The organism is Bradyrhizobium sp. 956_D2_N1_4 (assembly GCF_052076025.1).
GTDB lineage: Bacteria > Pseudomonadota > Alphaproteobacteria > Rhizobiales > Xanthobacteraceae > Bradyrhizobium > Bradyrhizobium barranii.
Genome location: NZ_CP197237.1, coordinates 4039410 through 4095360, shown reverse-complemented (window position 1 = coordinate 4095360; position 55951 = coordinate 4039410). Strand labels below are relative to the sequence as shown.

General features: G+C 64.0%; 54 protein-coding genes and 1 tRNA gene (2 of these 55 only partly in view). 35 read left to right on the top strand and 20 right to left on the bottom strand.

All coding sequences use genetic code 11. The annotated features are described in order from the left end of the window. Positions 1 to 630, bottom strand: the 5' portion of a protein-coding gene (locus AB7535_RS19305; RefSeq protein WP_014494579.1) for a peroxiredoxin. 30 nt of this gene lie to the left of the window's left edge; 630 of the gene's 660 nt are visible here — the first part of the coding sequence; the start codon lies at positions 628 to 630; the stop codon falls past the left edge of the window. Positions 631 to 1010: 380 nt separating this feature from the next. Here AB7535_RS19305 and AB7535_RS19300 point away from each other — a divergent pair, with 380 nt between their 5' ends. Beyond that, positions 1011 to 1583, top strand: coding sequence for a hypothetical protein (locus tag AB7535_RS19300; RefSeq protein WP_028154483.1), 573 nt, complete (start codon positions 1011 to 1013; stop codon positions 1581 to 1583). An 87-nt stretch (positions 1584 to 1670) separates the two neighbouring features. Here AB7535_RS19300 and AB7535_RS19295 read toward each other — a convergent pair whose 3' ends face one another. After that, positions 1671 to 3524, bottom strand: a complete 1854-nt coding sequence (locus tag AB7535_RS19295) for an alkaline phosphatase family protein (RefSeq protein ID WP_166342244.1) — start codon at positions 3522 to 3524, stop codon at positions 1671 to 1673. A 514-nt stretch (positions 3525 to 4038) separates the two neighbouring features. Between AB7535_RS19295 and AB7535_RS19290 the strand changes: the two genes are divergently transcribed. Then, positions 4039 to 4482 carry a hypothetical protein gene (locus AB7535_RS19290; RefSeq protein ID WP_085405502.1) on the top strand — a complete coding sequence of 148 codons (444 nt, stop codon included), beginning with the start codon at positions 4039 to 4041 and terminating at the stop codon, positions 4480 to 4482. 18 nt (positions 4483 to 4500) lie between these two features. Here the strand turns inward: AB7535_RS19290 and AB7535_RS19285 are convergent, their stop codons facing one another. Beyond that, the gene (locus AB7535_RS19285; RefSeq protein ID WP_439036797.1) at positions 4501 to 5343 is read right to left on the bottom strand and encodes a GNAT family N-acetyltransferase; all 843 of its coding nucleotides are present in this window, start codon (positions 5341 to 5343) and stop codon (positions 4501 to 4503) included. 112 nt (positions 5344 to 5455) lie between these two features. Between AB7535_RS19285 and AB7535_RS19280 the strand changes: the two genes are divergently transcribed. Both AB7535_RS19280 and AB7535_RS19275 read left to right on the top strand, forming a co-directional pair. Beyond that, entirely contained in the window at positions 5456 to 6160 is a 705-nt protein-coding gene (locus AB7535_RS19280) for an SDR family oxidoreductase (RefSeq protein ID WP_439036796.1), read from the top strand. A 278-nt stretch (positions 6161 to 6438) separates the two neighbouring features. Beyond that, positions 6439 to 7266 (top strand): outer membrane protein, encoded by an 828-nt coding sequence (locus tag AB7535_RS19275; protein ID WP_439036795.1) that lies wholly within the window; start codon positions 6439 to 6441, stop codon positions 7264 to 7266. Positions 7267 to 7333: 67 nt separating this feature from the next. Here AB7535_RS19275 and AB7535_RS19270 read toward each other — a convergent pair whose 3' ends face one another. Beyond that, complete coding sequence (locus AB7535_RS19270; RefSeq protein WP_439036794.1) at positions 7334 to 8389, bottom strand: serine hydrolase; 1056 nt, start codon at positions 8387 to 8389, stop codon at positions 7334 to 7336. A gap of 279 nt (positions 8390 to 8668) precedes the next feature. On the opposite strand from AB7535_RS19270, the gene AB7535_RS19265 reads away from it, so the two are divergent. From AB7535_RS19265 to AB7535_RS19255, 3 genes are all read left to right on the top strand, one after another. Then, positions 8669 to 9064: a metalloregulator ArsR/SmtB family transcription factor gene (locus tag AB7535_RS19265; RefSeq protein WP_439036793.1), complete on the top strand. Its 396-nt coding sequence runs from the start codon at positions 8669 to 8671 to the stop codon at positions 9062 to 9064. Then, positions 9064 to 9555 (top strand): SRPBCC family protein, encoded by a 492-nt coding sequence (locus AB7535_RS19260; RefSeq protein WP_439036792.1) that lies wholly within the window; start codon positions 9064 to 9066, stop codon positions 9553 to 9555. Before AB7535_RS19265 ends, AB7535_RS19260 begins: the two co-directional genes overlap by 1 nt. Positions 9556 to 9759: 204 nt before the next feature. Then, complete coding sequence (locus AB7535_RS19255) at positions 9760 to 10602, top strand: hypothetical protein (RefSeq protein ID WP_439036791.1); 843 nt, start codon at positions 9760 to 9762, stop codon at positions 10600 to 10602. On the opposite strand, the gene AB7535_RS19250 is transcribed toward AB7535_RS19255, so the two are convergent. Together AB7535_RS19250 and AB7535_RS19245 are read right to left on the bottom strand one after the other, a co-directional pair. Continuing rightward, positions 10583 to 11269, bottom strand: coding sequence for a response regulator (locus AB7535_RS19250; protein WP_063982664.1), 687 nt, complete (start codon positions 11267 to 11269; stop codon positions 10583 to 10585). The two genes, AB7535_RS19255 and AB7535_RS19250, sit on opposite strands and share 20 nt — an antisense overlap. After that, positions 11266 to 12651: a HAMP domain-containing sensor histidine kinase gene (locus AB7535_RS19245; RefSeq protein ID WP_439036790.1), complete on the bottom strand. Its 1386-nt coding sequence runs from the start codon at positions 12649 to 12651 to the stop codon at positions 11266 to 11268. Before AB7535_RS19245 ends, AB7535_RS19250 begins: the two co-directional genes overlap by 4 nt. A gap of 188 nt (positions 12652 to 12839) precedes the next feature. On the opposite strand from AB7535_RS19245, the gene AB7535_RS19240 reads away from it, so the two are divergent. After that, a complete protein-coding gene (locus AB7535_RS19240; RefSeq protein WP_439036789.1) occupies positions 12840 to 13706 on the top strand; it encodes a DUF2380 domain-containing protein in 867 nt (288 codons plus the stop codon). A 14-nt stretch (positions 13707 to 13720) separates the two neighbouring features. On the opposite strand, the gene AB7535_RS19235 is transcribed toward AB7535_RS19240, so the two are convergent. From AB7535_RS19235 to AB7535_RS19225, 3 genes are read right to left on the bottom strand one after another with little or no spacing between them, the layout of a single operon-like run. Further along, the gene (locus tag AB7535_RS19235; protein ID WP_439036788.1) at positions 13721 to 14752 is read right to left on the bottom strand and encodes an L-idonate 5-dehydrogenase; all 1032 of its coding nucleotides are present in this window, start codon (positions 14750 to 14752) and stop codon (positions 13721 to 13723) included. 26 nt (positions 14753 to 14778) lie between these two features. Next, the gene (locus tag AB7535_RS19230) at positions 14779 to 15546 is read right to left on the bottom strand and encodes an SDR family oxidoreductase (protein WP_063982668.1); all 768 of its coding nucleotides are present in this window, start codon (positions 15544 to 15546) and stop codon (positions 14779 to 14781) included. 12 nt (positions 15547 to 15558) lie between these two features. Next, a complete protein-coding gene (locus tag AB7535_RS19225; RefSeq protein ID WP_167768060.1) occupies positions 15559 to 16758 on the bottom strand; it encodes a mandelate racemase/muconate lactonizing enzyme family protein in 1200 nt (399 codons plus the stop codon). A 174-nt stretch (positions 16759 to 16932) separates the two neighbouring features. Between AB7535_RS19225 and AB7535_RS19220 the strand changes: the two genes are divergently transcribed. Continuing rightward, a complete protein-coding gene (locus AB7535_RS19220) occupies positions 16933 to 17700 on the top strand; it encodes a GntR family transcriptional regulator (RefSeq protein WP_283016806.1) in 768 nt (255 codons plus the stop codon). 24 nt (positions 17701 to 17724) lie between these two features. Continuing rightward, positions 17725 to 19089: an MFS transporter gene (locus AB7535_RS19215; RefSeq protein ID WP_071912958.1), complete on the top strand. Its 1365-nt coding sequence runs from the start codon at positions 17725 to 17727 to the stop codon at positions 19087 to 19089. A gap of 46 nt (positions 19090 to 19135) precedes the next feature. Here the strand turns inward: AB7535_RS19215 and AB7535_RS19210 are convergent, their stop codons facing one another. The 5 genes from AB7535_RS19210 to AB7535_RS19190 all read right to left on the bottom strand — a co-directional run bounded on the left by AB7535_RS19210 (position 19136) and on the right by AB7535_RS19190 (position 25022). Further along, a complete protein-coding gene (locus AB7535_RS19210) occupies positions 19136 to 19369 on the bottom strand; it encodes a hypothetical protein (RefSeq protein ID WP_439036787.1) in 234 nt (77 codons plus the stop codon). 93 nt (positions 19370 to 19462) lie between these two features. Continuing rightward, positions 19463 to 20713: an arsenic transporter gene (locus AB7535_RS19205; protein WP_439036786.1), complete on the bottom strand. Its 1251-nt coding sequence runs from the start codon at positions 20711 to 20713 to the stop codon at positions 19463 to 19465. 25 nt (positions 20714 to 20738) lie between these two features. Beyond that, positions 20739 to 22025: an MFS transporter gene (locus tag AB7535_RS19200; protein WP_439036785.1), complete on the bottom strand. Its 1287-nt coding sequence runs from the start codon at positions 22023 to 22025 to the stop codon at positions 20739 to 20741. 68 nt (positions 22026 to 22093) lie between these two features. Continuing rightward, the gene (locus AB7535_RS19195; protein WP_439036784.1) at positions 22094 to 22534 is read right to left on the bottom strand and encodes an EamA family transporter; all 441 of its coding nucleotides are present in this window, start codon (positions 22532 to 22534) and stop codon (positions 22094 to 22096) included. 10 nt (positions 22535 to 22544) lie between these two features. Beyond that, complete coding sequence (locus AB7535_RS19190) at positions 22545 to 25022, bottom strand: PAS domain-containing hybrid sensor histidine kinase/response regulator (RefSeq protein WP_354117909.1); 2478 nt, start codon at positions 25020 to 25022, stop codon at positions 22545 to 22547. Positions 25023 to 25236: 214 nt separating this feature from the next. Between AB7535_RS19190 and AB7535_RS19185 the strand changes: the two genes are divergently transcribed. The 4 genes from AB7535_RS19185 (at position 25237) to AB7535_RS19170 (ending at position 29818) form a co-directional block, all read left to right on the top strand. Beyond that, complete coding sequence (locus AB7535_RS19185; RefSeq protein WP_135214916.1) at positions 25237 to 26307, top strand: zinc-binding metallopeptidase family protein; 1071 nt, start codon at positions 25237 to 25239, stop codon at positions 26305 to 26307. Positions 26308 to 26482: 175 nt separating this feature from the next. After that, complete coding sequence (locus AB7535_RS19180) at positions 26483 to 28498, top strand: acetyl-CoA carboxylase biotin carboxylase subunit (protein WP_439036783.1); 2016 nt, start codon at positions 26483 to 26485, stop codon at positions 28496 to 28498. A 157-nt stretch (positions 28499 to 28655) separates the two neighbouring features. Further along, entirely contained in the window at positions 28656 to 29522 is an 867-nt protein-coding gene (locus AB7535_RS19175; protein WP_208070096.1) for an isocitrate lyase/PEP mutase family protein, read from the top strand. Further along, complete coding sequence (locus AB7535_RS19170) at positions 29519 to 29818, top strand: acylphosphatase (RefSeq protein ID WP_014494616.1); 300 nt, start codon at positions 29519 to 29521, stop codon at positions 29816 to 29818. Before AB7535_RS19175 ends, AB7535_RS19170 begins: the two co-directional genes overlap by 4 nt. Before the next feature lie 44 nt (positions 29819 to 29862). On the opposite strand, the gene AB7535_RS19165 is transcribed toward AB7535_RS19170, so the two are convergent. Continuing rightward, complete coding sequence (locus tag AB7535_RS19165; protein WP_166097149.1) at positions 29863 to 31383, bottom strand: PAS domain-containing sensor histidine kinase; 1521 nt, start codon at positions 31381 to 31383, stop codon at positions 29863 to 29865. Positions 31384 to 31534: 151 nt separating this feature from the next. Here AB7535_RS19165 and AB7535_RS19160 point away from each other — a divergent pair, with 151 nt between their 5' ends. From AB7535_RS19160 to AB7535_RS19145, 4 genes are read left to right on the top strand one after another with little or no spacing between them, the layout of a single operon-like run. Beyond that, positions 31535 to 32092 (top strand): GbsR/MarR family transcriptional regulator, encoded by a 558-nt coding sequence (locus AB7535_RS19160; RefSeq protein WP_028154975.1) that lies wholly within the window; start codon positions 31535 to 31537, stop codon positions 32090 to 32092. A 16-nt stretch (positions 32093 to 32108) separates the two neighbouring features. After that, positions 32109 to 32774: a DUF4166 domain-containing protein gene (locus AB7535_RS19155; RefSeq protein WP_166097147.1), complete on the top strand. Its 666-nt coding sequence runs from the start codon at positions 32109 to 32111 to the stop codon at positions 32772 to 32774. Beyond that, on the top strand, positions 32771 to 34207 hold the full coding sequence (locus AB7535_RS19150) for a TIGR01777 family oxidoreductase (RefSeq protein ID WP_166097146.1): 1437 nt from the start codon (positions 32771 to 32773) through the stop codon (positions 34205 to 34207). Before AB7535_RS19155 ends, AB7535_RS19150 begins: the two co-directional genes overlap by 4 nt. 9 nt (positions 34208 to 34216) lie before the next feature. Then, positions 34217 to 34648 (top strand): hypothetical protein, encoded by a 432-nt coding sequence (locus AB7535_RS19145; RefSeq protein ID WP_354124211.1) that lies wholly within the window; start codon positions 34217 to 34219, stop codon positions 34646 to 34648. Here the strand turns inward: AB7535_RS19145 and AB7535_RS19140 are convergent. Beyond that, a complete protein-coding gene (locus AB7535_RS19140; RefSeq protein ID WP_166097144.1) occupies positions 34645 to 35496 on the bottom strand; it encodes a LysR family transcriptional regulator in 852 nt (283 codons plus the stop codon). The two genes, AB7535_RS19145 and AB7535_RS19140, sit on opposite strands and share 4 nt — an antisense overlap. 113 nt (positions 35497 to 35609) lie before the next feature. Between AB7535_RS19140 and AB7535_RS19135 the strand changes: the two genes are divergently transcribed. Further along, the gene (locus AB7535_RS19135) at positions 35610 to 36032 is read left to right on the top strand and encodes a tautomerase family protein (RefSeq protein WP_208070100.1); all 423 of its coding nucleotides are present in this window, start codon (positions 35610 to 35612) and stop codon (positions 36030 to 36032) included. A 45-nt stretch (positions 36033 to 36077) separates the two neighbouring features. Here AB7535_RS19135 and AB7535_RS19130 read toward each other — a convergent pair whose 3' ends face one another. Continuing rightward, complete coding sequence (locus AB7535_RS19130) at positions 36078 to 36791, bottom strand: DNA helicase (protein ID WP_354124212.1); 714 nt, start codon at positions 36789 to 36791, stop codon at positions 36078 to 36080. A 199-nt stretch (positions 36792 to 36990) separates the two neighbouring features. Then, entirely contained in the window at positions 36991 to 37728 is a 738-nt protein-coding gene (gene lipB, locus AB7535_RS19125; protein WP_439036782.1) for a lipoyl(octanoyl) transferase LipB, read from the bottom strand. An 82-nt stretch (positions 37729 to 37810) separates the two neighbouring features. Here lipB and AB7535_RS19120 point away from each other — a divergent pair, with 82 nt between their 5' ends. Beyond that, positions 37811 to 38053 carry a FliM/FliN family flagellar motor switch protein gene (locus AB7535_RS19120; protein ID WP_015685538.1) on the top strand — a complete coding sequence of 81 codons (243 nt, stop codon included), beginning with the start codon at positions 37811 to 37813 and terminating at the stop codon, positions 38051 to 38053. Positions 38054 to 38347: 294 nt separating this feature from the next. After that, positions 38348 to 38432: transfer RNA gene (locus tag AB7535_RS19115), tRNA-Leu, on the top strand. Between the two features lie 26 nt (positions 38433 to 38458). Here AB7535_RS19115 and AB7535_RS19110 read toward each other — a convergent pair. Then, positions 38459 to 39919: a hypothetical protein gene (locus AB7535_RS19110; protein WP_439036781.1), complete on the bottom strand. Its 1461-nt coding sequence runs from the start codon at positions 39917 to 39919 to the stop codon at positions 38459 to 38461. Positions 39920 to 40936: 1017 nt separating this feature from the next. Then, entirely contained in the window at positions 40937 to 41740 is an 804-nt protein-coding gene (locus AB7535_RS19105; protein WP_135214905.1) for a DeoR/GlpR family DNA-binding transcription regulator, read from the bottom strand. A gap of 252 nt (positions 41741 to 41992) precedes the next feature. Between AB7535_RS19105 and AB7535_RS19100 the strand changes: the two genes are divergently transcribed. The 14 genes from AB7535_RS19100 to xylB form a co-directional block, all read left to right on the top strand. After that, entirely contained in the window at positions 41993 to 43012 is a 1020-nt protein-coding gene (locus AB7535_RS19100) for an ABC transporter ATP-binding protein (RefSeq protein WP_439036780.1), read from the top strand. Between the two features lie 65 nt (positions 43013 to 43077). Beyond that, on the top strand, positions 43078 to 44337 hold the full coding sequence (locus AB7535_RS19095) for an ABC transporter substrate-binding protein (RefSeq protein ID WP_080703955.1): 1260 nt from the start codon (positions 43078 to 43080) through the stop codon (positions 44335 to 44337). A gap of 46 nt (positions 44338 to 44383) precedes the next feature. Next, complete coding sequence (locus AB7535_RS19090; protein ID WP_439036779.1) at positions 44384 to 45304, top strand: carbohydrate ABC transporter permease; 921 nt, start codon at positions 44384 to 44386, stop codon at positions 45302 to 45304. Then, positions 45301 to 46110 (top strand): carbohydrate ABC transporter permease, encoded by an 810-nt coding sequence (locus AB7535_RS19085; protein WP_063982691.1) that lies wholly within the window; start codon positions 45301 to 45303, stop codon positions 46108 to 46110. The genes AB7535_RS19090 and AB7535_RS19085 overlap by 4 nt, the downstream gene beginning before the upstream one ends. Next, a complete protein-coding gene (locus AB7535_RS19080) occupies positions 46110 to 46949 on the top strand; it encodes an endonuclease/exonuclease/phosphatase family protein (protein ID WP_039151999.1) in 840 nt (279 codons plus the stop codon). The genes AB7535_RS19085 and AB7535_RS19080 overlap by 1 nt, the downstream gene beginning before the upstream one ends. A 1-nt stretch (position 46950) precedes the next feature. Further along, on the top strand, positions 46951 to 47328 hold the full coding sequence (locus tag AB7535_RS19075; protein ID WP_063982693.1) for an NUDIX hydrolase: 378 nt from the start codon (positions 46951 to 46953) through the stop codon (positions 47326 to 47328). A gap of 211 nt (positions 47329 to 47539) precedes the next feature. After that, positions 47540 to 48859 (top strand): extracellular solute-binding protein, encoded by a 1320-nt coding sequence (locus tag AB7535_RS19070; RefSeq protein WP_039151995.1) that lies wholly within the window; start codon positions 47540 to 47542, stop codon positions 48857 to 48859. 86 nt (positions 48860 to 48945) lie between these two features. Beyond that, positions 48946 to 49896, top strand: a complete 951-nt coding sequence (locus AB7535_RS19065; protein ID WP_063982694.1) for an ABC transporter permease subunit — start codon at positions 48946 to 48948, stop codon at positions 49894 to 49896. A 1-nt stretch (position 49897) separates the two neighbouring features. Beyond that, positions 49898 to 50818, top strand: a complete 921-nt coding sequence (locus AB7535_RS19060) for an ABC transporter permease subunit (protein ID WP_439036778.1) — start codon at positions 49898 to 49900, stop codon at positions 50816 to 50818. Between the two features lie 9 nt (positions 50819 to 50827). Continuing rightward, positions 50828 to 51589 (top strand): glycerophosphodiester phosphodiesterase family protein, encoded by a 762-nt coding sequence (locus AB7535_RS19055; RefSeq protein ID WP_039151988.1) that lies wholly within the window; start codon positions 50828 to 50830, stop codon positions 51587 to 51589. Continuing rightward, positions 51586 to 53121, top strand: a complete 1536-nt coding sequence (locus AB7535_RS19050; protein WP_439036777.1) for an alkaline phosphatase D family protein — start codon at positions 51586 to 51588, stop codon at positions 53119 to 53121. The genes AB7535_RS19055 and AB7535_RS19050 overlap by 4 nt, the downstream gene beginning before the upstream one ends. 1 nt (position 53122) lies before the next feature. Further along, complete coding sequence (locus AB7535_RS19045; RefSeq protein ID WP_439036776.1) at positions 53123 to 53923, top strand: inositol monophosphatase family protein; 801 nt, start codon at positions 53123 to 53125, stop codon at positions 53921 to 53923. A 38-nt stretch (positions 53924 to 53961) separates the two neighbouring features. Beyond that, a complete protein-coding gene (locus AB7535_RS19040) occupies positions 53962 to 54867 on the top strand; it encodes a sugar-binding transcriptional regulator (protein WP_439036775.1) in 906 nt (301 codons plus the stop codon). Further along, positions 54864 to 55951, top strand: the 5' portion of a protein-coding gene (gene xylB / locus AB7535_RS19035; RefSeq protein ID WP_439036774.1) for a xylulokinase. It continues 367 nt past the right edge of the window; only the first 1088 of its 1455 coding nucleotides appear in the window; the start codon lies at positions 54864 to 54866; the stop codon falls past the right edge of the window. Before AB7535_RS19040 ends, xylB begins: the two co-directional genes overlap by 4 nt.

Genomic DNA, 55951 nt, shown 5'->3' with positions numbered 1-55951 from the left:
GGGCTTCGGTTCCTTCCAGCCCTGCGGATAGATCGTCTTCGCCTCGTCGTTGGAAACCGAGCCGGCGATGATGACGTCCTCGCCCTGCGTCCAGTCGGCCGGCGTGGCGACACGATGCTTGGCGGTGAGCTGGAGCGAGTCGATGACGCGCAGGATCTCCTGAAAATTCCGGCCTGTCGTCATCGGATAGACCAGCACCAGCTTGATCTTCTTGTCCGGCCCGATGATGAAGACGTTGCGGACGGTCTGGTTGTCGGCCGGCGTGCGGGTGAGGGGATCGCCCGAGGTCGAGGCCGGCAACATCTCGTAGAGCTTCGACACGTTGAAGTCGGTGTCGCCGATCATCGGGTAGTTGGGGGCGGCGCCTTGCGTCTCCTTGATATCCTCGGACCATTTGGAATGGCGGTCGACCGGATCGACCGAAAGGCCCATCAGCTTGACGCCGCGCTTGTCGAATTCCGGCTTCAGCTTGGCAAGCGCGCCGAGCTCGGTCGTACAAACCGGCGTGAAGTCCTTGGGGTGGGAGAACAGGAGAGCCCAGCTATTGCCGATCCAATCGTGGAACTTGATCTTCCCTTCGGTGGTCTCGGCTTCGAAGTCGGGCGCGGTGGTGCCGATCGGGAGTGTCATGGTTCTACCTCATCTCATTGAATTTACTTGGTAATTTATCTTCGGCCGTCGCGGTCAGTATAGGGTCTTCGCGACCCTAAGTGAACCGCTTCAAGTAAAATGTGAATTTCTTCTCTGAAGGGCCGATTTCCTAGCACCTTTCTGTTACAGCCGCGCCTGCGACGAAACATCTCGACCGGAGCCGTACGGTCTCGATTGCCCCATAAAGCCTTTTATGATCCGCATCACGCTCGCCCCGACGCCTCCGGAACCGAAATGGTCCTCGTAGCGACTAATCGGCAACCATTGAGAAAAGTCGCGATCCCCGTATAGAATCATTAACCACCCCTTTACGCCCGCATGAAAATGCTGGTCGATCAGAAGAAATCTGGAAGTGAACTATGTCTGCCGCTGCGCATAAGTCTGTTGAGTCGCCGTCTCTCGAACCGTCCTGCCGCGATACCGCGGCTCATGCATTGACCGTCGTGCGCGACGGCGTGATCACGGGCGAAGGCCCGACCACCAAGGGCCGGGTCCACTTTTCCCGCTCGCTCGATGCCGATGACACCGCCTGGTGCGCGCGCATCCTGACCGCCACGGCCGTCAACGACCAGCCGGTCAGCCGCGCCGAAGCCGAGGCGCTGTTCGAGATCAATGAAGCCGCAACCGAGCGCACCGATGGCGGCCGGTTCGACGACCTGCTCGCCAAGGCCGTTGCCCATTACGCCGCGAGCGCCTCGGGCCTGAAGGTGCCGCCGCGCAGCGTCGCGCTGTCGGCAGAGTCCGAGATCGAGAGCTGGGCACCGTCCTACGCCGCCAAGGTCAACAGCGAGATGCTGGAGTGGATCGCCGGACAGATGCGCGGCAAGCGTCAGAACAACCGTCGCCTGATGGCGATGGTGGCGACCTTCCTGGGCGCCACTGCGCTGCCTTTGGCGGGCCAATTGCCGAACGTGTTCGACATCGGCATGTAAAAGATCTGGGCATGTAAAAGATCTGGGAATGTAAGAGTTAGACGAGACTGTCGCGCCCCTTGCGAGGCGCGACAGACAGCGGCGGGGTTATTTCCCCGCCGTTTTTTGTTTGCCGGCGTCCGGCTCGAGCCCGAGCGTGCGGCCTGGGAAACCGGCGGCGTCGAAATAGCGCTGGCTGCCGACGCGCTGGAAGTTCAGCACGGTCACCAGGCCGCCCTCGGCGGGCTTGGACTTCAGCGTGCCGGTATAGGCCTTCGGCACGATGCCGTTGGGCAGGGCCTCCGACATCACGCGGCCGACAAGGCCGCCGTTCTGCGGGCCGCGCAGGCCCATGAGCTGGGCGGCCGTCATGCCGACGTCGGCATTGCTGACCGGGATCTGGCTGACATAGCCGGCTTTGAAGTCCGGACCGATCGCGGCCATGAAGTTCATGGTGTCGCCGCGGCTGAAGCTGCCATGCATGCCCTGGCCCTGGCGCAGCACGGTGTCGGCGACCTGCACCGAGCAGTTGGTCGGCGCCTCACCGCAATCGCTGGCATAGGAGCGGAAATTGACGACGATCGCCGGCGTTGGCGTCGCCGACTTGCCGCGCAGATTGATGCTCGACAGCGGCAGGGTACCGGGGATGCGGCCGAGCGAGTCGTCCACGAACAGGCCGGAGACGTAATCCTGCTCGAGCAGCGCCTTGACGGTCTTGACCGCCAGCTTCTTGTCCTTGTTCGGCAGGTAGATCAGGTCCGAGCCGCCATTGGTGGCGATGACGAGGTCAGGCTTGGTCGGATCCTTGCCGAGCACGCCGTTGCCGGCCTTCGGATGGGCGTTGCCGGTGACGGCGGCGTTCTTGTCGTTGGGGTCGAACAGCGGCAGGTCGAGCGCCTTGGCGAGGTCGATCGCCAAAAAGCCCATCGGCAAAAAGTCCTTCGGCGTGTCGTCATAGCTGACCTTGGCCGAGGGGCTGGTCTTGCTCTCCTTGGAGATGGTCGAGAAGCCGTGGTCGGCCTGGATCATGATGTTGGTATTCGCGGCCAGCCCAAGCTCGTCGAGCGCCTTGCGGAGCTGGGCGAGGTTGTTGTCGGCGTTCTTGATGCTCGCCATCGTGCTCGGGCCGTTGATGCCCGGCTTGATCTGGTTGAGGCTGTCGCCCTGGTTGTGCTGGGTGCCGTCGGGATCGCGCGACCAGAACACCAGCACGAACGGCTTGTTGCGCGCCTTGAACATCGGCAGCACGGCCTTGGCGGCGACGTCGGCGAAATAAGCCTGCTGCGCGACGTTGGCGACAACGGTGCCGGGCGTCTTGGCATCGCCCGCCTTGGAATTGTCGCCGCGCGGCGGCGTGGCGAGGGGCAGGCCGGCCTTGGTCAGCGCGTCCTTCACCTCGTCAGACAGCGCCACGCCGTTCTTGCCGCCGGTGGAGTCATCGAACACGACCGAATGCAGGCCGGCCTTTTCGGGCTTGTCGGTGTGGTCGAACTGGTAGGTTGGACCGACCTTGCCGATCGCCGCGGTGCTGAAGCCCTTGTCGCGGGCCATCTTCAGGATCGTCTCTTCGTTGAGATAGTCGCCCTTGAAATGCTCGTCGATGTCGCCGAGCACGGCGTCGTTCTCGATGAAGGGGACCACGGTGTCGCCGGCGGGGACGGACGTATAGTTGGTCCAGATCGTGTTGGAGAACACGCCGGTGTCGCCGAGATAGTGACCGGTCGACATCGCCGAGCCGTTGGCCATGGTGAAGGTCGGGAAGAGCGAATGCGGGTTCTTGAAGTTGACGCCCTTGTCACGGACCTCGGCCATCGCCGGCGCGGTTTCCGGCGTCACCTTCAGTGCGCGCAAACCATCGGGGATGAAGAGGATCAGGTTGCGGGGCGTGTTGTTCTGGGCGGAGGCAAGTCCGGTGGACAAGACTGTCAGTCCGGCGGACAGCAACACCAGTGAACGGCGCATCGAAATCTCCTGCGGTGAGGCGGCAATGGCCGCGACCGCGGCCCCCGGCCATCGTTTAGTTTTGCTGCATGACAGTTTTGTTACAAGACCCAGGGAGCAAGCAGAAGTGACGGGGAGGTGACCAGGCACCCACGGATGGGGCGTTGTCGGGCACGAGATCACAGTTGTTGCGCTCAGCCGCCTCGACGCCGTCACTGCGAGGGCACCGAAGCAATCCGGAATTCCTCCGCGGCAAGACCCTGGATTGCTTCGCTGCGCTCGGGGAGGAGGCGACTTCAAGCAAAATTGCCGCCGCCAAATTCGGCGAGCGCGATCAACTCCGATCAACGGGTCATGAGGACTACCCCGGAACGAAGTGTCTGAAATCAGCACAGAATCCCGGGCGACTTGCCGCACCAGGTACCCCGTTAATCCCGTGCCTTAACCAACAATTAATTATACGTTTGCGGGTGAGCGACGGCCCGGCCTAGCGTGCGGTGGGGAGCCGCCGAAGCCAAACGAGTTGGTGCGTATCATGATGTCCAGATCATATGGGGCGCTCTTCGCCTCGCTCAGCGCAGCCGCGCTGCTCCTGTCTGCCAATGACGGTTTTGCCAGGCCCGGCGCCACCGCCGCGCACGGGATGGCCGCCGCGCCTTCCGGCGCGATCGCGCGTCCGCAGATCGGTCCTGGCGCCCGGTTCCGCGGCCGCAACACGCCCTGGGTCTATTGGCCGGGCGGCGGCGGGTTCTACGACAACGCAGGCTATAACCAGCCTTTCGTCGATGCCGGGCAGCCGGCCTCCACCGATGTGCGTTACACCTATACGTACGACGTTCCCTGGGACTGGACCCATCGCTTCCCGCCGAACGTGGTGCCGTCCGACCGGCCCTATGTGCCAAGCTGCCCGACGGAGCAGGTGACGGTGCCCGGCCGCGGCGGCGCCGAGCACACGGTCAACATCATGCGCTGCTACTGAGCGGCGTCGTCCGCCCAGCTAGCCCAGTTCAAAACTGGTCACGCCGAAGACGCGGTCGATCCGCAGCGGCGGGATCGGCCCTGTGTACATCCGCGCCGTCTCGAACACCGGCTTGAGCCCGAGCGATTCCGCGAGCGCGATGGCCTCGCGATTGATCGCGGGGACGTCGAAGAAGACTTCGCCGCCGCCTGCGCTCGCCAGCAGCGCCTGCACGATCGCTTCCGCCGCTCCGCGGTCGTCGGCGACGAGCGGGCCGATCTTGTGGCCGGTCCGGCAGGGCCGGATCACCCCCCATGCCGCGAGCTTGCCGTCGCGCAGCAGCGCGCCGCCGAGGTGGCCTGATGTGTTGATCCAGGCGCGCAGGAAGGTGCTACGCGCGGCCGGGAAGACGGTCGCGTCGTCGGCTTCAACGAGCGCGAACGGGACATTGTCGAGCGCGACGATTTCGGCGGGCGGATTCGGTGGCGCGGCGACGATGCCGCCGTAGCGGATATTGGCGTAGGCCAACTGGAAGCCGGACTTCTTGTAATTGTCCTGCTGCGTGACGACGCCGTCGAGCCCGATCACGCGGGCGCCCGCATGCGCGATCGCCGCGTTCCAGATGCGCAGGCCGTGGCCGGCGCCGCGAAAGCCAGAGCGCACGATGTAGAAGCCGAGGAAGGCGAAGCGATCATCGTAATTGACGCAGGAGATTGTTGCGACCGGCTGGCCGTCGATCTCGCCGACGAAGAAGCCCTTCGCGTCCGGGATGGCGAAACAGGCGGCGTCGCCGAGGCCCGGATTCCAGCCCTCGGCCGCGGCCCAGTCGACGGCGATGGCGATCTCCTCGGGGCGCAAATTGCGGATCTGCAGATCGCTCATGACGGATGCCTTAACGGATGCCTTCGGCGGTGGACCTGGCGGCAGGTCCGGCGGTAGAAGGCCTCATGATAGGCCGGGCTCGGGGCTCGCCTCAACACAGGGATGATCGGTCATGGCAGCAGAGAAGGTCGCACTTGTCACGGCTGGCGGCAGCGGCATGGGGGCAGGGGCTGCACGGCGGCTCGCGGCCGACGGCTTTCGCGTCGCGATCCTGTCGTCCTCCGGCAAGGGCGAGGCGCTGGCCGTCGAGCTCGGCGGCCTCGGCGTCACCGGCTCCAACAAGTCGAACGATGATCTGAAGCGGCTCGTCGACGGGGCGATGGCCAAATGGGGGCGCATCGATGTGCTCGTCAACAGCGCCGGCCACGGGCCGCGCGCGGCGATCACGGAGATCACCGACGAGCAGTGGCACACCGGCCTCGACACCTATCTCCTCAACGTGATCCGTCCGACCCGGCTGGTGACGCCGGTGATGCAGGCGCAGAAGAGCGGCGCCATCATCAACATCTCGACCGCCTGGGCATTCGAGCCGAGCGCGATGTTTCCGACCTCTGCGGTGTTCCGCGCCGGCCTCGCCGCCTTCACGAAGATCTTCACCGACACCCATGCCGCCGACAACATCCGTATGAACAACGTGCTGCCGGGCTGGATCGACAGCCTGCCGCAGACCGATGCGCGGCGCGACAGCGTGCCGATGAAGCGCTACGGCAAGGTCGAGGAGGTCGCGGCGACGGTGTCGTTCCTGGCGTCCGACGGCGCGGCCTACATCACCGGCCAGAATATCCGCGTCGACGGCGGACTGACGCGCTCGGTGTGAGTCGGCGCGCGGCTTCGCTCCGCCATTCTGGTGCACTTGTCGTAACGCGACGCGCGGCTTGCGCAGTGCGCCGCTGCGGCGGGGCGACGCGTGGCTCATCGGTCACACTCGTCACTGGTCTTGCGCGATAAGTCACTGACTACGTCACAGTCCATACGAACTGCGCCGCAGACCGAGACGAACAGACATGCTCCGCCTATTCCCGATCTGCGCCGGATGGCTCCCATCTGCGCGCATCGAAAACGCGATCGTCAATCGCGTGGGGCATGGAGACTGGAATGAAGAAGTTTTTGCTGGCGGTCGCTTCAATTGTGCTCGGCACCGCATCCGCGCAGGCCGCCGATCTCGCCGCGCAATATACCAAGGCGCCGGTGATGGCGCCGGCCTACAACTGGACCGGCTTTTACGTCGGCGGCAATGTCGGCGGGCAGTGGGGCAACGCCGATCTGAACACCTCGACCATCTGGACGCCGGCCGGCTATTTCGCCGCCAGCAGCGTCCCCGCCATCAACACGGTCGGCGCCCAAGGCGTCAATAGCTCCAGCGTAACCGGCGGCTTCACCGCGGGCTATAACTGGCAGGTGAACCACGCCGTGCTCGGCCTCGAAGGCGACATCAACTATTTCGGTTTCAAGGGCAGCGCGACGGGCTCTGCGCTCTATCCCTGCTGCGCGCCGACAGGCTTTACCGTGTCGTCGCAGGTCTCGGCCGATTGGCTCGCCACCATCCGCGGTCGCATCGGCTTCCTCGCGGCTCCGACCTGGCTGCTGTACGCGACGGGCGGCGCGGCGATCTCCGAGGTGAAGGGCAATTTCAATTTCACCGACACGTTCTCAGCCGCGACCGAGTCGGCCGCGATCCGCGACACGCGCCTCGGCTGGACCGCGGGCGTCGGCACCGAATATGCCTTCGGCGGCGGCTGGTCGCTCAAGGCCGAATATCTCTACGTCGATCTCGGCCGCGCCAGCGCGACCAGTACCAATCTGGTCGGCGGCGTAACGCAATATCCGAGCAACGTTTATACCCACTCGGTCGATCTCAAGTCGAACATTGTGCGCGTCGGCGTGAACTACAAGTTCGGCGGACCGGTCGTCGCCAGGTACTGAGCATCCCGTTCCTGATCTGGCGCGGAAAGCCCCGGCTCTGCCGGGGCTTTCTGTTGCGAGGGACGGTTCAGTGCGAGGCGACGAGCTTCGCCAGCGCGGGCAGGATCTTGTAGCGAACGATCTCGTGCGGGTATTCGCCGCGATTGGCGAGCAGGACGAAGCCGATCTGCCTGATAGGGACGAGGCCGAGATAGCCGGAGGCATTGTTGAGGCCGCCGGGCTTGTCGACGATGGTGGCGTCGGAGAGATGAACCGTCTCCCAGGCCATGCCTTGTCCGAATTTGTCGTCGACGCGGAAGGTCTCACGCTGCGTCATCCGCAGCGCCTCGCGCAAATGCGGATCGAGCGAGCGGCCGACGACGCAGGCCTCAACGAAGGTCGCGAGATCCCGCGGTGACGAAAACATCTGGCCGGCGCCGGGAAAGTCGAAATAGCTCTGCTGATTCCCGGGTGGGCCGATGGCCGTGCCCTGATCCGAATAGCCTTGCACGACGCGCTGCATCCACGCCACGTCCATGACGGCGCGGTTGTCCTCGCCGCGCTCCGGCAGAGAGGTCTCATTCATGCCGATCGGCCCAAGGATGCGCTCTTCGAACAGGGTTGCGATCGGAACGCCGTAGCACCGCTCGAGCACGAGCTGAAGCAGAACGTAACAGGCATGGCTGTAGATGCGCTGCTTGCCGGGCGCTTCGCCGGCCTGCGGCTTCCAGGCGTTGAACATGTCGATGAACTGCGCCTGCGAGAACGAGTCGTTCGGCCAGGGTGGATGGTCGGTCGACAGCAGCATGCCCGACGTGTGCGTGGCGAGCTGGCCGACGGTGACGCGGCGGACATAGTCTCCGGTGAGCTCGGGCAGATATTTCGGCAGGGGGTCGTCGAGCCGCAATTCACTCAGGAGCGAGCCCAGCGCCACCAGCGTCGCCTCGAACGGTTTGCGCAGCGAACCAAGGTTGAACAGCGTGTCCGGTGTGACCGGTCGTCGCGTGGCGTCGTCGGCGAAGCCGTAGTTGAAGAACTCGACATGGCGGCCGGCATAGAGCGCGGCGGCGAGGCCGCCCGGCTGGTCCGGCGTCGCGGTCGGCGCCAGCTCGTTGGCGACGATGTCGCGCATCTGCGCGATCATGTCGGAATCCGCGGATGCGCGGCGCGGCCAGGCCAACGCGAGGGGAACCAGCGCAGCCCGCGCGAGGGCCCGCCGGGTGAGGTGTGATGAGGTGACAACAGACGGCACGGCTCTGACGCATGATGCGATGCGCCCCCTCTCTCTTCTAACGGCGAGGGCTGCGTGTCCCAATTCACGATTGCGCGTTGTGGGTTCCGCCGGCGGGGCTTGCGGAAAATTACTTAGCTTGTGGGCTAACAATTATTGACGCCGGGCGGTGGTGGGCCTATAGTTAGCTTCATGGCTAACCAATTATCCCAGCTCGACCATGTCTTCGCAGCCCTTGCCGATCCCACAAGGCGGGCGATTGTGATGCGGCTCTGTGCCGGCGAGGCGTCGGTCGGCGAGCTCGCCGATCCGTTCGAGATGGCGCTGCCGAGCTTCATGAAACACATCCATGTGCTGGAGACGAGCGGGCTCGTTCAGTCGGAGAAATCCGGCCGCGTGCGCACCTGCCGTCTCAGCCCGGACGCGCTCGTCGGCGCGGAGGACTGGTTCCAGCAGCAGCGCGCGATCTGGGAGGCGCGCCTCGACAGGTTCGAGGCTTACGTCATGCAACTGAAGAAAGAGAAAGAGAAGGAGAGGGCGGCCGCCAAGCGACCGTCCCGCACAACCAAACGGAAAGGTTCTGAGTGATGACGAATTCTGCCAATCCCGCTCTGTCGCAATGGTCGATGGACCGCGAGATCGTGATGTCGCGCGTGATCGACGCGCCGCGCGATCTGGTGTTCGAGGCGTGGTCCGATCCAAAACATCTCCCGCAATGGTTCGGGCCGAAGGGCTTCAAGCTCGAGACCTTCGAGATCGACGTGCGCGTCGGCGGCGTCTGGCGCTTCAACATGATCGGTCCTGACGGCACCGTCTATCCGAACCGCATGCGCTTCCGCCGCATCGAGCGGCCGTCGCTGATGGAGATGGATCACGGCGTCGACCAGGACGATGATCCCGGCATGTTCCGCTTCACCCTCACCTTTGCCGAGCAGAGCAACGGCAAGACCGTGCTGATGATGCGGCAACTGGCCTCGAGCACCGAGCAGCGCGACGGCATGATCGGCTTCGGTGCCGTCGAATACGGCTACCAGACGCTGGACAAGCTCGCGGCGTATGTTGGTGGGATGAAGAAATAGAATCCCCAGCGTTATTCCGGGGGCCTCGAAGAGGCGCCCCGGAATAAGCTCGGAAACGCATGGGAGAGCAGTCGCCTTCGCGAATATGACAGCGCGCAGGTCAATTATGACAGCGCCATAACGTAGATTTTTGTCGCGTCGTGCCGCCGGTTTATGACAGAATTGCTACCGCTAAATGTCATATCGGTTACGGCGGAGCGATTCATGTTGCAGTGGCAGGCGCGGTCAAATCCCCTCGCGTGGTGGTGGGGGTCCCTGACGCTTGTCAGTGCGGCCAACATTCTCGTCTGGTTCATGCTGTACCGCGAGTTCTATCCGACGGTTGCCGGCAGCGCCGGCGGCGGTTCGGATATCGGGCTGATGTTCCTGCTCTGCGCCGGTTATGTGTTCGGCTGCGCGTTCCGATCGTTCCTGCCGCGCGCCGACGTGCAGCGCATCTGCCTGTTCGACACATGGCTCTCCAGCGTGTTCGTCGGCCGCACCGTCGCGACCGTGGCCGAGCTGTGCTTCGTCGCGCAATGGGCGATCATCCTGCATCAGCTGGGTCACATGACGGGGGCGGAGACCGCGGTGAACATCGCGCTGGTGATCGTGCCCATCATCATCATCGCGGAGTGCTTCTCCTGGTACGCGGTCGTCACCACGAACTTCCTCTACAACGCGATCGAGAATTCGTTGTGGGCGGTGACGTTTTTCCTCGCCGGCATCGCGCTGTGCCGCCTCATGCCGGAATTCCAGGGACCGGTGCGCTGGGCGCTGATCGCCGGCATTATCGGCATCGCCTGCTTCCTCGCCTTCCTCGTCACCGTCGACGTGCCGATGTATCTCAGCCGCTGGCGGGCAGGGCATCAAGAGGGCAACAAGCTCCTCGGCTTCCTTGAAGGTCTGCATGACGTCGCGACGCGCTGGGTGGTGACCCACGACATCGCGCACTGGAAGGGCGAACTGACCTGGATGTTCCTGTATTTCACCGCTGCGGTGTGGTCGAGCCTCGCGCTCTGCGCGCTCTACGCCATGGAAGGCTATCTCACGCGTTATCTGGCCTGAGCGACCGGGCTTCGCCGAGATCGGCCTGCGTCAGCAGGCCTTGCCGCAGCGCCAGCCGGACCAGCTCGATGTCGGAGCCGACGCCGAGCTTGTCCTTGATCAGCGAATGCAGGTTCGCCACCGTCTTCGGGCTGACGTGGAGCGTCTCGGCGATCTCCTCCGTCGTGTTCTCGGCGAGCAGCAGCCGCAGCACCTCGAACTCGCGCGGCGTGAGCACGTCGGCGGCCGAGCTCTCGCCGCTGATACGGCTGAGCGCGAGCTCGTGGTCGATGTCGGGGCTGATGGCGATCTTGCCGGCGAGCACGTCCATCACGGCGCGCACCAGCGTCTCGGGCGGGCTGGTCTTGGTGACATAGCCCCGCGCGCCGGCGCGGATCGCCTGCACGGCGAAGCCGGCATTCTCGTGCATGGTGAAGACCAGGATCCGTGCCGCCTTGTCCCATTGCCTGATGCGCCTGACGGCCTCGATGCCGCCGATGCCGGGCATGCTCAGATCCATGATGACGAGGTCGGGCGCCTCGGATTTGAACAGACGGTAGGCCTCGGCGCCGTCGGCCGCTTCGGCGACAACGCGAAGCCCCGGCTGCTTCTGGAGCACGGAGCGATAGCCCTCGCGGACGACGGAATGGTCGTCGACCAGCAGAATGGTCGCATCGGCCGCGCTCATGCCGCGCGCTCCAGTGGCTGCCGATCGAGGCCTGCAAGCGGAATGACCACGCGCAGCGCGGAGCCGCCGTTCGGCGCGGCCTCGAAGCTCAACTGGCCGCGCAGGGCCGCTACGCGCTCGCGCATGCCGAGCAGGCCCATTCCGGATTTTGCGACGGGATCGTTCGACCGTCCGTCGTCGTCGATCGCAAGTGCGATCTCGTCGGCACGCATCGCAAGCTCCAGGCTTACCCGCGTGGCGCCGGCGTGCTTGGCGGCATTGGTGAGTGCCTCCTGCACGATACGGTACAGGCTCGCGCTGATCGTGGCGGGCAGTGTCGCGAACGCACCGTCGAACCGGATCGAAAACCGTGTCTGGCCGCGGCTACGCCCGTTCCAGCCCGCGACGAGGCCTTCGAGGCTCGCCACGAGCCCGAGCTCCTCAACGTCAGGCGGGCGCAGCCGGAACAGCGCGCCGCGCAGCGTCTCCATCATGCCGGTTGCGGTCCGCGCGATGCCGTCGCATTCGCCAAGCAGGGAAGGGCAGTCCTGTACGGCGGTCTGGCGGGCAGAGGAGGCGAGCGCGCGGATGGCGGCCAGCGACTGGCCGAACTCGTCATGCAACTCGCGCGCGAGATGGCGGCGCTCCTCGTCCTGGAGTGCGATCAGTTTCCGCGTCAATTCGCTGCGCTCGGCCAGCGCGGTGTCGAGGCTTTCGGCGAGATGGTTGAAGACGTCGCGGATCGCCGACAGCTCGGCGAGATCGAACGGCGGCAGCCGCGTCGACAGGTCATTGGCGGCGATCCGTTCGAGGCCGGAGCGAATCATGCGGGTGGGGCGCAGCGCACGCGCCAGCGCTGCGTAGACCAGGACGCACAACAGCGGCAGTGCGATTGCAAGTGCGAGCATCAGGCGGCCGGCCTCGTGCCAGGCGTCGGCGGTCTGCACGGCCGGGTCGACCGAGACCACGGTCTCGCCGAGCTTCGTTCCGCGCACGATCACGGGCCGTGCCGCCTCGCGGCCGGGGTCGAACAGGCTGCGATAGAAAGCCACGAAGACTTGCGGCGGCGGGTTCGCCGGGATCGGCGCGCCACTGCAGAATCGCTGGATGATGTCGCCGCTCACGGCGCGGAACGCCAGGCACAGGCCGGGCGTCATCACATAGGCCGAAACGGGGTCGAGGTTGGGAAAGTCCGAGCGCGGGCTAGCCACCCACTGGATCTTGCCCTGTTGCAGCTCCAGCGTCTTGGCCACGATGGCGGCGATGTCGTCGAGGCGCGCATGGGCCGCGCGGTCGGCGGTGATTAGGAAATAGGCGGAGATCGCGGCGAAGCACGCGGCCGATATGGCGGCCACGCGCAACGTCAGACGGACCTTGAGATCGAACCTCGGGCGGTTCCACATCGGCGGGCACCTGGCGCGAACGGAATTGTCGCCCCGGCATTAAACGGCAGAACGCAAGCGGCGGAAAGCGCCGCGCTTACCGCGGTGCAACGTCGTGAAATTTTCCCGGCCTTGGTCGGGACCAGCGCAGCTGCATGACCTGAGGCTGCCGTCCAGATTGCGCCGCCGCTCCATCACACGAGGCCCGCATGCGCCGTATCAGCTTGATCCTCTCTGCTTTCCTCCTCTTCGTCCTCCCGGCGGCCTCTTCGCCTGCCGGCGCCGAGGATGCCATCGGCGTTGCCGTGGACGATTTCAGCTACACCGATACGTCGGCCGAGCCGGCCAACCAGACCGCCGCCCATGAGCGGCGGCTGTCGGCGTTCATGGCCGCGCTCAGGCGGGATATCAGTGCGGACGGCCGCTACCGGCCGGTGCCGTCTGCCCTGGACGGCGCAGCATTCAAGGTCATCGGCGGCATCCAGAAGACCAGCACGCTGGTGCAATGGGCCAAGGTCGCCGTCATCGACGTCGGCGCCAGGAAGCTCGTGATGGACAAGCTCTACACCTTCCGCGGCGACAATGATGAATCATGGGAGCGTGCCGAGATTTTCGTGTCTCGCGAGGTCATGGCCGCGCTCGCCACGCCCGCGCCGGTCGCGCTGGCCGTGTTCGATTTCGAGCTCGAGGACACGACCGCCGCCTCGACTGGCACTTCAGCCACGTCGGATGCGTCATATCTGGCCGAGGTCACCGGCAGCGTGCGCGAGGCGCTGGGCCAATCCGGCCGCTACCGCATCGTTGATGCCGGCGGCGAGGCGGTCAAGGCGCGCGCCTTGCGGGATTGCGGCGGCTGCGAGGCGGCGATCGCGCAAAAGCTCGGCGCGGATCAGTCGTTGATCGGCGTGGTGCGGCGGGTCAGCCGCACCGAATACACGCTCGGCTTCCAGGTCCGCGATGCCAGGACCGGTGCGGTGCTGTCGCGTGGCGACAGCGGCCTTCGGATGGGCGCGGACTATTCGTGGAAACGGGGCGCGGTCCGGCTGGTCAGCGATAAGCTGATCGGGAGCCAGTAACCGCGATACTCGCCCTAGAACGTCAGCTGCACCTTCATCGATTGCGAGCGGTCGCTGGCGAGTTCGAACGCGGCGACCGCGTTCTCGAACGGCATGGTGGCCGTGATCAGCGGCTTCACGTCGATCAGCCCTTCGCCCATCAGTCGCACCGCGAGCTCGAATTCGGGGTCGAAGCGGAAGGTGCCGCGGAGCTGCAATTCCTTGGCGACGATGGAGTTGATCGGCAGCGTCATCTCGCCGCCGAGACCGAGCTGCACCAGCGTCGCGCCGGGCCGAAGCACGTCGAGCGCGGTGCGAAGCGCGGCCTGGTTGCCGGAGGCCTCGAACAGGGTGTCGAACACGCCCTTGCCGGCGCGCCAGGGATCGAGCGCTGCGGCATCGGTCGCGACATTGATGGCGTGGGTGGCGCCGAGCTTCTTTGCAACCGCGAGCGGCGCGTCGGCGACATCGGTCACCACGATCTCGGACGCGCCGCCGAAGCGCGAGACCAGGATCATCAGCGCACCGATCGGCCCGCAACCCGTGATCAGCACGCGCTTGCCGAGGAGGGGGCCGGCCTGCTTGCCGGCATGCAGGCACACTGCGAGCGGCTCGGCCACCGCGGCTTCCGCCAATGTCAGCTTGTCCGCGATCGGCACCGCCTGCGCGGCATCGACCGTGATGAACTCGCGAAAGCCGCCTTGGACATGGGGGAAGCGCATCGCGCTGCCGAGGAAGCGCATGTCGAGGCACTGGTTGCGCATGCCTTCCTGGCAATGCAGGCACTGGCCGCACGGTCTGCTCGGATTGACGGCGACGCGCGCGCCCGGCTTCACATTGGTGACGCCGTTACCAACGGCCGCGACCACGCCCGCGATCTCGTGGCCCAGCGCCATCGGCTGCTGGATGCGCACGACGCCGAAACCGCCGTGATGGTAGTAGTGCAGATCGGAGCCGCAGATGCCGCCGTTCGCAATCTTGACGCGGACTTCGCCCGGGGCGGGGGCTGGATCGGGATAGAGGTCGATCCGCAGGTCTTTCGGGGCGTGGATGACGACGGCGCGCATGGTCTCGTTCCCTTAGGCTTTCGCGATTACATCGCGGCGATCATGCCGCCATCGACATAGATGATCTGTCCGTTGACGTAGGTCGAAGCGTCCGACGCCAGGAAGATCGCCGCGCCCACCAGCTCGTCCGGCCTGCCCCAGCGCTTGGAGGGGATGCGGCCCATCAGCCAGTTGTTGAAGTCGGTGTTGTTGACCAGCGCCTCGTTCATGTCGGTGAGCATGTAGCCGGGGCCGATCGCGTTGGCCTGGATGCCGTGCTGGGCCCATTCCACCGCCATCGAGCGGGTCAGGTTCTTGATGCCGCCCTTGGCCGCGGTGTAGGGCGCGATGGTGGGACGCGCGAGCTCGCTGCCGAGCGAGCCGATATTGATGATCTTGCCGTGCTTGCGCGGGATCATGCGCTTGCCTGCCTCGCGGCCGATCACGAAGGCGCTGGTGAGGTCAGTCTCGATCACCTTGCGCCATTCGTCGGTGGTGAACTCGACCAGCGGCTTGCGGTGCTGGATGCCGGCATTGTTGACGAGAATGTCGACCGCGAGCCCTTCGCGGTCGAAGCGCTCGAAGGCCGCGACGATCGCGGGCTCGTCGGTGACGTTGAACGCGGCGCCCTCGGCCTGATGACCGGCGGCGCGAAATTCGGCCACGGCCTGCTCGACGCGCTTGGGGTCGACGCCGTTGATGATGATCTTGGCGCCGGCCTTGGCCATGCCCTCGGCAATGGCGCGGCCGAGCCCGCGGGAGGAGCCGGTCACGAGCGCGGTGCGGCCGGAAAGGTCGAAGAGGGCGGTGCTCATCTCAAAGAATCCTCAGACGTTGGAGCGACGCACGGTCAGATCGGAGCGGTCGAATACGGCGGGCAGAAGGTCGACGCCGAGGCCGGGCCCTTCCATCGGATAGACAAAACCGTCCTTGATCGTCGGCATCGTGGTGACGAGCTCATTGTACCAGCCCCTGTAGAAGGCGCGCACTGATTCCTGGATCAGCGTGTTGGGCTGGCTGAACGACATGTGGATGGCGGCGATGAAGCCGATCGGGCCGATGCAGTCATGCGGCGCAAACGGGCGGTGATAGGTCTCGGCCATCGCCGCGATCTTGCGGCCTTCGGTCAAGCCACCGGTCCAGCACAGATCCGCCATCACCACATGCATGGCGTCGCGGTCGAGCATGTCCTTGTAGGGGAAGCGCGAGCCCAGCGTTTCGCTGGCGCAGACCCAGACGTCGGTCGAGCGGGCATATTCGGCCAGCGCCTGCGGCGAGTTCATCCGGATCGGGTCTTCGTACCAGGTCGGCTTGTAGGGCTCGAGCGCACGCGCGATCTGCTTGGCGGTCGGCAGGTTCCAGAGCGAGTGGAGCTCGACCATGATCTCCATCTTGTCGCCGACGGCCTTGCGGATCTTCTCGAACGGTTCGATCGCCCGCTTCATCTGGGCTGCGGTGATGTAGAGGCCCTTGTTCTCCTGTGCCGCCGGGTCGAACGGCCAGATCTTCATCGCGGAGATGCCGCTCTCCAGCAGGCTTTCGGCCAGTGCGTCGGCGTGGTGCATGAAGCCGTCGAGGTCTTCGTAGGGGCCTTTGGAGGCGCCGAGATTCCAGTTGGCGACGGGGCTGATATTAGTGGAGCGGACATATTGGGTGCCGGCGCAGGTGTTGTAGATGCGCTGCTTGTCGCGGCAGAGGCCGCCGAGCATCTGGTGCACAGGCTGATTGCAGACCTTGCCGAACAGATCCCATAGCGCGATGTCGATTGCGGAGGCCGCGCGGTATTCGACGCCGGTCGAGGATTGCGCCATCGGCAGGTTCAGCATGTCGCGGTGGATCGCCTCGATGTGCAGCGGATTGCGGCCGAGCAGGCGACCGGCAAAGGTGTCGTGGATCTGCGCTTCGACCGCGCCCGCGCCATAGAAGGTTTCTCCGAGACCGATCATGCCCGTGTCGGTGTGAACACGCACCCAGATGACGTTGGAAAATTCCTCGGTGCGCAGCGTCTCGATTGACGTGATCTTCACGGCAACAATCCTCCCATCACAGGCGCCTCGCGCCTGACGTCTCATTTCGCACTGCAACATGTTGCAGGTCGCGCGAACGTCTTACGCCTGCTTGTAATATATCACAACATGTTTTAAGGGTCCCACAACTAAGGCGCCACCCAGCAATGAGAGCGCGGCTGACAGGAGGACGACATGGCACGGCGCAAGCGCGCGCTCGAGGTGGTGAGAAACGAGGACGACGGCGAGGGCAAGCCCTCCCGGCGCAACCGGCTCAACTTCTTCGAGCTGGCTTACCAGAGGATCGAAGAGCTGCTCGTCCATTGCGAGCTCAAGCCCGGACAATTCATGACGATGCTGGAATTGCAGCACATCACCGGCTTCGGGCGCACACCGGTGCATCACGCCGTCAATCGCCTCTCCGCCGACACGCTCATCATCATCCGTCCGCGCCACGGCCTGCACATCGCGCCGATCGATCTTGCGCGCGAGCGGATGCTGCTGGCCTTGCGCCGCGACATGGAGCGCTTCGTCGTGCGGCTCGCGGCCGATCGCGCCAGCCTGTCGCATCGCAATCAGGCGCTGCACATCGAGCGTCTGCTGCGCGAACGCCGCGCCACCCTGACCCTCGACGAATTCAACAGCATCGATCGCCGTATCGACGCGCTGGTGCTGGAAGCCGCCGGCGAGCCCTTCCTGGTGCACACGCTGCGGCCGTTGCACACGCTGTACCGCCGCATCGGCTACATCCACCATCGCTTCATGCCGGGACAGGCCGAGCTGTCGGGCACGATCGATCGCCACCTCGCCATTCTCGTTGCGGTCGCCGGCCGCCATGTCGAGGACGCGGTGAAGGCGAGCGATGCGTTGATCGACTACATGGACCACATGTTCACGGGCATGGAGGCGGGGATCGATCCGCGCCTGCTCGATTGCAGTATCGAGCCGCTGCTCGGCGCGTAGAGAGTTTTGAAGAGAGGACCAAACATGCAGACAATGGCCATGCCACAACCGACCGCGAGCGAGGCCGCGGTCCGCTACCTCATTACGAACTACAGTCCCAAGGGCAACAAGGTCGGCTGGCTGATGATGGCCTCGATCCTGGTCGAAGCCTGGGATCTCTATTCGATCGCCTTCGTGCTGATCTTCATCAAGGAGCAGTACAATCCCGATCCGCTGATGCTCGGTCTCGCTGCAGCCGGCACGCAGGGCGGCGCCCTGATCGGCGCGCTGCTCGGCGGCTGGCTCTCCGACAAGATCGGCCGCCGCGTCATGTTCCTGGTGACGATGGTGCTGTTCATCGTGCTCGCGCTGGCGCAGGCCTTCGTGCCGAACGTGACCTGGCTCATCGTGATCCGCTTCCTGCTCGGCATTCCGCTCGGCTCGGATATTTCGACCGGCTACACCTACATCATGGAATCCATGGCCAAGGGTGAGCGCGAGGTCATGGGCAATCGCTGGCAATTCATGTTCGCCGTCGGTGAAGTTCTCACCATCGGTGTCATCGTGATCTTCCTGCTGATCGACATGCAGCACGAGATGCTGTGGCGCGTGACGCTCGGTCTCGGCGCGGTGCCGGCGCTGATCATCCTGATCATGCGTCACGACGTGCCGGAGACGGCGGTATGGCTGGTGCAGAAGGGACGTTACCGCGAGGCCAAGAAGGTCGCGCGCGAGATGTTCAACGACAATCTCGACATGTTGCCGGACCAGGACGTGAAGGTGCCGAAGGTCAGCACACGTGCCTTCATCGCCGACCTCAGGAAGGACCCGATCCGCTGGCGCGCCACGATCTACGGCTGGATCGCCTGTTTCGCGCAAGGCAGCGAGTTCTCGACCTTCGCATTCTATCTGCCGGTGCTGTTCGTGATGGTTGGCGTGTCGAGCGTGCTCGGCATCAATCTGGTGACGATGGCGCTGTTTTCCTTCGCAGCTCTGTCCGGCTGGGTCGGTCCGCTGCTGACGCCCAAGATCGGCCACCGCGGCATCTCGATCGCCGGCTTCAGCATCGTGCTGGCTTCGCTGCTGGTCGCTGCCTTCGCGCTCTACACCGACAACAAGATACTGCTGCCGTTCGCGGCGGCCGCCATGTTGTGGGGCCACTACTGGGACGCGTCGAACTGCATGACGATCCCGACCATGGTCGCCAAGCCGAAGTACCGCGGCACCGCCAGTGGCTTCGCCTACATGTTCGTGAAGCTGCCGTCGTTCCTGGCGATCTTCCTGTTCCCGACGGTATTCGCCGCGATCGGGCAGGCCAATGCCACACTGATGGTCGCGATCTTCCCGCTGATCGGATTGCTCGCCGCAATCTTCATCCTGCCGGAAGTCTACGGCTACGAGAACGACTGACGCGTTGCCCGGTCGCGGCCTTGTGGCCGCGATCGGGCTTTTCCCGCTACGGGCTCAGGAAGACGGGATTGATCCCGGACCCATGGCCGAGCAGGCCGATTGCCTGAAGCTGGGCGCTGTGGAGGTCGATCTCCACGATCGCGAACAGGGTCAGCAGCACCACGACCGAGACGACGAGCAGGGGGTGATATGTCCCGCCACCTTGTTCCGGCGCGGTGAAGCTCCGAAACGACCGACGCGGCGAAGAACTCTGCGGCAATGCCTTTGACTGAATCTCCATGATGGACCTCCATGCCGCGCCGTAGCTGCGCGACGAGGTCAAGCATAGGTCCGGCTATGCCGGCGACATTGATGCGCCGCAAATTGCGCGCGATTACCGGATCGCAGCTGCAAGCGCTGCAATCAAGGCGGGGGGCGTCACCAGCAGGCCCAGCTTGAGGAACGGCCAGGCGCCGACCTCGATTTTTTCGCGGCGGAGCGCAACCAGCCACAGGATGGTCGCGAGCGAACCGGTGATCGAGAAATTCGGTCCCAGGTCGACGCCGATCAGGATGGCGCTGACGACCGAGGTGGGCAGGTGATCGGCGGCCACGATCGACCCGGCGACGAGGCCGACCGGCAGGTTATTGGCGATATTGGTGGCGATGGCGGTGGCGATCCCAACGCTCCAGCCGGCCCCGGGTACGGACTGCGCGACGGCCTCGTGCAGAAGTGCGCTGAGATGGCCGATCACGCCAGTCTTCACCAGTGCTTCCACCATAACGAAAAGCCCGCCGACCAGCGGCAGCACGCTCCAGGACACGTGCTTCAGTACCGGCATGGGCGACTGACGGCTGAGCAGCAGGACGAGGCCGGTCGTCACGGCGCCGCAGATGAAGGTCGGCAGGCCAAGCTGCTTGTCGAGCGCGGAGGCCGTGATCAGCACCACGCCGATCGCAGCAATGCCGATCGCGGTCAGCTTGCCGCCGCGGCTGAGCACCTTGTGCGGCACGCGGCGCTCGATGACCTCCTGTTTCAGCGCCCGATGCTGGGTGATGCGCAGTACGACATAGGTCAGCACGATCGAGGCGAGCGAGGGCAGGGCGAACTGACGCAGCCATTCGGTCAGATGCGGCATGCGCGCGCCGAACACCACGAGATTGGCGGGGTTCGAGATCGGCAGCACGAAGCTTGCGGCGTTCGCGATGAAGGCGCAGACGAACAGATAGGGCAGCGGCTTGGCGCCGGCCGCGCGCGTCGCGGCGTAGACGGCGGGCGTCAGCACGATCGCGGTGGCGTCATTGGAGAGCAGCACGGTGACGACGGTGCCGACGAGATAGATCAGCAGAAACAGCCGCTGCGGCGAGCCGGCTGCATATTCGACCGCAAGCGCGGCGAGATAGTCGAACAGGCCTTCGAGCCGGGCGAGCTCGGCGATCAGCATCATGCCGATCAGGAAGAGATAGACGTCGACGCCTTTCTCGATGCCCGTGAGCGCGTCCTGCCACGGCAGGAGGCCGAGCAGCACCAGGGCGCCGGCGCCGATCACGGCCCAAATCGCCTCGGGCAGGCGAAAAGGCCGGATGATGACGCCTGCGGTCGCGGCGACGATGATGCTCCAGGCCCAGATGGCGTCAGACGGCACGTTCAGTCCTTGAGGTTGGGTCGGTTCATTCGGCAGCGATAACCGATGCTGGAGCCGCTGTCTTCCCCTGTGCCTGCAAGGTGCCACGCCGGGTCTCGGGCAAGGCGAGGAGGCAGACGATGGCACCGATCGCGGCGACCGCGCCGAGCGTGATGAACGCCGCGCTGTAGCCGGCGCCGACCACGACGAGGCCCGCAAGCGTCGTCGACAGCGCCGCGCCGATGCTCTGGGCGGTGATGATGGCGCCCTGCGCGACGTTGAAGCGGCCGGTGTTGCGCATGAGGTCGGCGACGATGACGGGGAAGATCGCGCCAAAGATGCCGGCGCCGACGCCATCCAGAAGCTGCACGCCGACCAGCCAGAACGGATTGTCGGAGAGCGTATAGAGCGCGCCGCGAATGGGCAGGATCAACAATGCGGCGAGGAAGAAGCGCTTGTGGCCCCAGCGGTCGGCCTTCGCGCCGACCAGCATCGCGAACGGCACCATCACTATTTGCGCTGCGACGATGCAGGCCGACATCAGGCTGGTGCCCATGTTCTTGTCCTGCAGCGCGAGTTTCTGCCCAACCAGCGGCAGCATGGCCGCATTGGACAGGTGAAACAGCACGACGCAGACCGCGAAGACGAGGAGGGGGCGGCAGGTCAGGAGCACCGCGAGACCCGAGGGCTGTTCCGGCCGGTCACTGGTATCGGCGTCGTGCAGCCCGCGGGCGAGGTCGTGGTCGATGGCGCGAGCGGGGATCGCGAGAATGCTCACGAGGCTTGCGACCGCCATGGCAGCGAGAAGGTAGAACACCACGGTCGGACCGAACCAGTAAGCGCTGAGCCCCGCGAGCCCGGCCGCGACCGCATTGCCGGCGTGATTAAAGGTCTCGTTGCGGCCGATCCGCCGGGTGAAGGCGGCGTGGCCAAAGATGCCGAGCGAGACGGCGGCGATCGCCGGCGGAAAGATCACGGCGGCGGCCTGCGCGACGCCTTGCGAGACCGCGACCGGCAGGAAGGTGGGAAACAGCGGCAGCGACAGTGACGCCAGCGTCACCATGATGGCGGCGATGACCATCGCCAGCCGTTTCGCCCGCGTCGCATCGACCAGCGCGCCGGCCGGCGTCTGCGCCACGATGCCGGCAATGGTCGCAATCGACATCACGAGGCCGATGCGCGCCTCGTCCCAGTGCTGCTCGGTGAGGAGATAGACGGCGAGATAGGGCCCAAGCCCGTCGCGGACGTCGGCGAGGAAGAAGTTGGCCGCATCCAGCGCGCGGCCGGCGCGTCTCGTCTGGTCGGTGGGGTGATGGGAGGCCTGGCTCGACATCGGTCTCTCGATCGAGGCTGGGAAGCGACCGGGCAGAAACCGATCTCACGCCACCTTTGTTCCGCCCCTCAAAACTTCACGGCCAGCAGCACCGCGCCGGCGCCGATCATGGCGATGCCGAGCCAGCCCTGTCCAGTTGGCCGCTCGCCGAGAAAGGCGAAGGCGAAAAGGGCCACCAGCACGACGCTGAGCTTGTCGATCGGCGCCACCAGCGTCGCCGGGCCAAGCTTCAGCGCACGGAAATAGCACAGCCAGGACGCGCCGGTCGCAAGCCCGGACAACACCAGGAACAGCCAGGTCTTCGACGAGACCGCCGACGGCACCGCGAACTGGTCGGTGAAGAACAGCAGCACCGAGAAGGCGAGCAGCACCACGATGGTGCGGATGAACGTCGCCAGATCCGGATTGATGTTCTCGACGCCGACCTTGGCGAAGATCGCGGTGAGCGCCGCAAAGCAGGCCGAGAGTAGCGCCCAGGTCTGCCAGGCGGAGAAGAGGGCGGGTTTCATTGATTATCTCTCACCTTGCCGCCGCCAACTTCTCCGTGATCGCCTTGCGCAAAATGCGCGACAGAGACTCCACCGAATACGGTTTCTGGATCAGCTCGAACCCGCGATGGGCGTTCTCGGCGAGGACGTTGCTGTAGCCGCTGGTGAGCACGACGGGCAGGCCCGGATAGCGCTCGCGGATGACGCCGGCGAGCTCGACCCCGTTCATGCCGGGCATGATGACGTCGGAGAAGACGAGGTCGACGGCGAATTCGTTCTCGCCGAGAATGCCGAGCGCCGCATTGGCGTTGGCGACCCGGCGGACGACATAGCCGAGGTCTTCCAGCAGCTCGGTCGAGAACTGGCCGACGTCGTCATTGTCCTCGACCACGAGCACGCGATAGCCGCGCCCGGTGGTGGCGGCTTCGCTGGTCAGTGCCGCAGCGTCCTTCTCCGCGGCTGGACTGTGCGCCTGCGGCAGGTAGATGGTGAAGGTCGCGCCTTCGCCGCGCGTGCTCGTCACCGCGATGTCGCCCTCGGACTGCTTTGCGAAGCCGAAGGCCTGGCTGAGGCCGAGGCCGGTGCCCTTGCCGACCTCCTTGGTGGTGAAGAACGGCTCGAAGATGGCGTCGATGTTTTCGGGCGCGATGCCGCTGCCGGTGTCCGCAACCGAGATCGCGACGTAGTCGCCGCCGCGCGCCGACTGCGCACGCAGGCTCGGGATGCCCGCGACCTTGCGCACGGCGATGGTGAGGCGGCCTTCGCCCTCCATGGCGTCGCGGGCGTTGATGGCGAGGTTGATCAGCGCGGTCTCGAACTGCGCGATGTCGGCCACCGTGAAGCAGTCGGCATCGTTCACCTCGACGGCGATCGCGATGCGGCCGCCGACCAGCGGCCGGACCAGTTGCGCCACGGCCTCGACCTGGCTGCCGACGTTGAAGATCTGCGGCTTCAGCGGCTGCCTGCGCGCAAAGGCCAAAAGCTGCGCGGTGAGCTTGGAGGCGCGCTCCACGGTGTCGGAGATGGCGTCGACATAGCGGCGACGGCGTTCTTCCGGCAGTTCGCGGCGGCGCAGGAAGTCGGTCGCGGAGCGGATGATGGTGAGGAGGTTGTTGAAGTCGTGGGCGACGCCGCCGGTGAGCTGGCCGATCGCCTCCATCTTCTGCGACTGCCGCAGCGCTTCCTCGCCGCGGCGGCGCTCGGTGATGTCGACGGCCTCGGGCACCGCACCGGTGATGTTGCCGTGGCGGTCGAGCACGGGACGCATGCCGAAGTCGAAATCGCGCTCTCCGATGGGCAGGCGCAGGCGCATCTCCAGCCGCACCGCTTCGCCTCTGAGCACGGTGTCGAAGGCCTCGCGCACGACGGCGCTCATGCCCTGGGTCTGGTTGAACCAGGGCGTGTCCCAGAACGGTTTGCCGATGACGTCGCGGGCCTCCACGCGAATGCCATCGAGCGCAGTCCGGTTCGCGTAGAGCAGCTCGCCCCTGAGATTGACCAGCCCCTGATACTGGTTGCTTGTCTCCAGGATCGCGCGCAGCCGCGCCTCGTTGGATTCGAGCTCGGCGGTGCGCTCGGTGATGCGCTCCTCCAGCGTCTCGTTGAGTCGCCTCAGCTCGATCTCGGCCTGCTTGGCGGCGGTGATGTCGTGGGCGACGCCGATGAAGCCGATGTGCTTGCCGGTCGGGTCCCAGCGCGGCTGCGATTCCGAGCGCAGCCACCGCCATTCACCGCTGGCGTTCTTGTAGCGCGCTTCCAGCACGAACGGCTTCAGCGACGCTTCGCCCTGGACGGATTGCTGCAGCACATGCGGCAGGTCGTCCGGATGCAATATCTTGCGCCAGTCGAAATCGATGGCCTGGTCGTAGGGCAGGCCGATGAAGTCGACATAGGCCTGGTTGGCGAAGGAGCGCGTGCGGTCGAGCTTCGTGACCCAGATCGGCACCGGCGCGCTGTCGGCGATCAGCCGGAAGCGCTCCTCGCTCTCGCGCAGCGTCTCGCGCGCGAGTGCCTGGGCGGTGATGTCGATATGGGCGCCGACGAGGCGAATGGCGCGGCCGTCACTGTCGCGCTCGAACTTGGCGACGACGCGGATCCAGCGGGTCTCGCCGTCGTTGGGGCGGATGATGCGGTATTCGGCGGTGTAGTCTTCGTTCGTCCCGGCCAGCGCATCGAGGAAGTGCTTGACCGCGGCGTCGCGATCCTCGGGATGGATGCGGTTGACCCAATCCTCATGCGACTCGTCGGTGGCATCCGCCGGCAGCCCGTGGAGCATCAGATATTCCGGCGAGCGGCGGTTCTTGAAGCCTTCGCGGAAGTCGACCTCGAGGCCACCGACCTTGCCGATGCGCTGGATACGCGCCAGCTCTGCCTCGCGCTCCTGGAGCGCGTGATAGGCGTTGTCGCGCTCGCGCGCGATCTCTTCGAGGTGCTGGCGCAGCCTTTCGGCGGCGGTGGTATCGGGCAAGGGATCGTTCAAGGTGTCGGCCGTTGTGATGCAAGAGCGCACGCGCCGGGCCGATATTCCCACAGACAAAGCGTGATAGCCATTACTCAAAAGGGGATAAGGACGGAAAGGCGCCACCGATCGCAGGGGCGGGTATGAACGAACGCCCGGTCTGGCTATTTGTTCCCGAATGTTGGAACGATGAGCCCCCCGCGCGCGTATTTGCGAGGCGTCGCAACTCTTAATCATAAGACTCCCTTCCCGAAGAGGCTAAATCTTGAAGCTCTTTGTCTGCCAGGACTGCGGCAACGTCCTCTATTTCGAGAACCGCGCCTGCGAACGCTGCGGCCACCGCGTCGCGTTCCTGCCGGAGAAGGAGACGATGTCGGCGATCGAGCCCGACGGCGAGGCCTGGATGACGCTCGCCGACAAGGGCAAGGGGCGGATGCTCTGCCGCAATGCCGAGTACGACGCGTGCAACTGGCTGACGGATGCGGGCGATACCACCGGCTATTGCCGCGCCTGCCGCCACAACGGCATCGTGCCCGATCTGTCCGATCCGGTTCAGCTCGCCGGCTGGCGCGAGTTGGAGGTGGCGAAACACCGGCTGTTCTATTCCCTGATCCGCTGGAAGCTGCCGCTCCAGACACGGCAGGAAAATCCCGAACATGGGCTGATCTTCAATTTCCTCGCCGACGATCCGAACAGCGGGCAGAGGATCATGACCGGCCACGATAACGGACTGATCACGATCGCGCTGACCGAGACCGACGAGATCGAGCGCGAGCGGCGCAGGCTCGAGATGGGCGAGCCCTACCGCACGCTGCTCGGGCATTTCCGCCACGAGGTTGGCCATTACTTCTGGGACGTGCTGGTGCGCGAGGGCGGCAGGCTGGAGCAATGCCGCGCCGTGTTCGGCGACGATTCCGCCGATTACGGCCAGGCCTTGCAGCTCCATTATGCCGAAGGCGCGCCGCCGGACTGGCAGCAGACCTACGTCTCGGCCTACGCCACCACGCATCCCTGGGAGGATTTCGCCGAGACCTGGGCGCACTACCTCCACATCGTCGACACCCTGGAGATGGCCTCGGAGTTCGGCATGGAGGTGCGCCCCAGGGTCGATCGCGACGGGGAGTTGACGGCGCGCATCCGTTTCAACCCCTATGAGACGAGGGACGTCGAGGCGCTCGTCAACGCATGGCTGCCCTTCACCTTCGCCATCAACAGTGTCAACCGCGCCATGGGGCTGCGCGATCTCTATCCGTTCATCCTGTCGCCGGCGGTGGTCGGCAAGCTGGGCTTCATTCACGGCTTGGTCAGGGACGTGGCCAAGGCCGCGAAGCCGTAGGTCCGCTCATGGGCTGACCAGGCCCATTTCGGTCTTGCGCTGGTACGCCAGAGGGCGCGGATTTAGACCGTTGCCTCCGGCCGATTTTGATGTACCACGGGGGTCACACGGCCCGTCCCCGCAGGCCCCAACGGCCAGGGAAGGGTCCCGCCCAAGGTCGAGACTCAAGAAAAGCATGTTCAAACGCATTCTGATCGCCAATCGCGGCGAAATCGCCTGCCGGGTCATCAAGACCGCTCGCCGCATGGGAATTCAGACGGTTGCGGTCTATTCCGAGGCCGACCGCGATTCCCTCCATGTCGAGATGGCCGACGAGGCCGTTCTGATCGGCCCGCCCGCAGCCGCCGAGAGCTATCTGGTGATCGAGAAGATCGTGGAGGCCTGCCGCAAGACGGGCGCCGAGGCCGTGCATCCCGGCTACGGCTTCCTGTCCGAGCGTGAGGCGTTTCCGCGCGCGCTGGAGGCCGCCGGCATCGTCTTCATCGGCCCGAACCCGGGCGCGATCGCCGCGATGGGCGACAAGATCGAATCCAAGAAGGCCGCCGCGAAGGCCAAGGTCTCGACCGTGCCGGGCTATCTCGGCGTCATCGAGGACGACAAGCACGCGGTGAAGATCGCCGACGAGATCGGCTATCCCGTGATGATCAAGGCCTCCGCCGGCGGTGGCGGCAAGGGCATGCGCATTGCGCATTCGAGGAGCGAGGTTGCCGAGGGCTTCAACCTTGCCAAGGCCGAGGCGAAAGCCTCGTTCGGCGACGACCGCGTCTTCGTCGAAAAGTTCATCGTCGATCCCCGCCACATCGAGATCCAGGTGCTGGGCGACAAGCACGGCAACGTCATCTATCTCGGCGAGCGCGAATGCTCGATCCAGCGCCGCAACCAGAAGGTCATCGAGGAGGCGCCGTCGCCGCTGCTCGATGAGGCCACCCGCCGCAAGATGGGCGAGCAGGCCGTCGCGCTGGCCAAGGCGGTGAATTACGACTCCGCCGGCACCGTCGAATTCGTGGCAGGGCAGGACAAGAGCTTTTTCTTCCTGGAGATGAACACGCGCCTTCAGGTCGAGCATCCCGTCACCGAGCTCGTCACCGGCATCGACCTCGTCGAGCAGATGCTCCGCGTCGCCGCCGGCGAGAAGCTCGCGATCAGCCAGAAGGACGTTACGCTCACCGGCTGGGCAGTGGAATCCCGCCTCTACGCCGAGGACCCGTTCCGTAACTTCCTGCCCTCGATCGGGCGCCTCGTGAAGTATCGGCCGCCGGCCGAAGCCAGCCAGGACGGCATCACCGTGCGCAACGACACCGGCGTGCAGGAGGGCGGCGAGATCTCGATCTATTACGATCCGATGATCGCCAAGCTCGTCACGCATGCGCCGTCGCGCGCGGCCGCGATCGAGGCGCAGGCCACCGCGCTGGATTCGTTCTATGTCGAGGGTATCAGGCACAACATCCCGTTCTTGTCGGCGCTGATGCACCATCCGCGCTGGCGCGAGGGACGGCTCTCGACCGGTTTCATCGCCGAGGAATTCCCCAAGGGCTTTGCTGTGCGCGTGCCCGAAGGCGAGGTCGCGCGTCGGATCGCGGCGGTCGGCGCCGCCATCGACCACGTGCTCGGCGAGCGCAAGCGGCAGATCTCGGGCCAGATGGGCGGCCGCGTCGTGCAGCGCGAGCGTCGCCGCGCGGTCTGGCTCGACCGCCAAGAGATTCTGCTCGAGGTCGGACGCGAGGGCGAGGCCATCGCGATCCGCTTCATCGATGCCGAAGGCAAGGCCGGCAACGCACATCTGCTGCAGTCGCCGTGGAAGCCGGGCGATCCGGTCTGGCAGGGCACCATCGACGGCCATTTCGTCGCGGTGCAGGCGCGCGCTATCGCCAACGGCATTCGTCTGGCGCACCAGGGCGTCGAGGTGCCGGTCTATGTCTGGACCGAGGCGGAAGCAGCCTCGGCGCGGCTGATGCCGGTGACCACGGCCTCCGACACCGGCAAGAAGCTGCTCTGTCCGATGCCGGGCCTCGTGGTCACGATCGCGGTGACCGAAGGGCAGGAGATCAAGGCCGGCGAGACGCTCGCGGTGATCGAAGCCATGAAGATGCAGAATGTGCTCCGCGCCGAGCAGGACGGTACGGTGAAGAAGATCCACGCCAGCGCGGGCGCGACGCTCGCGGTGGACGCGCTGATTCTGGAGTTTGCGTAAAGCAAGTGAGTGGGGCCCTCACTGGCCCCACCAACACCGTCATTGCGAGCGCAGCGAAGCAATCCAGACTGCCTCTGCGGAAAGATTCTGGATTGCTTCGCTGCGCTCGCAATGACGGAGTATGTTGCGGCTGCGTCGCAACAGTTGAGAGGGCACCATGGCCTTTCGTTCCCGCCGCGAAAAACTGCGCTCGATCCTGACCGGCTCGGCTTGCGTTCATCCCGGCTCGGTCTATGACGCGATCTCCATCCGCATCACCGAGGATCTCGGCTTTCCGCTCGGCATGTTCGGCGGCTCGGTGGCCTCGCTCGCGGTGCTCGGCGACCCCGATGTCACGCTGATCACACTCACCGAACTTGCCGAGCAGATGCGGCGGATGTCGCGCGCGGCGACGCTGCCGGTGCTGGTCGATGCCGATCACGGCTATGGCAATGCGCTCAACGTGCGCCGCACGGTGCAAGAGCTGGAGACCGCTGGCGCCGCCGGCCTCACCATCGAGGACACGCTGCTGCCCGCCGCCTTTGGCGAGGCCAAGACACAGCTGATCTCGCTGGAAGAAGGCGTCGGCAAAATGAAGGCGGCGCTGGATGGCCGCGGCGATCCCTCGCTCGTCATCATGGGCCGCACTGGAGCTGCCTCGGTCACCTCGATCGAGGATGCGATCCGCCGGGCCAGGGCCTATGAGGCGACCGGCGTCGACGCGCTGTTCTTCACCGGCGTCAAGTCGCGCGCTGAGCTCGAAGCCATCGTCGCCGCTACGCATCTCCCCATCGTGCTCGGCGGCGCGCCGGACGAGTTGAACGCGATTGACTATCTCGCCAGGCAGCGCGTCCGCATCGCGCTTCAGGGCCACGCGCCGATCGCGGCTGCCATGCAGGCCGTCTACGAGACGCAGAAAGCGTTGCGCGAGGGCACGCCGCCGAAGAACCTCAAGGGCCTCCCATCGCCGGACCTGACCAGCCGCGTCATGCGCGAGGCCGACGTCAAGGCGCGCAGCGCCGATCTTCTCGGGCTGAAGAAATGAGCCGGGCGATCCTCCAGGTCATGATCCGCGGCCGCGTGCAGGGCGTCGGCTACAGGGCCTGGGTCGAGTACCAGGCGACAACAAGTGGCCTCGAAGGCTGGGTTCGCAACCGCCGCGACGGCAGCGTGGAAGCACTGTTCGCAGGCACACCGAAGCACGTCGCCGACATGGTCGCGCTGTGCCGCCACGGCCCGCCGTCATCGCGTGTGGATAGCGTGACGAGCGAGACGGCCGGTGCCGATGAGTTGAACCTGCGGAGGGCAGGGGAAGCGTTTTCGGTATTGCCGACGGTGTAGGTCTTCTCCCTCTCCCCGGTTGCGGGGAGCGGCGAAGAAGAGCCTCACCTTGGCAGCTTCGAGATCGCCTCGCTCAGCTCGTGAATCTCGTAGGGCTTGCGTAGGATCGGGAAGTCGCCGCGGACATCGGCGGCGGCTTCGCTGTAGCCGGTGGCGAGCAGGATCGGCAGGCCAGGGTGGATCTGGCGCAGATGATGGGCGAGGCCGAGCCCGTCCATCTTGCCGGGCATCACGATGTCGGTGAACACGAAGTCGACGCCGTTCTTCTCGAGCTCGCGCAAGGCGGACTCGGCGTCGGCAACCCGGTGCACGCGATAGCCGAGCTGCTCCAGCAATCCGATGCTGACGAGCGCGACGTCGGGATTGTCCTCGACCAGCAGCACGGTGCCGCTACCGGGAACCGGCACTGCTTCAGGGATATCGATTGGTGCGGTCGCGGTTTCGCGCGGCAGCAGGATGGTGAAGGTCGTGCCCTTGCCGAGCTCGCTTGTGACCTTGACCGTGCCGCCCGCCTGATGAGCGAAGCCGTGCACCTGCGACAGGCCGAGGCCGGTGCCTTTTCCGACGGGTTTGGTCGTGAAGAAAGGCTCGAAGATCTTGTCGACGACGTCGGAGGGGATGCCAAGCCCGGTATCGGCGACGGTGATGGCGACGTACTCGCCGCTGTGGAGCGGATCGTTCAGGACGACGTTGCGTGCGCCGACCGTCACCGTACCGCCGTCGGGCATGGCATCGCGAGCGTTGATGACGAGGTTGAGCAGCCCTGTCTCGAGCTCGGCAACATCAGCCTTGACCGACCAGACCTCGCGGTCGATGTCGAAGGCGAGACGAACGGCGCTCCCGACGCCGGCGTGAAGCACTTCGCGGATCGCCTCGATGCGGTCGCCGAAGCGGATCGCCTGGGGATTGACGCTCTGCCGCCGCGCGAAGGTCAGGAGCTGGCCGGTCAGCGCGGCGCCGCGCTTGGTCGCGGTCTCGATCGCGGACATCGCGCGCTGAATCTTGGCCTCGTCCTCATCGCGTTTCTTGAGGATGTGAAGGCTGCCGCTGATGATCATCAGGAGGTTGTTGAAGTCGTGCGCGACGCCGCCGGTGAGCTGTCCGAGCGCATCGAACTTCTGCGACTCGGCAAGCTGCCTCTGCATCGCTTCGAGCTTGAGCTGCGAATTGCGCCGCTCGGTGATGTCGCGGGTGATCTTGGCGAAGCCGACCAGGCTGCCGTGCTCGTAGATCGGATCGATGATGACGCTCGCCCAGAAGAATGTGCCATCCTTACGAACGCGCCAGCCTTCCTCCTCGTAGCGGCCATGGTCCCGCGCGATGCCGAGGGCACGCGCGGGCTTGCCGTTGGCGCGGTCGGTCTCGGTGTAGAAGCGCGAGAAATGCTGGCCGACGATCTCTTCGGGCGAATAGCCCTTGATCCGCTCGCCGCCGATGTTCCAGCTCGTGATGATCCCGGTGGGATCGAGCATGTAGAGCGCGTAGTCCGCGACTCCTTCCACCAACAGCCGAAAACTGCGCTCGCTTTCGAACAAGTCTCTCTGTTGACTGGACTTTGTCGTCATTCTCAACCCGCCTGGAACCGGGGCAAACGCCCGGAAGGGCGTTTGGTTCCGGTTCTCTGGGCCGTTTTTAGGCAAATACGACGGACGGTATACAGGAGGCAAGCCGCCGAGCGCTCTTGACAATCAGTCGCGCTCGTCAGATATTTCTGTCATGACAGAAACAACCGGAAAGAAGAAACTGCCCGCCGCCGTCGAGCGCTTCATCCTGCATTGGGGCGACATGGGGGACGGGTGGGGCGTCAACCGCTCGGTCAGCCAGATCCACGGGCTGCTTTATCTCGCCGAGGCGCCGATGACGGCCGAGGACATCGCCGACACGCTCGGCATGGCGCGCTCCAACGTCTCCAACTCGCTGAAGGAGCTGCTCGCCTGGAACCTGATCCGGCGGGTGCCGATCCTTGGTGACCGCCGCGACCATTACGAGGCCGAGACCGACATCTGGGAGGTCGCCGCGAGAATCGCGGCGCGGCGCAAGGAGCGGGAGCTCGATCCGGCGATCACGGCGCTCAGGGCCTGCGTGTCCGATGCCGCCGACGATCCGACCATCAATCCGGTCGCAGCCAAACGGCTGAAGGAGATGCTCGCCTTCACCGAGCTCGCCGACCACTGGTTCATGCAGATGCTGAAAGTGCCGCGGCCGCGGCTGGTCGCCTTGATGCGGCTTGGCGAGAAGATCGCCAACCTGCTGCCGCTGGGCAAGGCCAAATAGCGTTGAGGAGGGTGCGATGACGTCGGCTCGATTATCAGGCTCCAGCGCATCTCCCTCAGCTCACGTCAAACTACTCGACGACCGCCGCTTCCGCGCGTTGCTGTCGGACGAGGATTGGGGCCGGCTGCCGCTCGCGACCTGGCGGCGCTTTTCGAAACGGGTCGCTGACGGCGACAGCGTCGTCTATGTCGGCGTGGTCGACGAGGTCTCCTTCAGTGACATCGGCTGGTGGTTCGCGCTAGCCGCCCGCCTGATCGGCGGACCGCTGCCGACCGGCCGCGACACCGGTGTCCCCATGATCGTGACTGTCACCGAGGACGGCGCGACCGGCGGCCAGACCTGGACCCGCATCTGCGCGCGCAAGCGCGGCTTTCCGCAAGTGATTCATTCCGCCAAGCGTTTTGCCGGCCCGACCGGGCTCGAAGAGTATGTCGGCTTCGGCGTCTCGATGGCGCTCCGCATCGCGGTCGAGGGACAGGCGCTGACCTTCCGTAGTGCCGGTTACGGACTCCAACTGGGACGCTTGTGGATCCCGCTGCCGCAATGGCTCACGCCCGGCGATCTCACGGTGACGCATAGCGATCTCGGCGAAGGCGCCTTCCGTTTCACCCTCGATGTCACTCACCCGCGTTACGGCGCGCTGATCCACCAGTCCGCCGTCTTCAGGGAGGCCGTATCATGACGCCGCTGTTGTGGACCCTCATCGCCATCCAGATCGTGATGGGCGTGTTCGACACCTTCTATCACCACGAATTCACTGAGCGCCTGGTCTGGCGCCCGTCGCAGCGCTTCGAGCTGAAGCTGCACGGTATCCGCAACATGCTCTATGCGCTGCTGTTCCTGCTGCTCGGCTGGTTGGAGGTTTACGGCGTGCTGGCGATCCTGATCGTCGCGGTGCTGGTCGCCGAGATCGTCATCACGCTGATGGATTTCGTCGAGGAAGATCTGAGCCGAAAGCTGCCGCCGAGCGAGCGGATTAACCACACGCTGCTTGCGATCAACTATGGCGCCATCCTGGTGCTGCTGCTGCCGGTGCTGATCGAATGGGCGATGCAGCCGTTCGGCGTGAGTGTCGTGTATCAGGGATTGCTCAGCATCGCCGCGACGGCCTGCGCGGTGGGAGCTGCGCTCTGCGGCGTCAGGGATTTTGCCGCGATGCGCCGGCTCGGGCGCATGAAAAGCGTGCCTGCGCACGGGCTCGTCGAGAAGGTCCCCGGCCGCAAGACCGTGCTGATAACAGGCGCCACCGGCTTCATCGGCAGCCGCCTTGCCGCGAGCCTCAGCGGGGCAGGGCACGACGTCATCGCGCTGATCCGCAACCCCGCGAAGGCCGAGATGCTGCCGCCGCCGGTCACGCTGATCACCAGCCTCGATCAGCTCGCATCGGACACGCCAATCGACGCCATCGTCAATCTCGCTGGCGAGCCGATCGGCAACGGCCTCTGGACCGAGGCAAAGCGCGCGAAAATTCTCGGCTCCCGCATCGACATGACCGGCGAGGTCGTAAAGCTGATCGCGCGGCTCGAGCGCAAGCCGGAGGTCCTCGTCAGCGGCTCCGCGATCGGCTGGTACGGCCTATGGGCCGACCAGGTGCTGACGGAATCGGCGAAGTCACATGCGTGCTTCAGCCATGAGCTGTGCGCGGCGTGGGAAAAGGCGGCGCGGCCGGCGGAAGAGCTCGGCGTCCGCGTGGTCTGTTTGCGCATCGGCCTCGTGCTGGGCACCGAAGGCGGCTTCATCACGCGGATGCTGACGCCGTTCGAGTTCGGCCTCGGCGGTCCGCTCGGCACCGGGCGGCAGTGGATGTCCTGGATCGAGCGCGACGATCTGATCCGGCTGATTGCCTATGTGATGGCGACGCCCGATCTCACCGGGCCCGTCAACGCCACCGCGCCGATCCCCGTCACCAACGCAAAGTTCACCGAGGAGCTCGGCCGCCGTCTGCACCGGCCCGCGGTGTTTCGAATCCCCGGCGGCCTGTTGCGCCGGATCGACGGCGGCTTTGCCGACGAACTCCTGCTCGGCGGCCAGCGCGTGCTGCCCAACAAGGCGCTGAGTCGCGGTTTCGTGTTCAGGCACGAGACGCTGCGCAGCGCGTTTGAGGCGATCTTGTGAGGTGATGTCATGGCTTGCGAGACTTGCTCCCGGGCGACGCGGGGCTGGTTAGGCGGATGCCTGACGGCGACGGCCGTTATTCAGCTGTTCTTTCTGCTCATCCTGGCGTTGGCTAGTGCCAATCGCGTCACCCCAATGTCCCCGTGGGATTTTGTCTTCGCGATCTTGATCGGCGTGCCACTGATCCTGTTCTTCGTTTGCGTGCTCAGCGGCATTCCGTCGATCGCCACGATCTGGCTGAGCGAACGGCTTTGCATCCGCTCGCTTGTGTTCTTCGTGCTTGCCGGTGGTTTGATCGGGTCCGCGAGCCAGATGGTGCTTTACAGGTCTGTCAATGAATTGGGTTGGCTATACGTCACCGCCGGTTGCTTCGCCGGGCTGAATTATTGGTATATCGCAGGCAGATATGCGGGCGCGGAGACGGAGCAACCTAAGAGCTAAGCCGCCACGCTCCGGAACGTCGCCACCACCGCACGCAGCGCCGCGAGCTTGGCGGGATCGCTGACCTGCGAATGCAGCATTACCTTCGAGCTGCCGAGTTTCGGTAGCTTCTGCGCTGGCCCGATGTCGATCAGCCCGGGAGGCGCGATCCGGCGCGCGAGCGGCGCAATCGCGAGGCCAGCAAGCGCGGCCGCGACCACCGCGGTGACGCCGCCGCCGACAAAGCGTTCGCGCCAGGCGAGGCCGGCCTTGTCGAGCGCGCGGACGGCGATGGCGCGGACGCCGCAGGGCGGGGCGAGGGTTGCGAGCGGCAGCGGCTCACCCTTCGGCAGGGTGAAGCGCCGTGCGGCGAACCAGCCGAACTCGTCTTCGGCCAGCTTCTCGCCGCCGCGGCGACTGCCTTCCTGGCGCACGATCACGGCATCGAGCTGACCTGCGTCGTAAGCGTCCTGCATCTCGCGTGAGAAGCCGATGGTGACGGCAAGGGTGAGACTTGAGGACATCGCGTGCAGGCGTTCGAGCAGCGGCACCAGCTCGGGGCCCGCGGCATGGTCGGAGATGCCAAGCGAGAGCGATTGCGCAGTCGATGTTTCGCCCGACAGTGCACGGTCATGCGCCTCCATCAGCGCGCGGGCGCGATCGAGGAACGCGGCGCCGTCGGCAGTGAGCCGGACCGCGCGCGGCGAGCGCTCGACGAGGCGCTTTCCCAGCAATGTCTCGAGCCGCTGAAGCTTCAGGCTGACGGCGGCCTGCGTCGTGCCGAGTGCTTCGGCGGCGCGCGTAAAACTCTGGAGGTCGGCGACCAGCAGGAAGGCCTTGATGGTGGCGATGTCGAGCGTTGCTGTCATTATGAATGGTTATCACTGGTATCAACAGAGATAAGATACCAAAATGACGGGGCAAGGTCTAGCTTCTCACCAACGCCGCGCAAACTCCGCGCAGCATCTTGAGGAGAACCACCATGCCCCTGATCACCGTGTCCTACACCACCTCCCGCCAGTCGCCGTCGCTGAAGGCCGATATCGCCAACGCCGTGTCCGAGCTGACCGCAAAGATCCTGCACAAGGATCCCAGGGTGACCGCCATCATCGTGAAATCGGTCGACGCAGGCGACTGGTTCGCCGGCGGCAAGTCGCTCGCCGAACAGAAGCTTGCGAGCTACTGGATCGACATCCATGTCAGCGAAGGCACCAACACCAAGGACGAGAAGGCGGCCTATCTCGCCGCGATGTTCAAGCGCATGGCCGAGATTTTGGGCCCGCTGCATCATGAGACCTACCTGCATGTCGACGAGGTCAAGGGCGACGCCTACGGCTTTGGCGGCCTGACCCAGGAGCGGCGCTACATTGCCGGCAAGCTCGAAGTTGCGTTGCAGGCGGCGTAAGGTAGCTGGCCGCGGGTGAAGAATCTCACCCGCGGCCTGAAGCCGTCAGCTCGCCGCTCGGAACTGGACTTCGGCGTTGTTGATGAAGCACGTCTTGTCGAACAGCTTGAGGTCCAGCGGGTTCGGCAGCCTGATATCGTCGAGGTCTGGGCACGGCTTGACCGACGGATCATATGATCGATCGATCTGCGAGATGAAGACGACGATCAGCCCCGCATCGCGCGCGAAGGATTTCAGTGCGCGCACCTGAACAGCGAGATCAGGATTTTCCCGCCTCTGGTCGAGCAGTTGCAGATAGTCGATCACCACGACCGTGCCACGAGGCGCCGCGGCCATCTGCTTGACGACGTAGTCGGCGCTGATGGCGTCGGAGCAGTCAACCTCAAACAGTTTGTCGAACTGCGCCGGCTCCACACCGATCGCCCGCAGGCGATCCAGCACATCATTCTGCGTGTACTCGAGCGAGAAGAACGCCGCGCGATGGCCCGACTTCATGGCCTCGACGGCCAATTCGAGGCTCATCAGGGTCTTGCCCTGACCAGGGCGAGCCCCGACCAGCACCAGATCACCCGGCCGGAATTGCGGGAACAGGCGATTGGCGGGCGTCAGTGCGGCGGCCTTTGCCGCGAGCATGCTCCAGGCGGAAAACCCTTCCGTCGCAGCGATGCGGTCAAGCGCGTCGTGGAGCGGAATGCCTTCCTCGCGCGACAGGCGCTTGGCTCGTCGCTTCAGATGATAGATCGGCGCAGAGAGTCTCATCGTCAAAACCTCCCATTGCGAGCAGAAAGCGCAATCCCTCCTTATGCCTGGCGCTCGAACAGTCGGTCCGATGATCATTCGCCCGGCATGATGTCTGCTTTCCCAGCGGAGGGGGGAGGCGTGGGCGGCACCTGAAACAAGCATAGCCGATTCCGCGGCAAGCGGAGAATATGCGCCGGTCAGGCTCGAACAGGAAAATTTAGACCGTCGCTTCCGCCACCAGTGCGCGGGTTGGCCCGAACAGCTCCTCGAATGCCTGGCGCAGCGCGACGTCGACATCGGCCATGGTCGCGAGCTGGCCGAGATCGACCAGCGAGGTGACGCCGTAGCGGGGGTCGGCGACGCCGCAGGGCACGATGCCGGCGAAATGGGACAGCTCGGGCTCGACATTGATGGCGATGCCGTGGAACGAGACCCAGCGCTTAAGCCGCACGCCGATCGCCGCGATCTTGTCCTCGTGCTCGGGCCCCTTGTCCGGCCGCTTCACCCAGACGCCGACCCGGTCCTCGCGCCGCTCGCCGCGGACGTTGAAGGCGGCGAGCGTCCGCAGGATCAATTCCTCCAGGCTCGCGACGTAGGCCCGGACGTCCGGCCGGCGCCGCTTGAGGTCGAGCATGACATAGGCCACCCGCTGGCCGGGCCCGTGATAGGTCAGCTGCCCGCCGCGCCCGGTGGCAAAGGTCGGGAATCGGGGATCGAGCAGGTCGCTTTCCTTGCCCGAGGTGCCGGAGGTGTAGAGCGGGGGGTGCTCGAGCAGCCAGACCAGCTCGGGCGCCTCGCCGGCGGCGATCTGGGCGACTCGCGCCTCCATGGCGGCCACGGCCTCCGGATAAGGCACCGGCGCGTCCGAGATCCGCCACTCCACGGGCTCGCCGGTGGAGGCGGAAAACGACGTCAAATCGAGGTCTTGGCGGGGGTTTTGAGGCGAATTAACCATTGGCTAACCATAACGTGGTGATCATCTGGGGAGCAAATGCCAAGTCCTTTGGCTTAAGTCCCAAGTTGCGGCGGTCCTGACAGTGCCCACTCTCGATAAAGTCACCGTGGATCTCATGGTCGTCCTCGGGACGACCACCATGCCGATCCATCAAGTATTACGTCTTTCCCGCGGCGCCATCATCGAGCTGGACGCAACCGAGGCCGACGAGGTCAAGGTTCTCGCCAACAATCTGCCGGTCGCCTCCGGCGTCGTGCTGGTCGACCGCAACCGGATCGCGGTCGAGGTCAAGCAGATGCTGCCGCGCACGACGGGCACGCGATAGCGGCCCGGGCACGCGGTAGCGGCCTGGGCACGCGGTAGCGGCCTGGGCACGCGGTAGCGGCCTGGGCACGCGGTAGCGGCCTGGGCACGCGGTAGCGGCCTGGGCATGCGGTGGCGGCCCGGGGTAGCCGGCAGGGCCGGGGCCCTCGATAGGGCCGATCCGGGCAGGGGTCCGGATTTTTCCTGCCAAGCTTGTGGAATTCTGGGCCTTTGCAGGCTTGTACCCCTCTGATGGATTTGTTAGATCGGCGCCGTTGATCCGGCAGGCCTCAAGCCCTAAGCCGGCATCCCCAAAGCGCTCGTGGCGGAATTGGTAGACGCGCTGCCTTGAGGTGGCAGTGAGTAAAATCGTGGGGGTTCGAGTCCCTCCGAGCGCACCACAAACCCACATTTACCGTTGAAATCATTAGATTTTCTTCCGGATGTTACCCGGGAAGGTTACCACTTCGTTCGGGCTTGGCGTTCTCACGCCGTTCGCTTCCTGCCCAGGCACAAAATCGTCGCGTGACTGGCCCTGGTCGAACGTGACGATTTTCTCCATCCCGCTGATCCCGAGCCTTTCTCGATTCGCCTGAGCGATGTAGTGGGCGGGCATTTTCGGGTCGGTCCAGCCGAACATCGCCATCATCTGGCTCTCGGTGCAGTCGGCGTAGGCGGCAACTTCGGCTCGAGCCTTGCGGACGCCATGGCAGCTCTTCTTCGGTTCGTTCACACCGGCCAGGACTGCATATTTCTTCAGCTTGGCCGCCCATGCCTTCTTGTTCATCGGGAGAACCCGGCCACGGACCAGTTTGCCGGTGAATACCTCGGCGCCGATGATGTTTGTCGCTCGGGCAGCCCTCAGGCTCTCGGCGAACTCCGGATGGACGGGCACCGTGACGGTGGTATTGCCCCGGCTCTTCTCGGTGGCGATCTGCACTGCCATTTTCCGAACGATCTGCCGCAGGTGAGGTGGCCCGAAACGGTGGGCGTCTCCAAGCCGTAGGAACGTGTAGTGCAGGATGTCGAACATCAGCCGGGCTTCGGTGCCCAGCGGCCATCTCGCGCGATAGCGGGCCATGTCGTCCTCGGTCCAGGGCAGAAAACCGCCAGTCTCGCGGCTCGCTTTTGCCTTCCCGGACTTCAGACCGATGGTCGCATCGTCGTCCTCGTCGAGATGGCCCTCGTCGATCATCCAGCGGATCATGCCCCGAACCGCCGACAGCAAATTGCCCGCCTGCGACGGGGTACGCGCTTTCATCTCCGATCTGATGACTTTGCGCGTCAGTACCGCAAACGGCTTCTCGCCATTCTCGGGCAGCAGTGACTCGATCAGTCCGGTCCGCTGTAGCCGGGTGGACTCGGCGAGGCCCTCGTGACCGACGCTGAGATCGCCGAGCCAGTGGTCACTTTGCTTGTAGCCGTTCCAGTACCAGCGCAGCGTACCATGGCGTGCCGGCGTGTTCGGCAGAGGAGGGCGCTCCTCGTTGCGCTGCTTCTGCGCGTTAATGTAATCGCTCCCGTCGCCATACAGCGCGATCTGGGTGGCAACCGCGGCATCAACCTCGGCGCCGAACTCAGTCGTGCCGTATGCAGCCTTGATCCGGATCTTCGGCAGCCGGTTGCGCAGTTGCACGTAGTACCTGACTTGACCACGTTGGCTTACGTCGACATGCAGATAGCGGCGTTCCGGCTGGTCCGGCTTCGCTATTCCTTTGACGCGACGCATGCGCAGAACTCCCCCCAGTGCTGCAACGCCTGCCTCATAGGCGGCGTCGAACGCTGGCGTCCCATATTCTTCTGCGATCCCGATCCTTCGCCCTTTGCTGCTGACTTTCACGTACCAGCGCAGTGAGCCGGACTCGGAATAGTTGAAATAGAGATACATCCGACGATCCCCGGCTGCGCGGGGGTCGCGTCGTTCCTTCCCAAGCATTGGCGTCTCCGTGGACCAATGCCTGGAGTCTAGCGATGCGGTGACTCCGCATCAATTGCATAAGGTGCGTTTCACCCGCTTTCGGTGCGCTTCAGGTGAAGCCGTAATGCTTCAGAAGGTGTCCATACCGGGTCAGTATCATCCACCGGTTGGGGACCTGAGGCACTCGTTGTTAGCGAGATCCGAATAGTGCCTTCTGCATCAACTATGACCGCGCTCGCGCCAGCTTCTTTAGCGGCGCGGATCGCGCGAGCAATATCTGCCTGTGTGACTTTGGCTGGTCGCCGCGGCATGACCATCTCCCGACTGCAATGTTAGCCGGCTTCTCGCCGTCCAGGATGGGTGACTGCGAAATCAAAAGTGGAGGAGGGAGCGTGCCGCGCGGCCTCATTTAACTGCGTCTATGACGTTCACTCTAGTGAAGCCAAAGAAAGTCTGGAGAACGATGGGCTAGCGGAAGAAGAAAAAGCTCTTTCGTGGGGCAATAAAGTCGAAAGCAAGGAAAGAGATCATTTTCTCTTGACCCATTCCTTGTGAGGGCACCGCGCAACCGTTTCACTGATGCAATAAGGGACTTGTAACGAGTCGCCGCGCGAAGATCGCGCCGAGCTGTAATGCCTTAATGTCGGTAGCCGCAACACGATCCGTTTTGAGAAGATCGTGCCGATCTGTGGTGAGGAACAGGCCCATCTTCAGCATTACCCGCCAATCGGACAGCCTCGGGGCTTGTCATAGTTCGGGCGACGGCGCTCCTTGGAACGACTAGAACGAGACAGCTCGTCGCTCGCTTATCAGCGTCAGCAAAATCGGACACAGACCCTCCGACCTGCGTAAACGATCTGGTCGGCGTCAGCCGAGATGCGTAACTCTTCGCTGAACGGCGCTGTCAGGCGAAATGTCGAGAAGATCATGTTCAAGCCGGCTCAGTCCGGCGCGCATGCCATCGGCCCAGCCATATAGGAATTCGACTTAGCGAAGGACGCCCGCCGCATCGAGCGTGCGCGCGTCGTTCGCCGCGTGAATTAGACCGCCATATCTGTCGGCGATCGGCTGGAACGCCGCTGGCAACCGATCATTGATAACGAGATGATGGCAGTCGTCGAGGTGGCCGCCTCGAACTGTCGCATTGCGCCCAAACTTGGTGATGTCGGCCACCAGTACGACCGTTCGCGCGTTGGCCGCTATGGATTGCCGAGCTTTGACTTCATCGACATGGAAATCGAGCAGCGTCCCGTCCTGATCAACTCCGCCGACGCCGAATATCCCGAAATCGGCGCGAAAGCCCGAAAAGAAACGTGCGGCGGCTTCGCCGACGATATCGCGGTCGAGGGAGCGGAGCGTACCGCCCGCGATCGTGATTTCCACGTCTGGATTGTGTGCGAACGCCGCGGCGACGTTCAGGCTATTGGTGATCACTCTGAGATCGCCGCGGCGGGAGAGTGCCTGCGCGACATATTCGGGCGTCGTGCCGAGCCCGATCATCAGCGACGCGCCATCGGGAATAAGTTTCGCGGTCGCTTGCGCGATGCGCTGTTTGGCGTCGGCGTTCAATCCCTGCCTGCTGCCATAGGCGAGGTTCTGATTCTGGACGGGGAGGCTGACGCCGCCGTGGATCCGCCGGAGCAGCCCCTGGTCGCAGAGCGCATTTACGACGCGGCGAATGGTTTGCTGCGTCACGTCGAACCGCGTCGCAAGATGCTCGATCGAGGCGAAACCTTCGCCTCGCACAATCTCGAGAATGTGGGCCTGGCGTTCGGTGGTGGTGCTGAGCATGGGCTCTCCGTGCCCACCGAAAGTATCATTCGAACACGCTTGGCGCAAATTTCTATTTCATATGCTGTCATACTATGTTCATATGAACAAAATAATCGCTACGCCGATGAATGTTGCGTGGTCATGGGGAGAGACACGGATGGATCGGTCTGCGTGTCGTGACCGACCTTGCGCTGCTCCGCGCGAGCAGGACGCAACGCGTTTGCGCGGCGACATTTTGCACAGATCACCGCAATCGAGAGCCAATCGGCCATGTCGGCGATCACGCTGAGCCACGTCTCCAAGTTCTGGGGTGCGATGCGCGCTGTCGATGACGTCAGTCTGACGGCGGACGAGGGCTCGCTGCTGGTGCTGCTCGGGCCTTCCGGATGCGGCAAGTCCACTACGCTTCGCTTGATTGCGGGGCTCGAAGAAGCCGATGCGGGCACGATCACCATTGGCGGCGTCGACGTCACGCATCTCACCCCTGCGCAGCGGAAGATCTCCATGGTCTTCCAGTCCTATGCGCTGTTTCCGCATTTGAGCGTGGCCGAGAATATCGTGTTCGGCCTGCGCGTGCGGCGCGTATCACGCGCCGAGCGGGACGAACGGCTCAAGCGTGTGGCCGACATCGTCGGGCTAAGCCATCTGCTTGAGCGCAAGCCTTCGCAATTGTCCGGCGGCCAGCGCCAGCGCGTGGCGCTAGGACGGGCGATCATCGCGGAAGCGCGGGTCTGTCTCATGGACGAACCGCTCTCGAATCTGGACGCCAAGCTGCGCCACGAGATGCGAACCGAGATCCGCGCGCTGCAGCAGCGCCTTGGCATGACCATGGTTTACGTGACCCATGACCAGACGGAAGCCATGACGATGGCCGACCGGGTCGTGCTGATGCGCGACGGTCGCATCGAGCAGAATGGTTCGCCGGAGGAGCTCTACAACCGCCCCGCAACGGCGTTCACGGCGCGTTTCATCGGCACGCCGCCGATGAATCTCGTGCGGCAGGGCGATCGGCTCATCGGCATCCGGCCGGAGCACATCCGCATCGTCGCAGGCGGCGATCATGTCGTGCGCGTCAAGGCCGTCGAGCATCTCGGCGCGGACAGCATCGTACTGTGCGAGATTGATGGGCAGCCCATCTCGGTGCGGCTTGATGGTTTCAGCAAGGTTCAACCGGGCGAAAACGTCGGGATCGCGTGGGACGCGGGGCACGAACACCGGTTCGATTCCACCACGGAAGTCCGGCTGGAACACATTGTCAAAGAGGGGCGGCTGGCAGCCTCCGACCGTTGAGAGCGGTGGCTTTAGAACGGCCAAGACAGATAACGAAGGAGACCAAGATGTTTGCTCGACGCACGATGTTAATGGCAGCCGCGTTCGCTGCATTGTCCATGGGCGCCGTCAGCCCGGCGGCCGCGGTGGATCTGACGATGTACTATCCGGTTGCGGTCGGTGGGCCCGTCACCAAGATCGTCGACGACATGGTCTCGCGCTTCGAGAAGGACAATCCGGATATCAAGGTGACGGCGGTCTATGCCGGCAACTATACGGATACGATGACCAAGGCGATGACGGCGATGAAGGGCGGCCAGCCGCCGCAACTGTCGGTGTTGCTGTCCACCGACGTGTTCACGCTGATGGACGAGAACGCGATCGTGCCGCTCGACGGTCTCGTCAGTGACAAGGCCTGGTTCAAGGAATTCTATCCGGCCTTCATGGCCAACGGCCAGATCGACGGCAAGACCTGGAGCATCCCGTTTCAGCGCTCGACCATCGTGCTGTACTGGAACAAGGACGCCTTCAAGGAGGCCGGCCTTGATCCGGAGAAGGCACCGGCATCCTGGGACGAAATGGTCGAGATGTCGAAGAAGCTGATCAAGAAGGACAGCTCAGGAAACACCACGCGCTGGGGCGTCGAGATTCCCTCGACCGGCTACGGCTACTGGATGCTGCAGGCGCTGGCCATCGAGAATGGCCAGAAGATGATGAACGAGCCCGGCAACGAGGTCTACCTGACTGCGCCGAAGACTGTCGCCGCGCTTGATTACTGGGTCGACCTGTCGCGCAAGCACAATGTCATGCCGACGGGCAGCGTCGACTGGGCCACGCTGCGCACGGACTTTCTCGAAGGCAAGACGGCGATGATGTGGCATACCACCGGCAATCTGACTGCCGTCAAGGATGCCGCAAAATTCCCGTTTGGTGTGGCCATGCTTCCGGCCAAAGAGCAGCGCGGATCGCCGACCGGCGGCGGCAGCTTCTACATTTTCAAGAGCGCCTCGCCCGAGCAGCAGAAGGCGGCCGTCAAGTTCATCGAGTGGATGACTGCGCCCGACCGCGCGGCGGAATGGAGCATGAAGACCGGCTATGTCGCCGTGTCGCCTGCCGCCTACAAGACCAGTGCGATGCAGGACTATGCCAAGGGCTTCCCCCAGGCGACCGTCGCGCGCGATCAGCTCGAGCATGCGGTGCCCGAGCTCTCCGTCCACGAGAACGGCCGCATCTACAAATTCGTCAATGATGCCGTGCAGGCGGCGGTCACCGGCACGCAGAAGCCGCAGGAGGCGCTGGCCGCCGCCCAGCAGCAGGCCGATCGCGTCTTGCGAACCTACAAGTAAGGACAATGGTGGGATGGTGGTTCGCCGCCATCCCACCGCCTGACGAATGACCGACACCGCCGTATCATCGCCGATTGCACCACGCCGCGCTGGATCGCAGGCGTGGTGGAATGCCGTAAACGCGTGGCTTTTGTTGTTGCCAGCGGCGGTGTTGCTGGTGGCGTTCACCCATTACCCGATCCTGGCGACGATCCGAAATTCGCTGTTCATCACGCGCCGCAACGGCACCGAGGTCTTTGTCGGCCTCGACAGCTATCAGGCCATGGCAGCCGACCCGATCTTCTGGAAGGCGCTGGTCAACAATTTCTGGTTCGCGCTCGGCACCATTCCCGCGTCAATCGCTCTGGCCTTGCTAATGGCGATCTGGGTCAATCGGAACATGCGCGGCCGCGGTTTCCTGCGTTTGGCCTATTTCACTCCGACGGTGCTGCCGATGATCGCCGTCGCCAACATCTGGCTGTTCTTCTACACCCCGGATTACGGCCTGCTCGATCAGTTGCGCGGCCTTTTCGGTCTCGGTGGTTGGAACTGGCTTGGCGATCCCTCGACGGTCATGAACTGCCTGATCGTGATGGTGATCTGGAAGGAGGCCGGATTCTTCATGATCTTCTACCTCGCAGCCCTTCAGCAACTTTCACCAGACCTCGAGGAAGCTGCTTCCATCGAAGGTGCGGGCCGCTGGTACACCTTCCGCCGGATCACGTTTCCCTTGCTGATGCCGACCACGTTGTTCGTGGCGATCAACGCGGTGATCAACTCGTTCAAGCTGGTGGATCAGCTCGTCATCATGACCAAGGGTGGTCCGAATAACGCCAGCACGCTGCTGCTGTACTACATCTATGAAGTCGCATTCACGTTCCAGGATTCGTCCTACGCTGCGACGCTGACGGTGGTGCTCCTGGTGCTGCTGAGTGCCGTTGCACTGGTCAAGTTCGGTTATCTCGATCGCAGGATCCACTACCAATGAGAGGCCGGACACATCCCGTCGAGGCCGTCGCTGCCTGGGTCCTGGCTCTAATCTGGCTCGCGCCATTGGCCTATGCCTTCTGGAGCGCGCTGCATCCGGCCGCCTATGCGACGTCGTTCAGCCTCTCCGCGCCATGGACGCTGGAGAATTTTGCGCGCGCCTGGAAGCAGGCACCATTCGCCCGCTATTACCTCAACACGATTGTCCTTGTTACCCTGGTCCTGATCGGGCAGCTCATTCTCTCGACGCTCGCGGCCTATGCCTTTGCGCGCTTCAAGTTCAGGGGCAGCGGCATCGCATTCGCGCTCGTTCTGCTCCAGCTGATGATCATGCCCGACGTGCTGATCGTCGAGAATTATCGCGCGATTGCCAAGCTTGGTCTGCTGGACACAATTCCCGCGATTGCGCTGCCTTATCTCGCCAGCGCCTTTGGCATTTTCCTGCTGCGGCAGACCTTCAAAAGCGTCCCTCAGGAGCTGGTCGAGGCCGCCCGGGTCGAGGGCGCGGGGCCGCTGGGAATCCTGTGGCGGGTCTACGTGCCACTGGCGCGTCCGACCTACGTAGCGTTCGGTCTCGTCTCGGTCAGCTACCACTGGAACAATTTTCTGTGGCCGCTGATCGTGACGAACTCGGTCGAGGCGCGGCCGCTTACCGTCGGCCTCGCGGTATTCGGCGCGCCGGAGACCGGCGTGGACTGGTCGGTCATCACCGCGGCAACGGTGATGACCATGGCGCCGCTGCTGATCGCGTTTCTGCTTTTCCAGCGGCAGTTCGTTCAATCCTTCATGCGTGCAGGCATTCGTTGATGCGCCTTCTTACCTGGAACATTCAATGCGGCAAGGGCTGCGACGGCGTGACCGATCTGGCGAGGATCGTCGCGATTGCCAGGGAAACGATGGATGCCGACGTCTTCTGTTTCCAGGAGGTAAGCTCGAATTTCGCCAAGTATGACGGGGGAGGTGATCAGAGCGCGGAGCTCGCCGCGCTGCTGCCGGGCCACCTGCCGATATTCCGGCCCGCGATCGAAACCGTCGATCAGGCCGGGCAGTTGCATCGCTTCGGCAACATGACCCTGTCGCGCCTGCCAGTCGTGCAGATCAACAACCACATCCTGCCGTGGCCGGGCGCGGGGAGCGTGCGCAGTATGCGGCGCCACGCGCTGGAGGTGACGGTTCAGGCCTCCTTCCGCGCTGTACGTATCGTCAACACGCATCTCGAATATCATTCGGTCGCGCAGCGCGAGGCGCAGATCACGCGTCTGCTCGACTTGCAGGAGGACGCGTCGACCGGTCCGAAGGCGCCCACCAGACAGCCCGACGAGCCCTATGAAAGTCAGACGGTTGCGGCATCGAGCCTGATGTGCGGCGATTTCAATTTTGACGTCACCGATCCGCAGCACGCGATGATTGACCGGTCCATCCGGCCCGGCCTCAACTATCGCGATGCCTGGACAGCTGGTCGGCCCGGCGTGCCGCGATCTCCAACCTGCGGGCTGTATGATCACGCGCAATGGACAGATGGCCCCGATTGCCGCGACTTCATCTTCGTGACGGAAGATCTGGTTGATCGAATCAGGCGCGTGGACGTCAATGGCCAGACCGATGCGTCCGATCATCAACCGGTTCTGATCGAGTTGGCTGACTGATATGACAAAGTCTTCAAAACTGGTTGCGGCGAAGAAAGGGCGGATCCTGCTCGTCAGGCGACGGCGTGACAAGCTCTGGATGTTTCCGGGCGGCCGTAAGCAAGACGGGGAAAGTGAAAGGAAGTGCCTTCACCGTGAAATCCGCGAAGAGTTGCCCAAGCTCAAACTTGGCGAGCTCAAGCTGTGGAAGGAGGTGAAAGGCAAGAACCGGGAGACCGGTCGAAGGATGAGCGACGCCATCTTCGTCGCAAAGAAAGCCTCAGGTCCATTGAAGATCGGTGACAAGAAAGAGATCGACAAGGTTGCCTGGCGAAAGCCGCGCGGGATCCGACTTACGGCGACCTCGCGCTACATTCGGGACAAGCTGTTCCCAAAATAAATCATTTGTGGTGCGACAGAATAGCTTGTCGGCGGCCATAGCCTGGCCGCCTTCGGCTGAAGGCGCGCGCCTAGCCCGCGGATGGCGCGTGTGCGGTGAAACAAATCTGCCCCCTTTCATCGCGCCGGGACATATGTCATTGTATAAATACAAATGCTCAATGGGCGTCGAGGCCGGCCAGCTGACCGAGCTTTGACAGGGAGGACCAACCATGAAACGCGCTATTTTCATCGCCGTTTTGTTTACGGTTTTGGCATTGGCCCCCTCGGCGAAAGCTGCGCGGATAGAGGTGCAGTGGTGGCACGCGATGAGTGGTGTACTGGGTGATCGGCTCAACGAGCTCGTTGAGAGGTTTAACAAGTCGCAGGACAAGTACACGGTCGTCGCGGTCGCCAAGGGCAATTACGATGAGGTAACCAATGGCGTCATCGCCGCCTACCGCGCCAAGCGGCCGCCGGAAATGGTTCAGATCGCCGAGCGTGGCTACCTTACCATGTTGTTGTCGGAGGCGGTCGTACCAGTGCAGGACCTCCTGGAGAAGCAGGGCTACAAGATCGATTCCGCCGACTTCATCAAACCGGTGGCGAGCTTCTGGAGCTACAAGGGGCGGATGTCGGCCCTGCCGTTCAACTCATCCACGCCGATATTCTGGTACAATAAGGATCATTTCCAGAAGGCGGGTTTCGACAAGCCAGCTGGCACCTGGCAGGAGCTGGAAAAGCAGCTCTACGCCATCAAGGCTAAGGGCATCAGCGAGTGCGGCACCGTACTGCCCGGCGATTTTTACTGGAGCCTCTTGGAGAACTACAGCGCCATCAACAATCAGCCGTACGGCACGCTTGCCAACGGCTTTGACGGGCTTGGCACGGAGTTCGTCTACAACAAAACCAAAGTGGTCTCCCAAGTCGCGCGCCTGAAGAAATGGCTCGACGACGGCATCATGCAAATTGCGGGGCAGGGCTTCAGCCCCGAGCAATTGTTCACATCCGGCCGGTGTTCGACATTCGTCAACTCGACCGCGTCGCACGGCAATATCGAGCGTAACGCTACCATCAACTGGAGCGCTACGTTCCTGCCGCATGAGAGCGACATCAATCCGCCGCTCAACAGCACCATCGGCGGCGGCGCGATCTGGGTGATGAAGGGCCATACGCTGGAGCGTTACGAGGCAGTGGCGGCCTTCCTCAATTTCATTGCCCAGCCGGAGACACAGGTGTGGTGGCATGGCGCGACCGGCTACGTTCCCGCGACCAATCGCGCCTACGAGTTGGCGCGCGAGCGAGGCTATTACAAGGACCATCCGACTCGAGAGATTGCCGTGCTACAATTATCGCGCGGTACACCCAACGAGAACTCACGCGGCTTCCGTTTCGGCAATTTCGTGCAGACCATGCTAGCGCAGCAAAAGGAGGTGGAGGCGGTCTTTGCGGGCCAGAAGCAACCACAGCAGGCGATGGACGACGCGGTCAAGCGCGGCAATGAGATCCTCCGTCAGTTCGAGAAGCTCAATGCGGGGAAAAATCTCGAGTGACTTCTGGCGGCGTACGTTCATCAACGACATGGCATGACGTGGCTGGGCAGGCACGATCGCGTTCCGCGGGGGGCGCCGAGCCGACGTTGCGCGGCTCCGACCCGGCATCCGCGCGCCGCAAGAAAGCGCGGCGCGCGCACGAGCCCGGGTTAAAGCGGGCGAATTTTGGCGAGGGGCCGGGCCTTCCAACCTTGCTGCTGCTGCCGCAATTCTTGATCCTGCTGTTCTTCTTCTTCATCCCGTCACTGCGGGCGCTGACGCAATCGGTTCTGCTCGCTGATCCCTTTGGTACAACAGTCCAGTTCGTTTGGTTTGATAATTTCAAGGCGTTGTTCGCCAGCGACGACTACCGCCAGTCGATGTGGGTGACATTTCAGTTCACCGTCGGGCAGAACTTGCTAACGCTGCTGGTGGCACTGGTGCTCGCCTTTGCCACCGACCGCATCATTCGCGGCCGCCCGATTTATCGCACTATTATTCTTTTGCCCTATGCGATTGCACCTGCAATCGCCGGCATTCTCTGGGCCTTTCTGTTCAATCCGGCGGTCGGCCCACTCGCTCAGATCCTGCATGCGCTTGGGATCGCCTGGGACCCGAACCTCAATCCAAACCATGCGCTGATTCTGGTGACGCTCGCCGCCTCCTGGAAGCATATCTGCTACGATTACATTTTCCTGGTTGTGGGGTTGCTCGCTGTACCGGTATCGCTGATGGAGGCCGCGGCGGTCGACGGCGCCGGACCGATCCGGCGCTTTGTCTCGATCGGTTTGCCGATGCTCGGACCGACCGTGTTCTTTCTCGCCGTGATGAACTTCATTTACGGCTTCTTCGAAACCTTCGCCATCATCGATGCCGTCACCAAAGGTGGACCGGCGGGCGCCACCAATATCCTCGTCTACAAGGTCTTTGTCGACGGCTTCGTCAATCTTGACCTCGGTTCCTCTGCGGCGCAGTCGGTGCTGTTGATGAGCTTTGCGCTGCTTTGCACGCTGCTGCAGTTTCGCTATTTCGACCGCAAGGTCAATTACGGGGTCTGAGATGGTCGAGCGTGCACCTGTCCTCAACTTCGTCTGCCACGCGATACTCATCGCTGGCGCGTTGATGGTGTGCGTGCCACTCTATTTCGCCTTTGTCGCGGGTTCGCTCTCGATCAGTGAAGTACAAAAGGTGCCGCTGCCCTGGCTGCCGGGCGATCAGTTCCTCGCAAATCTGCAGGTGGCCTGGGCGAAAGCGAATTTCAGCCGCACTTTCGTCAATTCGGTGGTGGTGGCGCTCGGCATCACCGCCGGCAAAATCGCGGTGTCCTTGCTTTCGGCTTTCGCCATCACCTATTTCCGCTTCCGCTTCCGGATGTTGGCGTTCTGGCTGATCTTCGTCTCGCTGATGTTGCCAATCGAGGTGCGGATCGTGCCGACCTTTGAGGCGGTGGCCAACGCGGCGCTGCCGCTGCAATGGCTCGCTGATACCTTTCATCTTGCCGATCTCTGGCGCTGGACCAGCGGCCACGACATCACGATCGCGCTCGAATGGAATATGGTCAACACCTATCCAGGCCTGATCTTGCCGCTGATTGCCTCGGCGACCGCAACGTTTCTGTTTCGCCAGTTCTTCCTGACCGTGCCCGACGAGCTCTGCGAGGCCGCGACGCTCGACGGTGCCTCGCCGTTGCGCTTCTTCTGGAGCATCCTACTGCCGCTCTCGGTGCCGAACATGGTGGCGCTCGCGATCATTCTGTTCCTGTTCGGCTGGAATCAATATCTTTGGCCGCTCCTGTTCACGACCGACAAGGACATGGCGACCGCAGTCATTGCCCTGAAGAACCTGATCCCGCGCTCCGACAGCGAGCCGGCCTGGAACGTCGCCATGAGCGGCGCGCTCCTGACCATGCTGCCGCCGACACTGGTAATCCTGCTATTGCAGCGCTGGTTCCTCAAAGGCCTCGTCGATAGCAGCAAGTGAGGAGATAAAATGGTCTTCATCGCCGGACATCGGGGCGGACGCGATCTGTGGCCCGAGAACAGCCTGCTCGGCTTCCGCAAGCTGTGCGACGTTGACGTCGACGCGGTCGAGTTCGACGTCCACCAGAGCTCGGATGGTGGCATCGTTGTGATCCACGATCCCGTGCTCGACCGCACCACGCATGATTCCGGTCCGGTCGGCGAGCGCAGCCTAAACCGGCTGACCTCGACGCGGCTACGCGACGCCGGTGACGAGTGCATCCCGACGCTGTCTTCCGTGCTCGATATCTATGCTTCGACCTCGCTCGAACTGCATATCGAGATCAAGACCGACGCGTTGGGTAACGCCTACCGCGGACTCGAGGCTAAGATTATCGAGGAGATCCGGCGGCGCGATCTTGAGCGACGGACGGTCATCACCTGCTTCGTCCCCGAGGTGGTCGAGACAGTGCGACGGCTGTCGCCGGACGCGCGCGTGCTGGTGTCGCTCGACCGCCGCTCGGCGGAGATCATGGGCGGGATTAGGCCGGCGCTGGAGCGGCTTGCGAAAATCCGCGATTGCATCGTGGCGATTGAGAAGGCGCTGCTGACGCCGGCATTGCCGCTGGCGCTGGACATCCTAGGTACGGCCAGGCTCGGTGCGTGGGTCACCAATACGCCGGAGGATATCGGCTACTGGCTGGCGCAGCCCGTGCGGCAGATCACGACCGACCGGCCGGATCTTGCCGTCGATATCAGGCGCAAGCGCGTGGCAGTTCCCGCCGCGTCATGACGGGAATTCCGCGCCGGCATTTTCTCGTTGGATCGCTGGCGGGCGTCGCGTTTGCGGCTCCCTTCGGGATCGTGCGTGGCGCACCTGTCACCTTCAGTTCCGATCCCTATACGCTCGGAGTCGCCTCCGGCTGCCCGCGCGAGGACCGTGTCATGCTGTGGACGCGACTGGCGCCGCACCCCCTCGAAGAGGGTGGCATGCCCGATACCTCGGTCGAGGTCGAATGGCAGGTGGCCGAGGACGAGAAGTTCTCACGCATCGTTGCGCGTGGCGCCGAGCGCGCGATGTCAGAACTCGCGCATTCCGTCCATGCCGAGGTGAGGGGACTGCAGCCCGATCGGGTCTACTGGTATCGGTTCCGCGCCGGCACGGCGGTCAGCCCAATAGGGCGCACTCGTACGGCGCCTGCCGGGCACAAGGCGCGCCTCCGTTTCGCCTTCGCCTCCTGCCAGCAATACGAGCAGGGCTTTTTCAGCGCGTATCGTGACATGGCCACGCGCGATCTCGATCTGGTAGTGCACCTCGGCGATTATATCTACGAACGATCCTGGGGGGCACGGCATGTGCGCGAGCACGACGTCGGAATTCCGACGACGCTAGCCGAGTACCGTAATCGTTATGCGCTTTACAAGGGCGATGCCGATCTGCAGGCGGCTCACGCGGCCTTTCCGTTTCTGTCGATCTGGGATGATCACGAGGTCACCGACGATTACGCGAATGATCGCTCCTACACGGTGCGCGACGCCGTCCAGTTCCTGAAGACCCGTGCTGCTGCGTACCAGGCCTATTACGAGCACATGCCACTGCCGGCCTCGGCGCGGCCGCGCGGAGCGGATGCGACGATCTACGCGCATTACCGTTTCGGCGACGTAATGGACGTGTTGTTGCTCGACAACCGGCAGTACCGGTCGGCCCCTGCCTGTGTAAACGGCGGACGGCCGACCTGGACCCCACCTTGTTCGGAACGGGTCGAAGAAGCGCGCACCATGCTGGGGCAGGCTCAGGAAAGATGGTTCGATAGTCGCCTTTCTGATTGCCGTGCGCGCTGGACCGTCGTCGCGCAGCAGACCTTGATGGCTGAGGACCGGCGCCGCGCTGACGACGGTGACCGCTACTGGATGGATGGCTGGGACGGTTATCCTAGCGCCCGTCGGCGGCTGGTCGATGCGCTCGTAGCGCACAAAACGCGCAACCCGATCGTGATCGGCGGTGATCGACATGCCTTCTTCGCCGGCAGCATGAAGCGCGATTTCACCCGCCCCGAGGAGCCGACGGTCGCGACCGAATTCGTCGGTACGTCCATCACCTCGGAAGGGCCGGGCGAGGCAACGACACACAAGGCGCTCGCGGATAATCCAAGTCTTGCTTTTGCGCGCGGCGACAAGCGCGGCTATGCCACGGTCGAAATCGACGAGAAGACCTGCACGGTGGGTTTCGAGGCAGTCGACGACGTCAAGGATATCAAGAGCGGCGTGCGGCGACTCGCGACCTTTGTGGTCGAGGACGGAACGCGAGGAGCAAAGGCAATCTGAAATGGCTGTCGAATCCGAATTGATGGCATTGATGCACGGTGCCGAGCCAGTTGTAATCCGGGCGGCCGCGACGCTGGTCGAGATGCAGCACGGTCCACGCGCGACGACGCGCAAGGAACTGCGCGATATCGTCACCGACGCCGATCTAGCGGCAGAAAAGATCGTGATTGACGGGCTCCGGGCGCTGACGCCCCGCTCGGCAATCCTGTCGGAGGAGGCAGGCTTTAGCGGCAACGCAAAAGCGTCGCGCTGGATCATCGATCCCCTCGACGGTACCATAAACTACGCAGCCGGCTTGCCGTGGTTTTCGGTCAGCGCGGCCTATCACGACGGTGGGGAGGCGCTGGTCGGGTTAGTCGAGTCGCCGCTATCTGGTATTAACGGCCGCTATGTGCGTGGTGCGCTTGCGACCATCAATGGCGAGCCAGCGGGAGTGTCGGAAACACGGTCGCTGTCCGATGCGGTCGTATCAGTCATCCTCACCTCGCATTTTCAGCCCGACGAAGTGCGGGCCGCCGCCGCCATCATCGAGCGGCTCGGTTCGGTCGTCCGGGGCGTCCGCATTGTTGTTTCCGGTGCGCTCGAAATGGCCTGGATCGCGGCCGGCCGGCTCGACGCATTCGTCTCGCTCAAGTCAGATCTCGTCTCGCATGCCGCGGCCATGCCGCTGCTGCGCGCGGCAAATGGGCGCGTGACGACGATCGCAGGTGTCGATTCTCAATTTGACGATTTGCAGAAGATTGCCACAAATGGTCACATTCACGATGAGCTTCTGACTTTGCTCCAGGAGATTGCGCTTTGAGTGACCAGACTGTTTTGCGGATTGCTTGGCTCTATTACATGGAGAATTTGACCCAGGCCGAGATCGGCGAGCGGCTCGGGCTGACGCGGGCGCGGGTCAATCGCATGCTGTCGGAGGCACGGCACTCCGGCATCGTCAGCATTAGGCTGAATTCAGAGTTTGCGAGCTGCACCGAACTGGAACATCAGTTGCGCGAACGGTGCGGGCTCGACGACGCGGTGGTGATTCCGAGCCCGGAAAACCCTGAACTCGTCGCGAGCCTGATTGGTATGGCGGCCGGGAGTTACCTATCGAAAGTTCTGGAGGATAAGCGTCCGCACACGATCGGCATTGGCTGGGGCGCGACCCTGCGTGAAACGATCCGCCACGTCACGCCTGCGGAATACCCAGAGCTCTGGGTCGTCTCGATGATGGGGGGCCTCTCGCGAGGGCTCGAGCTCAATACGTTCGAAATCGCAGGCGAGCTGGCGCGCCGACTGCACGCCAAATGCAGTTATCTGGCCGCTCCGATCTACGCAAGCAGCAAGCGCTCGCGCGACACGCTCATGGCACAGGACGTTTATGCGGAGGTTCTGGAGCGCGTCAGCAACCTCGATCTTGCGTTACTCAGCTTGGGCGACCTCACGCCGCGCTCCCTTCTGGTGCGGCACGGCCTTCCGCCGGACGTAGGTATCGAGGATCTGCGTGCGGCCGGGGCGGTCGGCGACGTGCTGGGACAATATCTTGATCAATCGGGCCGGCAGATCAATCACGGCATCAATTCCCGCGCCATCGCTCTGCCGATCGAAAAGCTTGCGAAGACACCGACCGTGATGCTGATCGCGGGGGGCACCAACAAGGCGCCCGTCATCGCGGCTGCGTTGCAGGGAAAGATCGGCAAGGTGCTGGTCACCGACGAGAAGGCGGCTGCCGGAGCGCTCAAGCTGATCGGTAAGCAGAAATGAGTCTGTTTTTGGGACTCGACATCGGTACGTCAGCCGTAAAGGCGATAATCATCGATGCCGAGGACCGTGAGCAGGCGAGCGCAGTCGCTCCACTGTCGATCGATCATCCGCACCCGCTCTGGTCCGAGCAGCATCCCGACGCCTGGTGGGCGGCCTCGGCGGCCGTGCTCGACCGTCTCGCCGCTGATCATCCGAAGCTCATGTCCGGTGTGGCGGCGCTCGGACTGTCCGGCCAGATGCTCGGTGTTGCCCTGATCGATGCCGCCGGGCGACCGATCCGGCCGGCACCGCTCTGGAACGATAGTCGGGCCGGCGCAGAATGCGCTGAGCTCAACGTAAAGGTGGCGGAGTTTGCCGGCATTGCCGGTGCCCGGCCGATGCCGGGCTTTTCGGCCCCCAAAATTCTCTGGCTGACGCGCAATGAGCCCGAAGCCTTGAAGCGCACGCGGCGTATTTTGCTAACGAAGGACTATGTGCGGCTGCGCCTGACGGGCGAGGCGATTTCCGATCGAGCGGATTCGTCGGCCACGCTGTTGATGGACACACAGGCCGGAACATGGTCCCCCCAGCTTGCAGAAGCCTGTGGCATCAGCACCGGTCTGCTGCCAGAACTCGTTGAGAGCGGAGCGGTCGGCGGCACGCTGCGGCCTGAGTTGGCGCGGCGGTTTGGCTTGCGCAGTAATCTTCCGATTGCGGGCGGTGCCGGTGACAACATGGCCGGCGCAATCGGTGCCGGCGTGGTTCGGACTGGCGACGCATACATCAGCCTTGGGACGTCGGGGGTCTATTTCGTTGCCAACGACCGTTTCGTACCGGCACGCGGCCAGGGCATGCACACCCACAGGCATGCCGTGCCCGGCTTGTTCGGCCAACATGGTTGCGTCCTGAGCGCAGCGAGCGCGCTGAATTGGGTTGCCGGTATCCTCGGCGTCGTCTCGATCGAGCGCTTCCTCGCCGAGATTGAAGCCGCGGATCTGTCGCCGGCTGATATACCGGTGTTCTCGCCCTATCTTGGCGGCGAGCGGACGCCGCATGACGATCCGCTCGCCACAGCAACCCTATCGAATCTGCGTGGCGCGGCGGG

Bases quoted from the DNA above. Each gene is read 5' to 3' on its own strand.
- AB7535_RS19300 (WP_028154483.1), top strand. From the start codon at position 1,011: ATGTCTGCCGCTGCGCATAAGTCTGTTGAGTCGCCGTCTCTCGAACCG.
- AB7535_RS19295 (WP_166342244.1), bottom strand. From the start codon at position 3,524: ATGCGCCGTTCACTGGTGTTGCTGTCCGCCGGACTGACAGTCTTGTCC.
- AB7535_RS19290 (WP_085405502.1), top strand. From the start codon at position 4,039: ATGATGTCCAGATCATATGGGGCGCTCTTCGCCTCGCTCAGCGCAGCC.
- AB7535_RS19285 (WP_439036797.1), bottom strand. From the start codon at position 5,343: ATGAGCGATCTGCAGATCCGCAATTTGCGCCCCGAGGAGATCGCCATC.
- AB7535_RS19280 (WP_439036796.1), top strand. From the start codon at position 5,456: ATGGCAGCAGAGAAGGTCGCACTTGTCACGGCTGGCGGCAGCGGCATG.
- AB7535_RS19275 (WP_439036795.1), top strand. From the start codon at position 6,439: ATGAAGAAGTTTTTGCTGGCGGTCGCTTCAATTGTGCTCGGCACCGCA.
- AB7535_RS19270 (WP_439036794.1), bottom strand. From the start codon at position 8,389: ATGATCGCGCAGATGCGCGACATCGTCGCCAACGAGCTGGCGCCGACC.
- AB7535_RS19265 (WP_439036793.1), top strand. From the start codon at position 8,669: ATGGCTAACCAATTATCCCAGCTCGACCATGTCTTCGCAGCCCTTGCC.
- AB7535_RS19260 (WP_439036792.1), top strand. From the start codon at position 9,064: ATGACGAATTCTGCCAATCCCGCTCTGTCGCAATGGTCGATGGACCGC.
- AB7535_RS19255 (WP_439036791.1), top strand. From the start codon at position 9,760: ATGTTGCAGTGGCAGGCGCGGTCAAATCCCCTCGCGTGGTGGTGGGGG.
- AB7535_RS19250 (WP_063982664.1), bottom strand. From the start codon at position 11,269: ATGAGCGCGGCCGATGCGACCATTCTGCTGGTCGACGACCATTCCGTC.
- AB7535_RS19245 (WP_439036790.1), bottom strand. From the start codon at position 12,651: ATGTGGAACCGCCCGAGGTTCGATCTCAAGGTCCGTCTGACGTTGCGC.
- AB7535_RS19240 (WP_439036789.1), top strand. From the start codon at position 12,840: ATGCGCCGTATCAGCTTGATCCTCTCTGCTTTCCTCCTCTTCGTCCTC.
- AB7535_RS19235 (WP_439036788.1), bottom strand. From the start codon at position 14,752: ATGCGCGCCGTCGTCATCCACGCCCCGAAAGACCTGCGGATCGACCTC.
- AB7535_RS19230 (WP_063982668.1), bottom strand. From the start codon at position 15,546: ATGAGCACCGCCCTCTTCGACCTTTCCGGCCGCACCGCGCTCGTGACC.
- AB7535_RS19220 (WP_283016806.1), top strand. From the start codon at position 16,933: ATGGCACGGCGCAAGCGCGCGCTCGAGGTGGTGAGAAACGAGGACGAC.
- AB7535_RS19215 (WP_071912958.1), top strand. From the start codon at position 17,725: ATGCAGACAATGGCCATGCCACAACCGACCGCGAGCGAGGCCGCGGTC.
- AB7535_RS19210 (WP_439036787.1), bottom strand. From the start codon at position 19,369: ATGGAGATTCAGTCAAAGGCATTGCCGCAGAGTTCTTCGCCGCGTCGG.
- AB7535_RS19200 (WP_439036785.1), bottom strand. From the start codon at position 22,025: ATGTCGAGCCAGGCCTCCCATCACCCCACCGACCAGACGAGACGCGCC.
- AB7535_RS19195 (WP_439036784.1), bottom strand. From the start codon at position 22,534: ATGAAACCCGCCCTCTTCTCCGCCTGGCAGACCTGGGCGCTACTCTCG.
- AB7535_RS19180 (WP_439036783.1), top strand. From the start codon at position 26,483: ATGTTCAAACGCATTCTGATCGCCAATCGCGGCGAAATCGCCTGCCGG.
- AB7535_RS19175 (WP_208070096.1), top strand. From the start codon at position 28,656: ATGGCCTTTCGTTCCCGCCGCGAAAAACTGCGCTCGATCCTGACCGGC.
- AB7535_RS19170 (WP_014494616.1), top strand. From the start codon at position 29,519: ATGAGCCGGGCGATCCTCCAGGTCATGATCCGCGGCCGCGTGCAGGGC.
- AB7535_RS19165 (WP_166097149.1), bottom strand. From the start codon at position 31,383: ATGACGACAAAGTCCAGTCAACAGAGAGACTTGTTCGAAAGCGAGCGC.
- AB7535_RS19160 (WP_028154975.1), top strand. From the start codon at position 31,535: ATGACAGAAACAACCGGAAAGAAGAAACTGCCCGCCGCCGTCGAGCGC.
- AB7535_RS19155 (WP_166097147.1), top strand. From the start codon at position 32,109: ATGACGTCGGCTCGATTATCAGGCTCCAGCGCATCTCCCTCAGCTCAC.
- AB7535_RS19150 (WP_166097146.1), top strand. From the start codon at position 32,771: ATGACGCCGCTGTTGTGGACCCTCATCGCCATCCAGATCGTGATGGGC.
- AB7535_RS19145 (WP_354124211.1), top strand. From the start codon at position 34,217: ATGGCTTGCGAGACTTGCTCCCGGGCGACGCGGGGCTGGTTAGGCGGA.
- AB7535_RS19140 (WP_166097144.1), bottom strand. From the start codon at position 35,496: ATGACAGCAACGCTCGACATCGCCACCATCAAGGCCTTCCTGCTGGTC.
- AB7535_RS19135 (WP_208070100.1), top strand. From the start codon at position 35,610: ATGCCCCTGATCACCGTGTCCTACACCACCTCCCGCCAGTCGCCGTCG.
- AB7535_RS19130 (WP_354124212.1), bottom strand. From the start codon at position 36,791: ATGAGACTCTCTGCGCCGATCTATCATCTGAAGCGACGAGCCAAGCGC.
- lipB (WP_439036782.1), bottom strand. From the start codon at position 37,728: ATGGTTAATTCGCCTCAAAACCCCCGCCAAGACCTCGATTTGACGTCG.
- AB7535_RS19110 (WP_439036781.1), bottom strand. From the start codon at position 39,919: ATGTATCTCTATTTCAACTATTCCGAGTCCGGCTCACTGCGCTGGTAC.
- AB7535_RS19105 (WP_135214905.1), bottom strand. From the start codon at position 41,740: ATGCTCAGCACCACCACCGAACGCCAGGCCCACATTCTCGAGATTGTG.
- AB7535_RS19100 (WP_439036780.1), top strand. From the start codon at position 41,993: ATGTCGGCGATCACGCTGAGCCACGTCTCCAAGTTCTGGGGTGCGATG.
- AB7535_RS19095 (WP_080703955.1), top strand. From the start codon at position 43,078: ATGTTAATGGCAGCCGCGTTCGCTGCATTGTCCATGGGCGCCGTCAGC.
- AB7535_RS19090 (WP_439036779.1), top strand. From the start codon at position 44,384: ATGACCGACACCGCCGTATCATCGCCGATTGCACCACGCCGCGCTGGA.
- AB7535_RS19085 (WP_063982691.1), top strand. From the start codon at position 45,301: ATGAGAGGCCGGACACATCCCGTCGAGGCCGTCGCTGCCTGGGTCCTG.
- AB7535_RS19080 (WP_039151999.1), top strand. From the start codon at position 46,110: ATGCGCCTTCTTACCTGGAACATTCAATGCGGCAAGGGCTGCGACGGC.
- AB7535_RS19075 (WP_063982693.1), top strand. From the start codon at position 46,951: ATGACAAAGTCTTCAAAACTGGTTGCGGCGAAGAAAGGGCGGATCCTG.
- AB7535_RS19070 (WP_039151995.1), top strand. From the start codon at position 47,540: ATGAAACGCGCTATTTTCATCGCCGTTTTGTTTACGGTTTTGGCATTG.
- AB7535_RS19060 (WP_439036778.1), top strand. From the start codon at position 49,898: ATGGTCGAGCGTGCACCTGTCCTCAACTTCGTCTGCCACGCGATACTC.
- AB7535_RS19055 (WP_039151988.1), top strand. From the start codon at position 50,828: ATGGTCTTCATCGCCGGACATCGGGGCGGACGCGATCTGTGGCCCGAG.
- AB7535_RS19050 (WP_439036777.1), top strand. From the start codon at position 51,586: ATGACGGGAATTCCGCGCCGGCATTTTCTCGTTGGATCGCTGGCGGGC.
- AB7535_RS19045 (WP_439036776.1), top strand. From the start codon at position 53,123: ATGGCTGTCGAATCCGAATTGATGGCATTGATGCACGGTGCCGAGCCA.
- AB7535_RS19040 (WP_439036775.1), top strand. From the start codon at position 53,962: ATGGAGAATTTGACCCAGGCCGAGATCGGCGAGCGGCTCGGGCTGACG.